The following is a 57,375-nucleotide window of genomic DNA, read 5'->3' on the forward strand; positions in this document are numbered from 1 at the left end:
TCCAGGCCGCCAAGGTCAAGCAGCAGTACTGGGAGCAGACGGACAAGGGCGGCAAGGGCGCCGAGACCGTGCTGGCCTGGAACATCAAGGAAAACCGGGAATCCTGATTCCCGCGTGTCACGGCCGGACCCGCGCGCGCCGCTTTTTTGCGGCGTGCCGCGGGCCGGCCTCCCGCAGATATTCACCGACGGCCCGCGGGGCCGTGCGCGAGTCAATGAGGAAGTTTCATGGGCGATGGGTTTGCAGTGCTGGGCGAGCGCTCCGTGGCCGAGCACACCGAATGGGTGCAGCGGCAGATTCGCGCGAGTCCCCAGAACGCCAGCCTGCGGCTCGCCCTCTGCCACTTTCTTGCGCTCAGGGGCGAGTGGCAGCGGGCTGAAGACCAGCTCAAGCTGGCCGCAAAGATCGACCCTTCTTTCGCTCCCGCCAGCGCCACCTGTGCAATGGCATTGGCAGCCGAGCGCCACCGAACCGAATTCTGGAATGGCGGCCGTGCGCCCGCCATCATCGCGGGCGAGGTCGATTGGGTGGCGCAACTGATCGCCGCCGCGGCGCTGCCGTTCGAGCACGCCACCGAAGCGGCCGACCTGCGCGAAGGCGCGCGGCTGGCTGCGCCCGGATTGCAGGGCACCTTGAGCTGCGTCGACCGATCCGATGCACGTACCGCCCAGGCCATCGATGGCGAACCGGTGCAAAGCATCGAGTTCGGCTGGCTGTGCGACGGCGACGTGCGCATTGGCGCCGTGCTCGAACTCCTCACGCCTTCGGGCTACGCATGGCTGCCGTTGCCGGCGGTGCGGCGCCTGAAGTTCTCCCGCCCGCAGCATCTGGTCGACCTGCTCTGGGCCCCGGCCGAGATCGTGCTGCAGGACGGCCGCGGACTCAACGGCCTGGTGCCGGTCCGCTACCCGGGCGCGCTCGATGCGCTCGACGATGAAACCATGCTGGGGCGCCGCACCGACTGGCAGCCGCTGGCCGGCGAAGAGCAGTACGCCGGCGTGGGCCAGCGCACATTCATCAGCGAAGCCGGCGACCATTCGCTGCTCGACATCCGGCTCGTCGAGTTCGCTCCCTACGAGAGCGCCGCGCAGTGAGTTCCGTACTGCCCGCCAGCCGCCCGGCCTTGGAGGTCGACGGCGACCAGCAAGAGAGTGTTGCACGCGATCGCCTGCAGCCGGTGCTGCTCGACCGCCTGACCGACAAGCAGCCGCAAAGCCGCCAGGAGCGCGCGGGTGCGTTCCTGATGAGCGGCAAGCTGTTGCGCGATTCGGTGCTGCGCGATCTGCAGTGGCTGCTCAACACCACCAACTTCGGCGCGGGCCACACCATCAACGCCATGCCGCGTGCACGGCGCTCGGTCGTCAACTACGGCGTGCGCGGCTGGGCCGGCGGGCGCATGTCGGAGGTCGACTTCGCGGATGTGGAGGCGGCCATTCGCACGGCCATCATCGACTTCGAGCCGCGCATCATGAAGGACAGCATCGACGTGCGCTGCGTCACCGATGCCACCGACCTGGAGCACCACAACCTCCTCGCGCTCGAGATCCGCGGCACGCTGTGGTCGGTGCCCTATCCCATCGAATTCATCCTGCGCTCCGAGCTCGATCTTGAGAGCGGCCACATGGTCCTGCGCCCGACAGGGGGGCTCTGAATGGACGCCAGGCTGCTGGACTATTACAACCGCGAGCTCACCTACATGCACGAGCTCGGCGCCGAGTTCGCGCAGCGCTACCCGAAGATCGCGGGCCGGCTGGGCATGCGCGGCATCGAGGTCAGCGACCCGTACGTGGAGCGCCTGCTCGAAGGCTTCAGCTTTCTCACGGCGCGCATCCAGCTCAAGATGGATGCGGAGTTTCCGCGCTTCTCGCAGCGGCTGCTGGAGGTGGTGTACCCGAACTTTCTCGCGCCGCTGCCTGCCATGGGCGTGGTGCAGATCGACGGCAACCTCAATGAAGGTTCGCTGAAGGCCGGCTATGAACTGCCGCGCCACACCATCCTGCGCGGCCGCATGATCAAGGGCGAGCAGACGGCCTGCGAATTTCGCACCGGGCATGCGGTCACGTTGTGGCCCATCAAGATCACCGAGGCGACCATCGGCCCCGTACCCGCCGAGATCGCACATGCAATGCCGGCCGTTGCGCGACAGGCCAAGAGCGCAATCACCATCAAGCTCGAAGCGGTGGGTGGCGCCAGGTTTGCCGAAATGCCGCTCGACCGGCTCGAGTTCTTTCTTTCCGGCGCGGAGCTGCATGCGCTGCGCGTGCTCGAACTGGCGGTGCACCACAGCGTGGGCACTGTGTGCCGCAGCGGCCCCGGCGGCACCGCGCGCATCGTGCCGCTCGGCGACGAGGCCATTCGCCACGAAGGCTTCGACCCCGACCAGGCGCTGCTGCCCTACGACGCGCGTTCGTTCCAGGGCTACCGGCTGCTGCACGAGTACTTCGCCTTCCCGGACCGCTACCTGTTCTTCAGCGTGAAGAACCTGCGCGCCGCGGCCGCGGCCATGAGCGGCACCACGATGGAAATCGTGATCCTGCTCGACCGTGCCGACGGCGACCTGGAGCGGCTGGTGGATGCGCGGCATTTCTCGCTCTTCTGCACGCCCATCATCAACCTGGTGCCGCGCCGCAGCGACCGCATCCCGGTCGGGCCCGGCCAGCACGAGCACCATGCGGTGATCGACCGCACGCGTCCGCGCGACTTCGAAATCTTCACCGTCGAGCGCGTTACGGGCCACATGAGCAGCGGCTCGGAAGAACGCGAGTTCAGGCCCTTCCTGGGGTCGTTCGCGGCCGACGACGGCGACTTCGGTTCGTACTTCTCGCTGCGCCGCGAACCGCGCCTGGTGTCCGACCGCGCACGCGCGCAGGGCACCCGCACCAGCTACACCGGCAGCGAGGTGTATGTGTCGCTGGTCGACCAGCACGACGCGCCTTTTCCGCACAGCCTGCGGCACATCACGATCGATGCGCTGTGCACCAACCGCGACCTGCCGCTCTTGCTGCCGACCGGCCTGGAGTCGGACTTCACCTTGCGCGTGTCGGCGCCGGTGCGCGCCGTGCGCATCTTGCGCGGACCGTCGCGGCCGTATCCCGCGCTGGCCGAAGGCGCGCTCACCTGGCGCCTCATCAGCCATCTGGGACTCAACTACCTGAGCCTGACCGACGTCGATGCGACGCAGGGTGCGGCCGCGCTGCGCGAGATGCTCGACCTGTACGGCAACCTGGCCGACCCGGCGGTGCGCCGGCAGATCCAGGGTGTGCGCTCGATGGCGCTGGCGCCCGTGTTCCGCCGCCTGCCTGAACCGGGGCCGATCGTCTTCGGGCGTGGTGTGGAGATCGCTCTGAAGATCGACGAGGTCGCCTTCTCGGGTTCGAGCCCTTATCTTTTCGGCGCCGTGCTGGAGCAGTTCTTCAGCCGGCATGTGTCGCTCAATGCGTTCACCGAATTCGCGCTCTCCAGCCTGCAGCGCGGAGAAATCGCACGGTGGATGCCGCGCATCGGACGCCGCCCCGCCGTATGAGTGCAGTCGATGTCACCGGCGATTCGCCGGCGCTGCAAGCGGTGCCGGACGCGCCGGCCGCAATCACGGCCTCCGCGCGGCGCGGCGTTCCCGAGGGCGACCCGGTCTTGTGGGCGGGCTTGATCGACCAGCCTTTCGAGCACGACCTGTTCATGCTGCTGCGGCGGCTCGATGCGCAGGGCGGCCATCCCTTGCTGGGCCGCGCGCCGCGTCCGCTCGACGAGCCGCTGCGCCTCGGGCAGGAGCCCTCGATGGCGTTTGCGCCGTCCAATGTTTCGGGTGTGGACGTCGACGGCGATGGACCGCCGCGCATCTCCATCTACGGCTTCGGCCTGTTCGGTCCCAACGGGCCGCTGCCGCTGCACCTGACCGAGTACGCACGCGAGCGCAAGCGGCACCACGGCGACGACACGTTCAGCGTATTCGCCGACCTGTTCCATCACCGGCTCATCCTGCTGTTCTACCGGGCCTGGGCCGACGCGCAGTCGGTCAACAGTCTGGACCGTCCCGACGGCCACCGCTTCGTCGACTACGTGGCGAGCCTCATGAACATGGGGCAGCCGGGCCTCAAGGAGCGCGACCGCATCGCCGACCATGCGCGCACCTTCATGGCGGGGCACCTGGTGCGCCAGACGCGCAACCCCGAGGGCCTGATCCAGATCCTCAAGCTGTACTTCGACGTGCCCGTGCGGGTCGAGGAATTCGTGAGCGACTGGGTCACGATCGACGAACGACAGGTGAGCCGCATCGGCCTCTTCGGGCGCAACCACCGGCTGGGTGGCGGCGCCACCATCGGCCTGGCCGTGCGCGATGCGCAGAGCAAGTTCCGCCTCGAGCTGGGGCCGCTGTCGCAAAGCGAGTTCCGCGAGTTCCTGCCGGGCAGCAAGCGGCTCCGGCAGGTGCTCGACTGGGTGCGCCAATACGTCGGCATCGAGTTTGCCTGGGAGCTCCGGCTCGTGCTGAAGAAGCAGGAAGCCCGCGGCATGCAACTGGGCAGCGACCACCGCCTGGGCTGGGGCAGCTGGCTCGGCACGCGGCTGTCGGACACCGACGCCGGCGACATGGTGTTCCAGCCCGAAGCATTGTTTTCCCGTTCCGCATCGGCAGCTTCCGTGGCGGATGAAGTTTCTTCCATGGCCCTATGACCGATATTCGCCGCGTCTCTCTTTTCTCGAAACTGAACCCGATGCTCTACAAGGCATTGGAAACCGCCACCGCCTTTGCCAAGCTGCGCGGCAATGCCTATGTGGAGCTGGTGCACTGGCTGCACCAGATATTGCAGTTGCAGGACAGCGACCTGCTGCGCATCGTCAAGCGCGCGGGCCTAAACCTCGATGCCGTAGAGCAGGACCTGGTGCGCGCGCTCGATCGTCTGCCGCACGGCGCCACCTCGATCAGCGACATCTCCGAGCATGTCGACAACGCCGTCGAACGCGCCTGGGTCTATGCAAGCCTGCGCTTCGAGGCCACCTCGATCCGCGGCGCCTACCTCTTCGCGGGCATCGTGAAGACGCCGGGTCTGCGGCAGGTGCTCTCGGGCATCTCGCGCGAGTTCGACAAGATCGTGCCCGACGTTCTCATCGCCCAGCTGCCCGCGTGGACCGAAGGTTCGCCCGAGGACGACTTCGATGCTGCGCCGCAAGGCCATGCCGGCGGCGGCCACGCGCCCGCAGCGGCGCATCAAAGCGATGGCGCCGCAGCTGGCGGCTCCGCGCTGGCCAAGTACGCGAGCGACCTGACAGCCAAGGCGCGCGCGGGGGAGCTCGATCCGGTCTATGGGCGCGACGACGAGATCCGCCAGATCATCGACATCCTGATGCGGCGCCGGCAGAACAACCCGCTGCTCACCGGCGAGGCGGGCGTGGGCAAGACGGCCGTGGTCGAAGGCCTGGCTTCGCGGCTGGCGGCGGGCGACGTGCCGCCCTCGCTCAGGGACGTATCGCTGTGGGTGCTCGACCCCACGCTGCTGCAGGCCGGTGCGGGCGTGAAGGGCGAGTTCGAGCAGCGCCTGCGCCAGGTGATCGACGAGGTCGAGAAGAGCCCCAAGCCCATCGTGCTGTTCGTCGACGAGGTGCACACGCTGGTCGGTGCAGGCGGCACCGCCGGCACGGGCGATGCGGCCAACCTGCTGAAGCCGGCACTCGCGCGCGGGCGGCTGCGCACCATCGGCGCGACCACGTGGTCCGAGTACAAGAAGTACATCGAGAAAGACCCGGCGCTCACGCGGCGCTTCCAGACCATCCAGGTGCACGAGCCCACCGAGCCCAAGGCCGTGATCATGCTGCGTGGCATTTCGGCCGAGCTGGAAAAGCACCACGGCGTGCTCATTCTCGATGCCGCGCTCGAAGCGGCCGTGAGCCTGTCGCACCGCTACATACCCGCGCGCCAGTTGCCCGACAAAGCCGTGAGCCTGCTCGACACGGCCTGCGCGCGCGTGGCGCTGAGCCAGCATGCGCTGCCCGCCGCCATCGAAGATTTGCAGCGCCGCATCGAGGTGCTGGGCATTGAGTCGGGCATTGCCGGGCGAGAGGCCGCGATCGGCGTGGGCGAACACAAGCGCGTGGAAGACATTGCGGCCCAGGTGGCCGCGGCGCAGGCCGAACTCGATTTGCTGGAAAAGCGTCGCGTGGAAGAAGCTGCGCTGGTCGAGCGCATCGTCGCGCTGCGCAAGCTGCTGTCGCCCGCGGCGGTGCCCGTGCAGGCCGAGGTTGAAGATGACAGCGACGAAGGGACGGCAGAAGCGGCGCCGTCCGCCATCGACACCGACCCGGCCGAACGCGAGCGAACGCCCGAAGCGATCCGCGCCGAACTCAACCAAGCGCAAGACAAGCTCGCGCAACTGCAGGGCGAATCGCCGCTCATCCTCGCCGCCGTCGATGCGCAGGCCATTGCCACCGTGGTGGCCGACTGGACTGGCATTCCCATCGGCCGCATGGTGCGCGACGACGCGCAATCGGTGCTGCGTCTCGGTGAAATTCTCTCGGCCCGCGTAGTGGCCCAACCCGATGCGCTGGAGACCATCTCGCGGCGCATCCGCACCGCACGCGCACGGCTCGACAACCCCAACAAGCCGGTGGGCGTGTTCCTGCTCTGCGGCCCTTCGGGCGTGGGCAAGACAGAGACCGCGCTCGCGCTTTCAGAAGCCTTGTACGGCGGCGAGCAGAACCTCGTCACCATCAACATGAGCGAGTTCCAGGAGTCGCACACCGTCTCCACGCTCAAGGGCGCGCCGCCCGGCTACGTGGGCTACGGCGAAGGCGGCGTGCTGACCGAGGCGGTGCGCCGCAGGCCTTACAGCGTGGTGCTGCTCGACGAGATCGAGAAGGCCCACACCGACGTCCACGAGATCTTCTTCCAGGTGTTCGACAAGGGCTGGATGGAAGACGGCGAAGGCCGGCACATCGACTTTCGGAACACCGTGATCATCATGACCTCCAACGTCGGCACCGACCTGGTCATGCAATTGTGCGAAGACCCGACCCTGCGCCCCGACCCGGAACCACTGGCGGCCGCACTGCGCGAACCGCTCCTCAAGGTGTTCGCGCCGGCGCTGCTCGGCCGGCTGGTTGTAGTGCCTTATTACCCGTTGCAAGCCGATGCGTTGCATCGCATCATTCGCCTTCAGCTCGACCGTATTGCCGCTCGCCTCGATGCGAACCATGGCATTACCCTGGACTATGACGACAGCGCCGTCGAACTGGTGGCTCGCCGTTGCACCGCCATCGAGTCGGGCGGGCGAATGATCGACGCGATCCTCACGCACACCATTCTTCCGCGGTTGAGCGAAGAGGTCATCGGCGCCACGGTCAGCGCGCGCAAGCTCGCCGGCGTGCGATTGCGCGCGGCGGACGACGACTTTCACTACGAATTTTCCGAACGCTAAGCGAAGAAAGGGAGTAAGCCATGGCCACCAGAGTTGTCAAAGCCCACACGCCGTTGGCAGAAGACCAGCTGATGTTCCGCTCGATGCATGGCGCCGAGGGGTTGTCGCAGCTCTTCGAGTTCGAGGTGGATCTGGTGAGCCCGAGCGTGTCCCTCGACATGAAGTCGGTGCTGGGCAAGCCGCTCTCGCTTGAAATACTGACGGCTGGCGAGCCTCGCTTCCTCAATGGGCAGATCGTCCGCTTCACGATGGTCGGCAAGGAGGGCGGCACCTCGCGCTACGTGCTGTACCGCGCCACCGTGAGGCCCTGGCTCTGGTATCTGACGCGCACCAGCGACTGCAAGATCTTCCAGAACAAGTCGGTCGTGGACATCCTCGAGGAAGTGTTTGCCGACTACAACTTTGCGTTCGAGAAGAAGCTCAGCGGAACCTATCGCCAGTGGGAGTACTGCGTGCAGTACCAGGAGACCGATTTCGCTTTCGTGAGCCGGTTGATGGAGCACGAGGGCATCTACTACTACTTCAAGCACGACAAGAATCAGCACACGCTGGTGCTCGCCGATGACATCGGCGCACATGAAACCCTGCCGGCCTACCCGAAGATCAGTTATCTCGCGGCCGACCGCGACGCCGATCCGTTCCAGGAGGTGATCGACCAGTGGCAGGTGACCGAGGAAATCCGTCCCGGCACCTACGTGGTGGACGACTACGACTTCAAGAAGTCGAAGGCCGACCTCATGGGCATGCGCAGCCAGCCGCGTGGAAATCCTCACGATACCTATGAGATCTACGAATGGCTGGGCGGCTTCAGCGAGGCCGAGCAGGGCGAGCACTACTCGCGCATCAGGCTCGAAGAAGCGCAGTCGCAGGCCGAGCGAGACATCGGCCATTGCAGCGTGCGCGGAATGGCACCGGGTTATCGCTTCACGATGCAGAACTGCCCGCGGCAGGACGACAACCGCGAGTACCTGATCGTCTCGGTGGCCTATGCGTTGCGCGAAGGCGGCTATGAAAGCGGTGCGGCCGACAGCCAGTACAGCTTCAGCTTTGCGGTGCAGCCGACCTCGTATGCGTTTCGCCCGCCGCGCGTGACGCCGATGACCAAAACCAACGGACCGCAGACCGCCACCGTGGTGGGCAAGGCGGGCCAGGAGTATTGGGTCGACCAATATGGCCGCGTGAAGGTGCAGTTTCGTTGGGACCGCTATGGCAAGAGCGACGAAAACAGCTCCTGCTGGGTGCGCGTTTCCAGTGCCTGGGCTGGCTCGAACTACGGCGCCGTCAATCATCCACGCAAGGGCCAGGAAGTGATCGTCGATTTCATCGGCGGCCACCCCGACCGGCCCATCATCATCGGCCGCGTCTACAACTCCGACCAGATGCCGCCGCTTGAGTTGCCTGCGAAGGTGACCGTGAGCGGTTTCGTGAGCCGCAGCCAGGACGGCACGCCGGCGAATGCCAACGAGTTCATCCTGGACGATGCGCCGGGCTGCGAACTGGTGCGGATTCACGCCGAGAAGGATTTCGAACTCGATGTGGAAGCGGACGAGCGCGACACCATCGCCGGCGACCGGACGACCACGATCACCGGCAACGACACGTTGACCGTCGGAAAGGCGCGCACCACGACCGTCAAGGCGGGTCTGGACCATGCGATGTACCAGACCGGCTCGAAGCTGGAGGTGTCGGGCGGGCTGACCGAGCATTTCTTCAACAACAGAATCGAAATCACGACCAAGGGCGGCGCGAAGGAAACTGTCGAGACCGGAACCTCCGAAGTCATCGTGACGGCCGCACAGCGGCACGAGACTTTCAAGAGCGGATTCCTGGTCGAAGTCGAAGGCGGCATGGAGGAAAAAGTCAAGGGCGCGTCCAAGCTCACGGCGGAGGATTCTCTGCGCACGGAAAGGTACAAGTCAGGCTGGGACCGGGAGGTCACCGGCACAGGGGTCGACCACATCACGTCGACGCTCACCGAAACCATCGATGGCACGCACACGTCGACCGTGACGGGTGGCGACTATGTGGGCAAGGCGAAGAGCGTGTACATCGAATCGACGTCGGGCAACGTGGAGATCACGGCCAAGGGCGACGTGATCATCGAGGGCGAGCACGTCAAGCGCATCAATCGGGCAAGCATCTGGGACTCGGCGCCAACGCGATTCACGAGCACGGGTCTGAACGTCGGGGCCAACATCGCGCTCACCAGCAGCTCGGGCATCGCCAACTTCAACAACGGGATCCAGATATCGACCAACGGCGCCAAGGGCGAACTGTTCGGCATCGCCTATGCCTTCGGCCTGTATACGACCACACAGACGATCGCCCATACGGGCAATGCCGGCTATGACGTCAACATGGGCGGCGTGCTGCTGTACTTCAAGATGCTGACGGGCCTTGCCTGATGAGACTTCGCGCGTCTTACCGTCTTCCCGGATGATGGCCATGGCTTCGGGCAATTTCTGGTACCTCCTCATCCCGCTGGCCGCGCTGGTCGTGGTGGTGTCCGGCGCGCTCGGCGTCATGAAGCTGCAAAAGGCATCGAATGCCAAGGCAGCGGGCGCCGATCGCGCCGCGCATGTGTTGCGTGTCGGCTTGCCGACGACCGCCAAGGTGCTGGACAGCACCGATACCAGGACGCGCATCGACCGCATCTACATACTCACCCGCCTGCGCCTGCGTGTCGATGCAGTGGGAGGGTTGCCGGATTTCGAAGCGGAGCTCACGGTGCCCCTGTCGCCGGTGAAGATGCCGCAGTTCGCACCGGGCCGCACGGTGCAGGTCAAGGTGGACCCGGCCACGCGCGACATCGCCATCGACGAGCCGAAGCAATGAAGATTCCACACATCCTGCCCGCCGCCGAGTCATCGCCAAAGGCCCGCAGAGCGTCATGAAAACGGTCAAGCCCTTCCGCCTCAGCACATTGACGCGCCCTTACCGCTGGCAGGGGCGTGACACGCTGGGCGTTTCGGTGCTCGGGCTGGTCAGTCTGGAAGCGCAACCGATGCTGCTGCCCGAGCAGGAGCTCTGGCAGCTGGCGGCCGAGGAGATCGGGCCGGGCAACGTATTGGATCTAGGGGTTCCGAAGCTGATGCCTGAAATGCTCGTGAGCGGCCATGCATACACCGCCCACCAGCAAGAAAAGACAATCTGCGCCGTCAAGGTTCGGCTTGCCGAAAAGGAGAAGGCGCTGACCGTGTCCGGCGACCGTTTCTGGCTCGACGGCCGCGCCACCACGCCGCAGCCGTTCGACAGCATGCGGCTCGACTGGGCGCACGCATACGGCGGTCCTGACGTTCCCGAGAATCCGCAGGGAATGGGCCGGGTCGACGAAACGGTCAACGGAGTGCCCGTGCGGCGTGTGCCCAATGTGGAGGCGCCGGATGCACGTATGGCCTCTCGCGGTCAGCACGTGCGCCCCGCCAGCATGGGCGCGATTCCGCCGGACTGGCCCCAGCGCATGCGACTGCTGGGCACCGCATACGGACAGCAGTGGCTGCAGGAGCAGTATCCGGGCTTCGCCGACGACATGGACTGGCGGTTCTTCAATGCCGCGCCGCCCGACCAGCGCTGGCCTGATGCGGCCGAGCTGCCGGCAGGCGCCGACTATGAAATCTGGAACATGCATCCCACCGAACCGGTGCTGCGTGGCGCATTGCCACGCTGGCGGGCACGGTGTTTCGCGAGTTGGCAAAAGGACGGCGGCGACTTGCAGGAAGCGCAGCTGCGCCTGACCACCGCATGGTTCTTCCCCCATGTGCGGCGCGCGATCCTGATCTGGCATGGAAGCTTCGCGATTGCCGAAGACGATGCGGCGGACGTGAAGCATCTGATGCCGGCGCTCGAACTGGAGGCCGAGTCGAGGCCCTTCTCGCATTACGAGGCGGTGCTGCGGCTGCGCCTGGACCCCGAGACCGCGATTCACGCGGTGCGGGACAGCGACCTCGTACCCAAGGCTGTCATGGGTGCCTGGGCGGCAGACCAGATGCCCGACGTGGCGAATCGTCCCATGGTGCGCAACCAGCGTGCCGGGCAGCTCCGCGACTACGAGACGCGGCGCGCAAAGCTGGAAAGCGAAGGGCTCGATCCTGCGAAGTTTCTGCCACCCCCGGTGCTGCTCGAGGGCACACTGCAACTGGAGGATCTGCCGGAATACAGTGCGCGGGCCGAGCAAAAAATTACGCAGGCCCGCGACGAGCTCAAGGCCCGCAGCGAAAAGGCGATGGCGGAATTGGGCGTCGAAGGCTCCGATCCCGCCGACGCGGCGGGGCGTCGCCGCTTCGATCCCGACCAGATGATCGAGGAGCTGGCCCGGATCGAGGAGTTCGGGCGGCAGGGCCGTCCCGAGGGCGTCGAGGAGGCGGCCCAGGCGGCGCTGGCGCGCGAGCGCATGGCCTCGCAGATTCGTCAGGGGCATCTCTATACGGCCCATCTGCTCGATCCGGCCCCGGCGATGACCACCTTCCGCGCTGCCAAGCTACGCCGGCGCCTGGGTGCCGCCGAGCCGGGGCAGCGCCGGTTCGCAGGCGCGAATCTCACAGGCGCCGATTTGTCTGACATGGATTTGAGCGGTGCCGATTTTTCGGGCGCGAATCTCGAGGACGCCAACCTTGCCGGCGCACGCCTGGACGGATGCGATTTCACGCGGGCCGTGCTCGCGCGCGCCCGGCTGGAGCGCGCGACGCTTACCAACGCGCGGCTCGATCACGCGAATATGGGTGGCGCGCAATGCGACGGCGCGAACTTCGGCGGCGCGAGCCTGCGCCATGCGAACTGCCACAAGACGGTCTTTCGCGCCTGCGTGCTGGCCGACGTGGAGTTCGAGGCAACCAACACCCACGAAAGCGTCTGGCAGCAATGCGACGTGCGGCGTTCCCGGTGGCAGCAGGTCGCCATGATGAAGATGACGCTGGAAGATGTCTCTTTCGACGAAGCGCAATTCCGGCAGATGGGATGGATCGAATGCACGCTCAAAGGCGTGTCCTTCGCGCATGCCACCATAACCAGTTGCGGCTTTGTTGCAATCGGCGGATCGGAGGGTCTCGATTTCACGGGCGCCACGTTCGCTGCCTGCAGCTTCTCGAGCGACAGCATGTTGGCCGGCGCGGTGTTTTGCGGCGCGGCCTTCAAGCACTGCGGTTTGCGCGGCGTGACACTGACGGGCGCGGACCTCAGCGGCGCGCGACTCGAAGGGTGCGATTTTTCCAGTTGCGATCTGCGCCGCGCGCGGCTCGATCGGCTGGACGGCGGTGAAAGCCTCTTCGTGCGCGCCGACTTCTCGCAAGCCTCGCTGATCGGCGCGAACCTGATCGATGCCAATCTTTCCAAGGCCGATCTGCGCATGGCGGACTTCCACAACGCGAACCTGTTTCGCGCAGACGTGTCGCAAGCCGTGATCGATGGTTCGACGCGGCTGGACGGTGCCTATACCCACAACGCCAAGGTGTTGCCTGCCCGGCGCACCGAGACGACTCGATGACGCGTGACGAACTGCTGGACAACATTCACCATGGTGTGGCTGTGACCGATCTGGACTGCAGGAACTGGGACCTGCGCGGGCTCGACCTTTCGGGAGCGATGTTCGAGCGCGTGGATTTCAGCGGCGCGCAGCTTGCAGGCTGCAGCCTGGAAGACGGCACCCTGTCCAACTGCGCATTCGTGCGCAGCGATCTGAGCCATGCGCGGCTCAAGGACGCGCGCTTCTTTCGAAGCCGCCTCGAGGCGGCGCGCCTCGATCACGCGTTGGTGCAGGACGCCTCATTCATGGAGTCGGCCCTCGACGAGGCCGTATTTGCAGACGCGTGCCTGGAGCGGGTGGCATTCTTCAAATGCCGGATGACGCAGATGAACCTGCGCACCCACCAGTGCGATCGCGTCACGGTCGGCGAATCCCAGGTGGATCGGCTGGACTGCACAGAGGCCTCGCTGACATTCGCGACCTTCTTCCGGATGGATCTTCGCCAGGTCGAGCTCCGTGGCGCGCGGTGCGAGAGCACGACGTTCATGGAGTGCGATCTCACGGGCCAGCGTCTCGCGGGGCAGGAGTTCGTGCTGTGCCAGTTCACCGACAGCCGAATGGACGACGTGGACTTCAGCGGTGCGGTGCTGACCCAGAGCAATTTCAAGGGGGCGCTGCTGCGCAAGGCGAACTTCTCCGGCGTCGATGCGTGCCACACCCTTTTTCCCGAAGCCGACATGAGCGACGCGAACTGCAGCGGCGGGCGCTTCGATCAATCGATCTGGGTCGACGCAAGAATCGAACGCGTCGACTTCGGCGAAGCCCGACTGCCGCTGAGCGTGTTTCATCGCGCACGCTGCAGCGGCGCAAATTTCCATGGCGCCGCGCTGCAGGACGCCGACTTTTCCCATGCGGAGCTCGTGGACGCCGACATGCGCGGTGCACACTTTCTTCGCACGCGCTTCCACCGCGCGATGCAGCAGGGGACTCGTTTCTCGGGACGCGGCGGCATCATCGAGAACGATCCGGACCTGTTCAAAGCCCAGGAATGGAGCGATGCCCATTGAAGCGCCGCCCTGTGCATGCCAACCCACATCGAGAAGGAAATAGATCATGACCGTCGTTTCACTGCGTGCAGCCCCGAATGAACCGACGCCGGTCCATTTCATGGGGCGGCTCTCCACGCTGATGCCGGACGGACGGATTGCCGTCGAGGACGAGCAGGGGGCGGTGCGGCTGTGCCGTCGCGCGGCGAGCTGTCTGCTCAGGCCCGGTGTCGGAGACCTTGTGCTGGTATCGGGCCCGGACAGCACCAGGGCCTATTTGATTGCGGTGATCGAACAGGCCGATGGGGCGGTAAGCCACATCGACTCGGCCGGGGAACTGAAGCTGGGCGGCCAGGCCGGCGTATCGATCGAGAGCGCTGGGGACGTTCGCATCCAGAGCGGCGCCACGCTGGAAATGAAGAGTCTTCAATGGGGCTTGCGAGCCGGCCAGGGGCGCTGCCACGTCGACGAGATGCGCTATACGAGCCAGACCGTCGATGCGACGGTGGGGCGTTTTCACCTCGTCGGGAAGGTGTTCGAAGTCGTGGCCGATCGCATCGTCCAGATGGCGCGCAATGCGCTGCGGCTGGTGGACGAGATCGACCAGGTTCGCGTGGGTCATCTGGACTGCAAGGCCACCGAAACGGTACGGATTCATGGCAACCACACCGTGGTGACCGGCAAGGACCTCGTCAAGGTCGATGCCGCGCAAATCCACATGGGCTGAGAAGGGAGTTCAAGCGATGTTTGCCAATTGCCAGCTGATGGGAATGGACCTGGCCTTCCCGGACGTGTGCAGGACACCCGTTCCCATTCCGTTTCCAAACATGGCCCTCGGCCCCATGGCAATACCCAACGCCTGGAACATCCTGTTCATGGCGATGCCGGCCCACAACATGGCCACCACCACGCCCATCACCCTGGGTGATCAACCTGGGGCGCTGGGGGGCGTGGTGTCGCAGACCTTCATGCAGCAGTCACGCCATATCACCGGTGCGTTCACCGTGCTCCTCAAGGGAACACCCGCGACGCGCGTCACGAGCATCACGGTGCAAAACCGCTGCAACATCGTCGGCATGCGGATCGTGCCGAGCCAGTTCAAGGTATTGATTCTCGCGGCCTGAGCGCTACTACGCCTCTAGAAATACATCAGGCAGGCCGCGCCGTCCCCGCCAGCGTCACCTGCTGCGGAAACCCCACCCACACCGCCAGCGCCGAGTAGTTGTCGCGCGACTCGTCGGCCTTGGCTTCGGCCGCGCGGCGCAGCAGCGCGAGCCACTCTTCCGCACTGTCGGCCAGCTGCAGCGATCGCTCCATCACCTGCTGCGAGATGAGCTGCCACAACCCGTCGGTGCACAGCAGGAATGCATCGCCGTCGGCGAGCCGCTGCGGCGTTGACACAGTGGTCTCCGCCGTGGCGCGCGCACCCAGTGCGCGGTACAGCAGGTTGGTCTTCACCAGGCGTTCGCCGCCATTGGCGCCATTGCCCATGGCGGCTTCGCCCGAGCGCTCCGACAGGCTGTGGTCTTCGGTGCGCTGCATCAGCGCGCCGCGGCGAAACCAGTAAAGGCGGCTGTCGCCCACATGGGCCCAACTGGCCTGGCCGCTGGTGCGATCGACAAAGAGTGAGACGATGGTCGCGCTCATCCGGCTCTGGTCGACCATCTCCCGCTGCTTGGCAAGGATGGCGTCGTTGGCGGCTTTCACGGCCTGCTGGATGTCGTGTTGCGCTACCGATGGGTTGTCGACGAAGGTGTTGAGCGCGGTGTCGACCGCGATGCGCGCGGCCAGTTCGCCGCCTGCGTTGCCGCCGACGCCGTCGCTCACGACGAAGCAGGCGTTGTATTCGTCGAGGTGGTAGCCGATGGCGTCCTGGTTGCCGCTGCGTTCGCCGACACAAGAAAACTGCGAGGTGGAAATTGGAACCGCGAAAGCACGGGTGGTTTCAAGCACGGCGTGCCTCCTTCAAGCGTTCCATCTCCTTGTCGTAGGCCTGCTGGAAGGCCCGGCCGAAGACGGCCTGGAAGTCGTCCTCGACCGCGGCTGTCGTTTCCGCATGCAGCTTCTGCAGCTGACGCCACAAACGTGCCTCGCGGCCGCCGGGCAGCAGCTTCTCGCCCAGTCCGCCGTCGTGCGGCGTGGCGGTGTTCAGCGCCGTGGGATCGAAACGCTTCAGCACCGTGAGCAACGCCGCGCGCATGCCGGCCACCATGCCGAGCTGATGCGACTGCAGGTCGGCGAGCGCGTCATGCACGGCGGCTTCGGGCGACAGGAAGCCGGGCATGCGCGCGCCGAACATCTGCATCAGCACGGCGCGGCCGTTGGGAAGAATCTTGAACGGGTTGTTTTCCTCGTCGACGATCATCGTGATCTCGGCGCGCACCTCGCGCTTGAGCATGGCGCGCGACGAGAGCAGTTCGATGGTGCCGTCGGTGAAGGCGCGCATGAGCCGGCCGAGGCGGCGCATGGCCTCGGCGTCCAGCGGCTGCTGACCGGCCACGTCGGGAACGCCTGCGCCTTCGAGAAAAGCCTTGAAGAGCTCGTCGGGCGAAGCGTTCGATGGCGATGAGGGCGGCGGTGCAATCGGAGCCGCGGCAGCAACCGGTGCGGGCGCCACAGGTTCGGCCGCCATCGCGACCGGCTCTGGCAGTGCGGCCTTTGCAGGTGCCGATACTGCTGGCGGCGGCGGCGGCACCTCTGCCTTCACCGGCTTCGCAACAGCCGGCGGATCGATGGCCGCCGGGGTCGGCGGCCTGAACTGCGCCGACATTTCGCGCGCATGGTTCGCATGGCTGGGCCCTTGCGGCGCGGCCGGCCTGGCGAGCAGGTCGAGGGCGGGGTGCACGTCGCCGAGCGGGTCTTCGTGGGTCAGCGCAGTGGGGCGCGGATCCGAAAGCGGCGAAGGCGCGTTGCTGTCGGCGGCAAAGAAAGAGAGCGGGTCCACGCCACGCTTCAGCGCCACGTCGGACATGTCGTTGGCTGCCCGCGGGTTCAGCTCGGCCAGTGGATCGACCGGATTCCTGCGCGCCTGCGATGGCAGCTCGAAAGGTTCGTGCGCCATCGGGTCGGGCATGGGTTCGGCTGCGCTCTGTTCGCGGCGCGGCGCGTTCGCGAGGATGGCGTCCCAATCGGCGGCGGAGGGAATCTGCGAAGCAGCCGGACGAGCGCTGGCTGGCGATGGCGATGGCGATGGCACCGGTGCCGCCGCCGGTGCAGGCGGCGGAGCGTACACAGGCTTCGCAACGGGCGGCGGTTCCGATGGCGGCGGTGGCATGGCCACGGTGGCGGGCTGTGCCTCGCCAATGGGCAGCGCGCCCGCGCCGAAGAGATCGGAGAACACATCGGACACCGGCGCGGCCGGCAGCAACGTGTCCATGGACGCTGGTGCCATCGCATTCGCGGGTGCGGGAACATCGCGCACGGGTGCGATGGGCGGTGGTGCCGTGGCCGGCATTGGCGATGCGGCCACAGGGCGATGCCCGCTTGCCGCTTCCAGCACGTAGCTTCCGATGGTCACGCGGTCGCCGTCGGCCACCGGCGATTCCTGCTCGTGCTGCAGCGTGCGTCCGTTGACGCCGATGGGAAGCACCGCGCTCATGTTGCGCAGTACCGCCACACCTTTGTCGTCGAAGCGCACGGTGGCCTGCAGGCGCGAGATCTGGCGCTGCTCGTCGGGCAGCACCAGGTGGTTGTCGGGGCTGCGTCCAATCGTTCCACCGGGCGCCGCGAGAAGAGCCGAAGGCCCCGAGGCCACCGGCCTGCCGGCATGTTCGATCACCGTCCAACGCATGGCATCTCCGTGTTCATGTGGAGCCGCGGCTCACCACCTGCGGCGTTCAACGCTTCATTCGCTTGGCCGCCTCGAACGCCGGGCCCCAGACCGGGTGCTTGCGCTCGGCAACGCTCAGGTCGAAGTTGGGAAACGCATCGAGAAGCTTGCGAAATTGCGCGCGGCATTCGGGCACCTGGTTGGCCACGCAGTAGCTGAACGCCTCGAGCTTCATGGCGTCGAGCCGCGTGCCCGGCTCTGCCGCGTCGAATACCGACACTCCGCCGCTCTTGAGCGTGGTGACGGCCTTGGCGTAGTCGCCTTCGTCATAGGCCTGCTGCGCGCGTTCGAGCGTGGTGCGCGCCACTTGCTGGCTCAATCGTTCGGGTTGCGGCGGCTCGGGCGGGGGCGTGGTCGTGCAACCAGCCACCAAAAATAACGTGAACGCCAAAGCAGGCAGACATGATTTCAATCTTCTCTCCTACCTCGCAAAAGGCAATGCTTGAGATAGTGTGCCGCTGTCATTGCGACAGGCACACGATGCGACGCGGTTCGTGCGCACGACTTCGATAATATAGGCCGCGAACCTCTGGGGAAGATCTCATGCATCGACGAACCTTGCTTCAAGGCGCACTTGCAACCGTACCGTTGTTTGGCGGCCTCAGTGGATGCGCATCGACAGCGAAGTCATTGCCCACACCTTACGCCGTCACCATTCGCATCGACGATGGCGTCAACCCCGACGGGCGCGGCCAGCCGGCGCCGATTCTCGTCAAGGTCTTCGAGCTGAAATCTTCCGGCAACTTCGAGACGGCTGACTACTTTGCACTACAGGACCGCGATCGCGAAACGCTTTCGACGGAACTCGTGAATGCCGACCAGGCCATCATGCGCAGCGGCGAAGAGCGCATCTTCAAGCGCGAGGCGGGGCTCGATTCGCGCGCCATCGGCATCATCGCGGGCTACCGCAAGCTCGAGGTCTCGCGCTGGCGCATCGTGCTGCCGCTGAAGGAACCGAAGCAAACCAATCTGTACAAGGTGTGGCAGTTTTCGCCGAGCGAACAAGGCGTGCGCATCGCCATTCGAAAGACAGGCATCGAGTTACTACCAACTCGTTAACTTCCATACTTTCAGTAGTGCTTAAGTGCGAGTAGTCGCGCAAGAAATTCGGTGCAAAACGTAAGAAGCGCCGTGTAGCATCAAGAGAAAAAAATCGATCAATCGGGAGACGTCGAAAGACGCATCTCGCCGCTTCAGTGTGGGCACTCCCCAGGAGGTTCTTTGGTGACAGTTCGCAATCCGGGCGCCGGCAGGCAGGGCGTCCATCCGCAGGCGTTGGCGAATCGCGTGGTGTGGTCCGAAGGCATGTACCTGCGGCCCCAGCACTTCCAGCAGCTGGAGCGCTATGTCGAGCAGTACGTCACGCGCCGTGCCGCGGGCCTGCAAGGTGCCTACTGGGGTTGGCTTCACCTGGACATCGACCGCGATGCCTACGCGCTCGGCCGCGTGTCGCTGCTCGGCGGCGCGGGCGTGCTGCCCGACGGCACGCCGTTCTCGTTCGGCGCGGAAGATGCGCCTGCGCCTTATGAAGTGCCGGGCGACCTGACCGATGAACTCATCGTGCTCGCGCTGCCGCTGCGCCGCACCGGCAGCGAAGAGATCATCTTCTCGGACGACGAAGGCTCGGCCGCGCGCTTCGGCGTGATCGAGCGCGAGGTGGCCGATGGCAACGCGGTGGCGCTCGGCCCTGCGGTGCTGCAGCTTGCGAAACCGCGCCTGCGCCTGGCGCGTGCGTCGTCGCTCACGGCGGAATGGCAGGCGATTGGCGCGGTGCGCGTGATCGAGCGCCGCACCGACCACAAGCTGGTGATCGACGCCAACTACATTCCGCCGGTGCTCGATGCATCGGCGCACGCCATGCTGCGCAGCATGATCGCCGAGCTGCACGGGCTGCTCACGCAGCGTTCGGAGGCGCTGGCCTCGCGCCTCTCGCAGCCCGGGCGCGGCGGCGTGAGCGAGGTCTCCGACTTTCTTCTGCTCGAACTGGTCAACCGCTATCTCGCAACCACGTGGCATGCCCAGCAAGCGGTGCAGGTGCATCCGGAACATCTGTTCGTCGACTGGCTCAAGCTCGCCTGCCATCTCGCCACCCACACCTCGCCCACGCGGCGGCCCGTGGTGTGGCCGGTGTACGACCACGACAACCTCAACGAGAGCATCCGCCCGCTGATGGAAGAACTGCGCCGTTCGCTCTCGGCGGTGCTCGAGCAGAGCGCCATCGCCATCGAGCTCGAAGAGCGCAGCCACGGCGTGCGCGTGGGCCGCATGCCCGATCCGGTGCTCGTGCGCAATGCGGGCTTCGTGCTGGCGGTGCATGCCGACCTGCCTGCCGACGCCATCCAGCAGCGCTTTCCGACACAAGTCAAGATCGGTTCGGTCGAGCGCATTCGCGACCTGGTGCAGCTGCAGCTGCCCGGCGTGACCGTGCGGCCGCTGCCGGTGGCGCCGCGCCAGATTCCATACAACGCGGGCTATCACTATTTCGAACTCGACAAGAGCGGCGACATGTGGCGCCAGCTCGAAAAATCGGGCGGCGTTGCAATGCACCTGGCCGGCGACTTCCCGGGGCTGGCCATGGAGTTCTGGGCAATTCGTCCGTGAGGGACCCTATGAACGGTGTCAACGACATGGCCGTCGGTCCGGGAGGCTTCGTGCCGCCGAACCCGGGCGGCAGCGGCAACAGCGATCACGCGGGCGTGCCGCCGGCCTCGCGCGGCCTCGGCCAGCAACCCCAGTCATTCACCGCGTGGCACGACGCGCGCCGTCCGCATGCGGGCGACACAGCGCTGGCGGGTAACAACCCGCTGGTGGCCGCAGCCAACCCGCTGCTCGACCTGATTCCGCAGATACGCGCCACCGGCCACCACGATGCGCCCGCGCAATTGCGCGAGCACCTGGTCGACGAGGTGAGGCGCTTCGAAACGCGCGCGCAGCAAAGCGGCATTGCACCCGAAGTGATCATCGGCGCGCGCTATTGCCTGTGCACTGCCGTCGATGAAGCCGCCGCGCTCACGCCCTGGGGCGGCAGCATCTGGTCGTCGCAGAGCCTGCTCGTGATGTTCCACAACGAGACCTGGGGCGGCGAGAAGTTCTTTCAGCTGTTGTCGCGCCTGGTGCAGAACCCGCAGCAGCATCTGCAGCTCATCGAGCTCATCTATTTCTGCCTGGCGATGGGGTTCGAAGGGCGCTTTCGCGTCATCGACAACGGCCGCACGCAGCTCGAAACGCTCAAGCAGCGGCTGCTGCAGATCATCCGCCAGACGCGCGGAGAAATTGCCGTACCGCTGTCGCCGCACTGGCAGGACGCGAGTGCGCCGGTGCGCCGCACGCGCAACTGGCTGCCGCTGTGGGCCGTGGGCGCCGTGGCGGCGGTGCTGCTGGTGTTGGTGTTCGGGGTGCTCACGTTCAGTCTGGCCGGCCGTTCCGACGGTGCCTTTGCGGCGGTGAACGCGGTGCGTTTGCCGCAGACCGCGCGCGCCGTGGCGCAGCCCGCGCCGCAGCCGCGGCTGCAGCGCTTTCTCGAACCCGAGATCCGCGACGGCCTGCTGACGGTGCGCGACGAGGCCGACCGCAGCGTGGTGGTGCTGCGCGGCGATGGCCTGTTCGCATCGGGATCGGACCGCGTGCTCGACCGCTATGCGCCCGTGCTCGCGCGCGTGGCCGATGCGCTCAACTCCGTGGAGGGCAACGTGCTGGTCAGCGGCTTCAGCGACGACCAGCCGATTCGCAGCGTGCGCTTTCCGTCCAACTGGCAGCTCTCGCAGGCGCGCGCCGATGCGGTCAAGAAAATGATCGCCACGCGCGTCACACGGCCCGAGCGCTTGCGCGCCGAAGGCCGCGGCGATGCCGATCCGCTGGCGCCCAACGATTCGCCGGCCAACCGTGCGCGCAACCGGCGGGTCGAAGTGACGCTGCTGGTGGCACCGGTGGCGGGTACCGCAGTCGCAGTGCCACAGGGAGGAGCCCGCTGATGCTGCGCGCGATTTTCCGTTTTCTCGTGAGCCGCGACCTGTGGGTCTTTCTCGGCCTCTTGGCCGTCGCGTTCCTGATCTGGGTCATCGGTCCCGTCATCGCGGTGGGCCGCTACCGGCCGTTCGAAAGCGAGTTCGTCCGTATCGTGGTCATCGCGCTGATGTTCACGATCTGGATCGCGCGGGTGCTCTACCGCAAGTGGCGCGAGCGGCGCCTCAATGCGCAGTTGCTCAACCAGCTGCGCACGCCGTCCGCCAAAGAGAAGGCCGCCAAGCCCGAAGACGCACCCGAGATCAAGGAGCTGCAAAGCGGCTTCACCGACGCCACCGCCATCCTGAAGAACATGCGCTTTGGCTCGGGTGCCGAAGGCAAGGCCGCAGGCCGCTTCGCGGTGTTCGACCGGCAGTACCTGTACCAGCTGCCCTGGTACATCTTCATCGGCGCGCCGGGCTCGGGCAAGACCACGGCGCTGGTCAACTCCGACCTCGACTTTCCGCTGGCCGACCAGCTCGGCAAGGCCGCGGTGCGCGGCATCGGCGGCACGCGCAACTGCGACTGGTGGTTTACCAACGAGGCGGTGCTGATCGACACCGCCGGGCGCTACACCACGCACGAGAGCAACCGCGAAACGGACGAGAGCGAGTGGAAGGGCTTTCTCGACCTCTTGAAGAAGTTCAGGCCGCGCCAGCCGATCAACGGCGCGATCCTCACCATCAGCATTGCCGACCTGCCGCTGGCCGACGACGCACAGCGCGCGCGCCACGCCATGGCGCTGCGCAAGCGGCTGCTCGAACTGCGCAATGGCCTGGGCATCAACTTTCCGGTGTACGTGCTGGTCACCAAGACCGACCTGCTGGCCGGTTTCAACGAGTACTTCGGCTCGCTGGGACGCGCCGAGCGTTCGCAGGTCTGGGGCTTTACCTTCCCGATCGACGCCAACCCGGCGGACCCGGCGAAGGCCGACCTGCGCGAGCGCTTCCACCAGGAATACAAGCTGCTGCACCAGCGCCTGGACGAGCGCCTGCCCGAGCTGCTGGCGGCCGAGCCCGACCCGATGCGGCGCGCGCAGGCCTACCTGCTGCCGCAGCAGTTCGCGAGCTTCGAGGACATCCTCGGCACCTTCCTGGCCGACGTGTTCAACCCCTCGAAGTTCGAGGTGGCGCCCATGCTGCGGGGCGTGTACTTCACCAGCGGCACGCAGGAGGGCACGGCCTTCGACCGCGTGATGGGCGCCATCAAGCGCTACCTGCAGGTCAACGCACCGCCCGCGCCGCCGCCGGGCCCGGGCAAGAGCTACTTCCTCAAGGAGCTGCTGCAGCAGGTGATCTTCCGCGACGCGGGCGTGGCCGGCACCAACCTGCGCTGGTACCGGCGCAAGCGGGCCATCGACCTGGCCGGCTACAGCCTGATCGGTGCATTGCTGGTGGTGCTGCTGGGCGCCGGCATCAACAGCTGGCGCAACAACCGCGACTACGTGGCCGAGGTCGACAACAACGCCAAGGCCTTCAACAAGGCGGCGACGCGCGGCGAGTTGCCGACGGTGGTCGATTCGAACAGCGACATCGCGAGCTCGCTGCCGGTGCTCGACCGCCTGCGCGACCTGCCCAAGTCGAGCCAGTTCGACATCGGCGATCCGCCCGTCGGCTATCGCTTCGGGCTCTATCAGGGCGAGAAGCTCCAGGCCGCGACCGATGGCGTCTACCAGCGCGCGCTCGAGAGCGTGCTGCTGCCGCAGGCGGCACAGCGCGTGGAGCAGGCGCTGCGCGAAGCATCGAAGACCGATGCCGAATACAGCTACGAGGCTCTCAAGGCCTACCTCATGTTGTACGACGCGGAGCGCTACGACGCCGACTTCCTGCAGGCCTGGCTGCTCACCGACGTGGACCGCAAGATCGGCGCCTCGCTCACGCGCGAGCAGCGCACCAACCTCGAGACGCACCTGCAGGCGCTGTTCGCGGGGCGCGTGGTGACCTCGCCGTTCGCCAAGGACGATCGGCTCGTGACCGAGACGCGCGGCCGACTGGCCGGCGTGCCGCTGGCGCAGCGCTCCTATGCGCGGCTGCGGCGCATCCTGCTGCAGACCAGCCCGCCCAACGCCTTCAGCATTGCGGAGGCGGCGGGGGCCGAGTCGGCGCTGGTCATCAAGCGCGCGAGCGGCAAGCCGCTGACCGACGGCATTCCGACGCTGTTCACCTACCGCGGTTACTGGGACATCTTCGACAAGCGCATGGCGGAAACCACGCTCGCACTCGAACAGGAAGACCGCTGGGTCCTGCAGATTCGCGCACCGGGCATCACCGACATCACCTCGCGCGAGCTGCTGCTGCGCGAGGTGCGCCGGCTGTATCTCACCGACTACATCCGCGTCTGGGACGAGTACCTGACCGACGTTCGCCTGGCCGACAGCCGCTCGCTGCTGCAGAGCATCCAGATGACGCGCGTGCTCTCGACCTCGGAGTCGCCGATGTCGCGCCTCATTCGCGGCGCCGCGCGCGAGACCGACCTGCTGCGCAACCACGACGAGGCCGCGCGCAGCCTGCTCGACCAGGCGCAGAACCGCGTGGCCAGCACGCGCGAGCGCATCGAGCAGCTCATCGGCCAGCCCGACGGCAGCCAGCGCCGCAACACTGCGCTCGACAGGCCCGAGTCGCTGGTGGACAACCACTTTGCGCCGCTTCGCCGCATGGTGACCGCGCCCAAGGCCGGCGGCCAGGCGCCCATCGATGCGACGGCCGCCCTCATCAACGAGCTCTACACCTTTCTCACGGCCACCGACACGGCTTTGCGCAGCGGCAACATCCCGCCTTCGAGCGATGCGGTGACCAAGGTGCAGGCCGAGGCAGGGCGCTTGCCAGTGCCGTTCCAGGGCATGCTGAACGACCTTTCGGCCACCGCCTCGTCCAAGGCCGCGGCCGTGACGCGACAGAACATCGGGCAGAGCGCGGCCGCCACCATCGGCCAGTTCTGCAGCCAGGCGATTGCAGGGCGCTATCCGTTCTCGCGCGGGTCGAACCGCGACGTGGCGGCTGGCGACTTCGCGCAACTGTTCTCGCCGGGCGGCATGATGGACGACTTCTTCCAGAAGAACCTGGCCTCGCAGGTCGACACCTCGGTCAACCCGTGGGCTTTCAAGAAGGGCGTGGACGGCAGCTCGCCGGGGCGCTCGGCGTACCTCGATTCGTTCCAGAAGGCGCAGGCGATCCGCGACGTGTTCTTCATGGGCATGGCGGGCGGCCGCACGCCGTCGTTCAGCATCGACATCCGGCCCGAGGACATGGACGCCGCCATCAGCCAGTTCACGCTCGACATCGACGGCCAGACGGTGCGCTATGCGCACGGCCCGCAGGCGCCCAGCACCGTCAAGTGGCCCGGCCCGCGCAACAGCAACCAGGTGCGGCTGCAGGTGACCACCGCCAATGGCACACCGGCCGGCGGCATCGTGACCGAAGGGCCGTGGGCGCTGCACCGGCTGTTCGACAAGGCGTCTGTCTCGGCGGGCAACTCGCCCGAATCGTTCAACGCCACCTTCGACCTGCAGGGCAAGAAGGTGGTGCTGGCGGTGACTGCGAACAGCGTCTACAACCCTCTGCGCCTGTCGCAGATGAACGGCTTCTCTTGTCCCGGAAAGTCCTGACATGAACAGCGGCGTTCCTTTGCCCCGTGTGTGGGTGCCGGCCGACGAGCAGATCGGCTGGTACGGCAAGCTGCCGGCGGCCGGCGACTTTCTCTATCGCCGCATGCCGCGCGAACTCCAGGCCTGGTGGGACCGCTGGATGCAGAACGGCCTGGGCGCCTTCAAGCGCTGGCCCGACGCCATGACGCGGCACTACGTCGTCGCGCCGGTCTGGAACTTTGCGATTCCCGCAACGCAGGGCGTGGACGCGGTGCAGTTCGGCTGCATTGCGCCCAGCTGCGACCGCGTCGGGCGCTACTACCCGGTGTGCGTGACGCTGCAAGTGGCGGCATCGAGCTACCGGCCTTCCATGCTGGAAGGCTCCGCCGCGTGGTACTGGCAGTGCGGCACGGCCTTGCTGCAAGCCATTCGTCACAGCGTTGCGCCCGACCAGTTCGACCATCAGGTGCTGGCCGCGGCCCACGGCGGATTCCAGACCGCGAGCGGCGGCTCGGACGACATCCTTTCGATCCTCGGACCGGCGGCCGGTGGTGCTGGCGCGGGTGCACAGCAGCGCCTTGGCTGGCCCGAGCTTCCGCTGTGCTTCGATGCCTTCGGAAGCACCAGCTACTGGTGGACCAACCAGGCGGACGGCTCGCCGCTGCGAACCGCCGCGCACGGCGGAGGCCTCAACACACCATTGTTTTCGAAGTTGTTTTCACAGGGGCATGTGCCATGGGCATGAATAACGCCAGCAGCAGCAACACCAGCAGCAGCGCGCCGGCCGATCCGCAGGAGCGGCCCCATCCGCTGGCGGCGGGCCATCGGCTGGATGAGTTCGAACTGCTCGAGGTGATCGGCGAAGGCGGCTTCGGCATCGTCTACCGGGCCTACGACCACTCGCTGCGGCGCGAGGTAGCCATCAAGGAATACATGCCGTCGATGCTCGCACGCCGCGTGGGCGACGACAGCGTGCACGTGCGTTCCGACCGTGTCACGGCCACCTTCCAGGCCGGGCTGCGCAGCTTCATCAACGAGGCGCGCACGCTCGCGCAGTTCAGTCATCCGGCGCTGGTGCGGGTGCATCGCTTCTGGGAGGCGAACTCCACCGCCTACATGGCGATCCAGCTGTATCGCGGCCGCACGCTGCGTCGCTTGGCGGAGGAAGAGCCGTCGAAGATTTCCGAGGCCTGGCTGCTCGGCATGCTGGGCCCGCTGCTCGGCGCGCTGGAAACGCTGCACCGCAGCCAATGCTTTCACCGCGACATTGCCCCCGACAACATCTTCATCCAGCAGGACGACATGCCGGTGCTGCTGGACTTCGGCGCGGCGCGCAAATCGATTGCCGATCTCGTCGACGAAGTGGCGGTGATGGTGAAGTCGGGCTATTCGCCGATCGAGCAGTACGCCGACGACAACACGTTGCTGCAGGGCGCGTGGACCGACCTCTACGCGCTGGGCGCCGTGCTGTACCGCGCGGTCACCGGGCATCCGCCGCCCTCGGCCGTGGTGCGCAGCGTGCAGGACGCCTATGTGCCGCTGTCTTCGCTCGGCCGCGGTGACCTGAGCCCGGCCTTCTGCGCGGCGGTCGACCACACGCTGGCGGTGCACAGCAAGGACCGCACGCAGACCGTCGCCGCATTCGCGGCCGAGCTCGGCCTGGCCAAGCTTGGCGACACCTACGTGAGCGGGCTGCCGGCGCCGACGATCATCGTTCCGCCGCCTTCGAAGGCCGCGCCAGCGATGGTGCCGCCGCCGCAGCAAGCGCCGGCCGCGGCGGCACCCGCGAAGCCCGCGGCGGCACCGGAAGCCGCTGCATTGGCCGGGGTCGCGCAGGCCAACGCCGCGTTGTCCGAACCGGTCGAGGCCAAGACAGAGCCCGAGGCCGAGGTCGTCGCCACGGCCAAGCCGGCTCCGGCGCCTTCGTCCAAGGCCGCCGGGCCGCGCGACGCCGCGGTGCCGGCACGTGCGCCGTCGGCAGCGGCCAGGCCGCAGCCACCGTTGTCGTCTGCCAAGAAAACGTCGTCGCGCCCGCCGTGGCTGCTGGTCGGCGCGCTGTTGATCGCGCTGGTGGGCGTGGGCAGCTGGATCGGACTTCGCCTGAGTTCGTGGAAGCAGGAGACCTCGACCGCGATGGCGCCGGTGCCTCCGCCTTCGGGCCCGATGTCCGCCAATGCGCCGCCTCCCGCCGCCGTGCCGCCGGGCGACGGCGGTGCGGCACCCGCAAACGGCAACGTGGCCGCCGCACCCGGCGGCGCCACGCCCCCCGCTGCGGGAGCCAGTGCGCCGACCGCTTCGTTGACGCCGCTGGACAACGTGCCGGTCATTGCGCCGGCACCCGGCCCGCAGGCCAACGGGGCAACCCCGTCGGCGACGCCCGGGACACCGGCTCCACCGGGCACACCCGTTCCACCGGGCACGCCGGCGGAGGCTGCCCTCGCCACCAGCGAAGTCGAAGACTGGAACCTGGCACAGGCCGAGAACACACGCGAAGGCTATGAGGCCTATCTGCGCCGCTACCGCCGCGGCCTGCACGCGCGCGAGGCCCGCAATGCCCTTGCCGAGCTGAACCGGCTCTCGACCGCCGTGCCTGCGCCGCCAGGCACCACGCCCGCAAACGCCGTGCCCACCGTGGTGGCTGCCGGCGCCGCGCCGCCCGCCACGCCCTCCGCCACGGCGCCGGCCGGGCCGCCCGGCATGGGACGCGTGGTGCTCAACATACGGCCTTGGGGCCAGGTCCTGGTCGACGGCGCCGAGCGCGGCGTGAGCCCGCCGCTCAAGTCACTGTCGCTGCGCCCGGGCATCTACAACATCGAAGTGCGCAACGGCGACCTCGACGTGTACCGACAGCGCGTGACGGTGCAGGACAGCCGATCGGCGCCCGTGGTGAGCCACGAGTTCAAGTAGCGGTGCTGGCGGGCCGGGGCCAGCGCTGCGCGGCAACCAGCGCCAGTACTGCGACCAGGCTGGCCGCCAGCAGCACCCAGAGGCCCGGCGTGTAGCCGGCGCCCGGCTGCCACATCATGCCGAGCATGAGCGGGGCCAGCGCGCGGGCGATGGCGCTCGGCAGGCCCAGCGCGCCGTTGAGCGTGGCCACGTGTTCGCGGCTCACGTACTGCGCGATGGCGGTGCCCTTCACGATCGTGAGCATGCCGTTGCCCATGCCGTAGAACAACACGAACAGCAGCGCGGTGCCTGGGTGGGCCGCGCCCGCAAGCAGCGCCAGCAGGCCAATCGGAATAAGGCAGGGAATCAGCCGGTTTGCCAGATGCAGGTCGAAGTGGTGCTCGAAGAAATACAGCAGCGCTCGTCCCAGCACCTGCACCAGCCCGATGCTCGCGGGCAGGGCGATGGCCCACGACTCGACGAGCCCGGCACCCCGCAGCAGGCTCACCATGTGCGGCGGCAGCGCAGCGGTGACCGCCATCAGCAGGACGGTGAAAACGCCCACGAAAAGGAACGGCGCGCTGCGCATGTAGTGACTCGCGGAATGGCTGGCCGGTGGGGCGCCGGCCGCCTTGCCGGTGCGCGCTGCGGGAGGCGGGGCATTCCGCAGCACGCGGGCATGCAGCGGCGCGCAGACCAAGAGGTGGATGGCCGCCAGCACCCAGAGCGCGTGCCGCCAGCCGAGTTGCGCGATCAGCCAGGCCACCAGCGGGATGAACACCGTGCTGGCCAGCCCGCCGAGAAAAGTCAGCGTGATGATCGCGCGGCGAAAGTCGTTGGGGAAGCGCCGCGTGACGATGGAGAACGCGGGGTTGTAGAGCGTGGCCGACAGCCCCGCCCCGAGCAGCGTCCAGGCCAGGTAGAAGCCAAGGGCGCTGTGCACCATGCTGTGCAGCAACAGGCCGGCCGCGATGGCCAGCGAGCCGCTCGCCATCACCGCGCGTTCGTGCCCGCGGTCGATCCATCGGCCGACCGGCCATGCCAACGCGCCTTCGGCCAGCAGCGCGAGGCTGAAGGCCAGGGACGACTGCGCCCGGCTCAAACCCAGCTCGCGTTCGACCGGCTCCATCAGCAGAGCAAAGGCGTAGAAGACGCTGCCCCAGGTGATGAGCTGACCGACCGACAGCCAGCCGACCAGGCGGCGGTTGTAGAGCGTGGGTGCGGGTGGGTTCACTGCCGATCGGTTTCAGTGTCGCAAAGCCCGACGGTACTGCACCGCCTCCGCCACGTGCTCCGCCCGCACCGACTCGGCGCCAGCCAGGTCGGCCACCGTGCGCGCCACCTTGAGCGCGCGGTGCGTGCTGCGCGCCGACCAGCCGAGCTTGGCGGCGGCATTCACCATGAACTTGCGCGCCGCATCGTCCAGCGCGGCATGCTTGTCGATGGCGCCCGCCTGCAGCGCCTGGTTGGGGCTGCCCTGGCGCTGCACCGCGAATTCGCGCGCGGCGACCACGCGGGTGCGGATGCTGCCGGTCGATTCCCCGGCGGGCGCGCCGAGCAGCTGCTGCGCCGAGACCGCGGGCACTTCGATGTGCAGGTCGATGCGGTCGAGCAGCGGACCGCTGAGCTTGCCCTGGTAGCGCAAGATCTGGTCGGGCGTGCAGCGGCAGCCCTTCAGCGTCGAGCCCAGGTAGCCGCAAGGGCAGGGGTTCATGGCTGCAATGAGCTGGAAGCGGGCGGGAAACTCGGCGCGCCGGGCGGCCCGCGCGATGGTGATGGTGCCGGTCTCGAGCGGCTCGCGCAGCGCCTCGAGCGCCGAACGCGCGAACTCCGGAAATTCGTCCAAAAACAGCACGCCGTGGTGCGCCTGAGAGATTTCCCCCGGCCGCGGGGGCGAGCCGCCGCCCACCAGAGCGACGGCGCTGGACGTATGGTGCGGCGCCGAAGTCGGCCGGGTCATCCAGCGCGCGGTCGAGAAGCTGCCGCCCAGGCTGGCGACGGCCGCGCTTTCGAGCGCCTCGTCCACGCTCATGGGCGGCAGCAGCCCGGCAAAGCGCTGCGCGAGCATGGATTTGCCCGAGCCGGGCTCCCCGACCATCAGCAGGCTGTGTCCGCCCGCAGCCGCGATCTCGAGGGCGCGCCTGGCGCCTGCATGCCCCTTCACGTCGGCCAGGTCGGCATACAGAGGCATGGCCGCGGCCGCTGCGGCATGGACCCGCGCCCAGCCGTCCGCGGCGGGCGCCTCGGCCTGCTGCTGTGCCGCGTCCTCGGCCATGAAGCGCCGCACCACGTCCAGCAGGTGCTTGGCGCCGTACACCTCGCCGCCGGGTACCAGCGCCGCTTCTTGTGCGCTTTCGGTGGGCAGCACCAGGCGCGTGGCGATGCCGCGGGTGTGCAGGGCCAGCGCCATGGCCAGCGCGCCGCGCACGGGCCGCAGCTCGCCCGACAGTGAGAGTTCGCCGGCAAATTCGTGGCCCGCAAGGCGGGCGGCCTGGATCTGATCGCTGGCGGCCAGGATGCCCAGCGCAATAGGGAGGTCGAAGCGCCCGGAGTCTTTGGGCAGGTCGGCGGGCGCCAGGTTGACGGTGATCCGCTTGTTGTTCGGAAACTCGAGGCCGGCGTTCTGGATGGCCGACCGCACGCGCTCGCGGGCTTCCTTGACCTCCGTTTCCGCCAGCCCGACGAGCGTGAAGCTCGGCAGGCCGTTCGCCAAATGCACCTCAACCGTGACACTGGCCGCTTCCAGCCCAAGCAAAGCACGACTTTGCACCAAAGACAGGCTCATTTTTATTCCTCTCCCCATTGTGGTGCGCCCATTTTGGGTTGGGCTCGTGCACCGCCGGGGCTTGGGAGCCCCTCACATGAAACGTTTGTAATTTTTCATCGGTGCTTTGTGGATCGGCGGGCCACAGACGCGCAGGAGTCGGAACGAGCACTTTGGCACGCTCCCTGCTACGAAACGGTGTCCCCCAACTTCCAACCAACCCCGAGGAGTCTCGATGATGCACCGTAAATTCGCCCAGGCAATGGCCGTGGCCGCCTTTGCCGCCCTGCCGATGCTGGCGAGCGCCCAGCTTACGGGGAACGTGGCCCTGACCAGCAATTACAAGTTCCGTGGCCAGGACCAGGACATGATCGGGAAGAACGATTACGCGAAGACCAAGGGCTTCAAGCCCGCCATCCAGGGCGGCTTCGACTACGCGTTCGGCGAAAGCGGTTTCTACCTCGGCAACTGGAACTCCAGCGTCAACTGGCTCCAGGGCAACAGCATCGAGAGCGACATCTACGGCGGCTACAAGTTCAAGGCCGGTCCGTTCGACATGGACGTGGGCGCGCTCAGCTACATCTACCCGGGCAACTCGGCTGGCAACACCACCGAGCTGTACGGCGCGGGCACCTGGGCCGACGACGCCATCGGCTCGTTCACCCTGAAGTACTCGCACACGGTGTCCAAGGACTACTTCGGCTACGCGGGCAACAAGGCCGGCTCGGGGCTGAAGGGCCGCAACACGGGTTACCTGAACCTCGCCTACAGCAAGGAAATCGCGCCCAAGCTCACGCTGAAGGCGGCCGTGGGCTACACCCACATGTCCAGCGACATCCGCAGCCTGGGCTACAAGAGCTACGTCGACTACAACGTGGGCGTGTCGTATGACTTCGGCAGCGGCCTGGCACTGGCCGGCTCGGTGCAGGGCGCCAACAAGAAGAGCTCTTACCTCGCGCTGAGCAACCCGGGCTACGACTTCGGCTTCGGCACCTTCGGCCAGCAGTATTACTCGCCGAACAAGGCGCGCTTCATCGTCACGCTCAGCAAGACGCTGTAAACAAGCACAAGAACAAGGTGCGGCCCAAGCTGCCGCACCATTCATCCATCCAAGAAGGAGAAAGTCATCATGAAGCTGGTCACAGCCATCATCAAACCGTTCAAGCTCGACGAGGTGCGCGAAGCACTGTCGGCCATCGGCGTGCAAGGCATCACGGTCACGGAAGTCAAGGGTTTCGGCCGCCAGAAGGGCCACACCGAGCTGTACCGCGGCGCCGAGTACGTGGTCGACTTCCTGCCCAAGGTCAAGATCGAAGCGGCGGTGTCCGACGACCTCGTCGACCGTGTGATCGAAGCCGTCGAAGGTGCGGCCCGCACCGGCAAGATCGGCGACGGAAAGATTTTTGTCTACAACCTCGAGCAGGTGGTCCGCATCCGCACCGGCGAAACGGGCCGTGAAGCCCTCTGACCCGTCCAGGCTCGAAAGAACAACGACTATGAAAAAACTGCTTGTCTCTCTTGCGCTCGGCTTGAGCGTGCTTACAGCCGCCTTCGCGCAGGCGCCCGCCGCGCCTGCTGCGGAAGCACCGGCCGCTTCCGCGCCGGCTGCTTCGGCCCCCTCGGCCGCGCCCGCTGCCGCCGCACCGGCAGCAGCGGCAGCCCCAGCCGCTGCCGAGGCAGCGCCCGCCGCGGCTCCCGCTCCCTCTTTCAACAAGGGTGACACCAGCTGGATGATGCTGTCCACGCTGCTCGTCATCATGATGACCGTCCCCGGCCTGGCCCTGTTCTACGGCGGCCTGGTGCGCAGCAAGAACATGCTGTCGGTGCTCATGCAGGTGATGGTCACCTTCTCGATGATCGTCGTGCTGTGGCTCATCTATGGCTACAGCCTTGCGTTCACCGAGGGGAATGCCTTCTTCGGCGGTTTCGACCGGCTCTTCATGAAGGGGATCTTCGATCCGGCCACCGGCGTGTTCGCACCCGGCGCCACCTTCAGCAAGGGCGTCTACATTCCCGAGCTGCTGTTCGCCGCCTTCCAGGCCACCTTCGCCGGCATCACCTGCTGCCTGATCGTCGGTGCCTTCGCGGAGCGCGCCAAGTTCTCGGCCGTGCTGCTGTTCATGGTGATCTGGTTCACCTTCAGCTATGCGCCGCTTGCGCACATGGTCTGGTTCTGGATGGGCCCGGACGCCTACACCGCCGCCAACGTGGTGGATGCACAGAACGCCAAGGCCGGCCTGATCTGGCAATGGGGCGCGCTCGACTTCGCAGGCGGCACCGTGGTGCACATCAACGCCGCTGTCGCGGGCCTGGTCGGTGCCTTCGTGATCGGCAAGCGCGTCGGCTACGGCAAGGAAGCCTTCACGCCGCATTCGCTCACGCTCACCATGGTCGGCGCCTCGCTGCTGTGGGTCGGGTGGTTCGGCTTCAACGCAGGTTCGGCCCTCGAAGCCGGCACCAGCGCCGTGCTCGCCTTCATGAACACCTTCACCGCCACTTCTGCCGCAGTGCTCGCATGGTGCATCGGTGAAGCGCTGATGCGTGGCAAGGCTTCGATGCTGGGTGCCGCTTCGGGCGCCGTTGCAGGCCTCGTGGCCATCACCCCGGCCGCCGGCAACGTCGGCCTGATGGGCGCCATCATCATCGGCTTCATCGCCGGCTTCGCCTGCCTCTGGGGCGTCAACGGCCTCAAGAAGCTGCTCGGCGCGGACGACTCGCTCGACGTGTTCGGCGTGCACGGTGTCGGCGGTATCGTCGGCGCGCTGCTCACCGGCGTGTTCAACACCCAGGCACTCGGCGGCCCCGGCCTCGTGGGCGACTGGGTCACGGCCAGCGTGGTGTCCAACGGCATCGGCGCACAGGTCTGGATCCAGCTCAAGGGCGTGCTGCTGACCATCGTCTGGTCGGGCGTGGTGGCGTTCATCGCCTTCAAGATCGCCGACTTGACCATCGGCCTGCGTGTGTCGGAAGAAGAAGAGCGCGAAGGCCTCGACATCTCCTCGCACGGCGAGACCGCATATAACAGGTAACCCCCCCAGTCTTCGCGCACTTCGTGTCGCTTCGCCAACCCCCCTGCTGGGGGCAACACCAGAGGCCCGGCAAAGCCGGTTCCTCGGTGTTTCACGAAGGGGGCATGCGGTGCGAAGGCTGGTGAGAAGAAGAAAAACAGGAACGATTTTTCAGCAAGGTCTCCTTTGGATGTTCAGCCCGCGAGCGCTTCGGCGCCAGCGGGCTTTTTTTTGGCCTGCGGGGGAGCGGATGCACAATCCGGAGATCATGTGGACCACCCTCGAAGACAGCCTGTGCGAGCTCGGCGAATCGCCGTTCTGGCACCCGCACGAACGCTCGCTTTACTGGCTCGATATTCCGGGGCGCGCGGTGCTGCGCACGCGGGGGGAGATCGGCTCGCCGTCGGCCAGGGTGGAGCGCTGGGGCTTGGCCACCGAGCCCGGCTGCATGGCGCCAGCCAGGAGCGGCGGCCTCGTGATTGCGCTGCGCGACGGCGTCTACCGGGTCCGCGAATGGGGCGGCGAGCTGGTCGCGATGGCACGAGTCGAACACGACGTGCGCACCATGCGCTTCAACGATGGCAAATGCGATGCGCTGGGCCGTTTCTGGGCCGGGTCGCTCAACGAGGCGAAAGACCGCGCCAACGCCGCGCTCTATTGCTTCGACGCACGCGCCGACGACGGAGTGGCGCCCACATTGACGCAGATGGCCAACGAGTCCACCACCGCCAACGGGCTCGCCTTCTCGCCCGATGCCCGCACCCTCTACTGGGCCGACACCGCCGCGCATGTGGTGCGCGCCTGGGACTGGGACGCAAAGGCCAACTTGCTCTCGCATCCGCGCGTGTTCCACCAGTTCGAGGCCAAGCCCGAAGGTTGGACGCCTGAATCGCCCGTACGTTATGAAGGCCGGCCCGATGGCGCCACCGTCGATGCCGAGGGTCACTATTGGGTCGCGATGTTCGAAGGTGCACAGTTGCTGCGCTTTGCGCCGTCGGGCGAGATCGTTGCCTCTGTGGCCGTCCCCGTTCAGTGTCCGACCATGCCCTGCTTTGGCGGCGATGACCTGAAGACGCTGTTCGTCACCAGCGGGCGGAAGGGGCGGCCTGCTGCAGAGATCGAACGTTACCCGGCTTCGGGCGCCGTGATATCGAGGCGTGCCGACACACCGGGGTTACCTGTCAACTTCTTCGAGGACTAGGGTGAAACCTTGTCTTTCTGCCTGTTGCGTTGGAGATCGTTCGTGGTGCGCTCGCGCCGACGGGGTGCCTTACTCCGCGAATGTCCCCCGGCCTGCGGCCTCCTCCTTTATTTCGCTGCGCAAGGCACCCCATCGACGCGAGCGTTGCACCGAGCGGTGGTTGATCGAGCGGAACAACCACAGCGCCCAGTGGGCACAGGGCGCCGGGTACTCCCCGCAGCGAAATAAAGGAGGAGCCGAAGGCGGGGGACATTCGCGGAGGGGAGTACCCGGTGGCCTGTGCACGCGCCCTGGACAGCAGCGCCAAGAACATCAGCGCCAAGAACTAAGCACGAGGGGGTAAAGACATGGCCCTCCAGCACATCCCCCCGATCCAGTGCCTCCTGACCTTCGAAGCCGTAGCCCGGCTGCGCAATGCAAGCCGCGCCGCGGACGAACTGTGCGTCACGCCCAGCGCCGTGAGCCACCGCATCCGGCAACTCGAATCGCACGTGGGCTTCAAGCTCTTCGGCCGCAGCGACTTCAGCCTCACAGCAGACGGCGCGGCCTACCTCGCCAACGTCCGCACCGGCCTTGCGGCGCTGCAAGCCATGCCCGGCGGCAACGCGGCGAAGCAGCAGCGCGCGACACGCCTGCGCATTGCCGTTACGCCCACCTTCAGCCGTGTGTTCCTGATGCCGCGGCTCGAACTGTTCCGCAACATCTATCCTGACATCGAGCTGGTGCTGCAGGTGTCGATTCCGCTGCTCGACGTGACCGCCGAGCAGGCTGATCTCGAAGTGCGCTACGGCACCGGCGCTTATGCCGATTGCGAACACCGGCTGCTGCTCGATGAAGAGGTGGTGCCCGCCTGCAGCCCGAGCTACCTTAACGAATTCGGCCCGTTCAACGGCTTTCGCACTGCCGCAGAAATTGCGAGCGCGCGGCTCATCCGCAGTCCGCTCGAGCCCTGGGGCACCTGGTTTTCGAGCTGCGGCATCGACCAGCCCGAGCCGCACGTCGGCTCCCAGTTCAATGATCTCGGCCTGGTCTATGACGCGGCCGCGAGCGGCTTCGGCGTGGCGCTGGTGCGCCTCAAAATGGGCGCCGCCTGGTTCGAATCGGGCCGGCTGGTGCCCCTCTCCGACCGACCCGTGCCATCGCCGCACCGGCACACCATCTGCTGGCAGCCCGGCACGCTCGATCGCTGGGAGTGCGCGGCCTTTGTCGATTGGCTGGCGCAGAGCCTTCGCTGAAGAAAAAAAGCCCGGCAGCAAAGTTCTCTCAAGCCGGGCGCAAAAAAGCTTCAACCCAGCGCCGGCGCATTTACGTAGAGTGCGGTACACCACGAGACAAGACAGACAGAACCGCCCCAAAGAGGCTCCCGCATGAACGCGCCGCTCACCCCCGCCCAGCACGATTCGCTGCAGAAATCCGAACGCCAGTCGCAGATCGTGCGCGCCCTGCAGGCCCACCTGCCCGCGCATGCGCTCATCTGGCAAGCCGAAGACACCACGCCCTACGAATGCGATGGCCTCACCGCCTACCGCCAGCGGCCGCTGGTGGTGGCGCTGCCCGAAACCGAAGCCCAGGTGGCGGCGGTACTCAAGACCTGCCACGGGCTCGGCGTGCCGGTGGTTGCGCGCGGCGCCGGCACCGGACTCTCGGGCGGTGCGATGCCGCATGCGCTGGGCGTGACGCTCTCGCTCGCCAAGTTCAACCGCATCCTGAAGGTCGACCCCGTGAGCCGCACGGCCGTCGTGCAGTGCGGCGTGCGCAACCTCGCCATCAGCGAAGCGGCCGCGCCCTTCAACCTTTACTACGCACCCGATCCGTCGAGCCAGATCGCCTGCACCATCGGCGGCAACGTGGCCGAGAACTCGGGCGGCGTTCACTGCCTCAAGTATGGCCTCACGCTGCACAACGTGCTGCGCGTGCGCGGCTTCACGGCCGAGGGCGAGCCCGTCGAATTCGGCGGCGAGGCGCTCGATGCGCCGGGGCTAGACCTGCTCGCGCTTGTCATCGGCAGCGAAGGCATGCTGGCCGTGACCACCGAGGTCACCGTCAAGCTCGTGCCCAAGCCGCAGCTCGCGCGCTGCATCATGGCCAGCTTCGACGACGTGCGCAAAGCCGGCGATGCCGTGGCCGCGGTCATTGCCGCCGGCATCATCCCTGCGGGGCTCGAAATGATGGACAAGCCCATGACCGCCGCGGTCGAAGATTTCGTGCACGCGGGCTACGACCTCGATGCGGCCGCGATCCTGCTGTGCGAATCCGATGGCACCGCGGAAGAAGTGGAAGAAGAAATCGGCCGCATGACCGCCGTGCTGCGCGGCTCCGGCGCCATCGCCATTGCGGTGAGCACCAGCGAAGACGAGCGCATGAAGTTCTGGAGCGGCCGCAAGAACGCCTTTCCGGCCTCGGGCCGCATCAGCCCCGACTACATGTGCCTGGACTCCACCATTCCGCGCAAGCGGCTGGCCGACATCCTGCTGGCCATCCAGGAGATGGAGAAAAAATACAACCTGCGCTGCTGCAACGTATTCCACGCGGGTGACGGCAACCTGCATCCGCTGGTGCTGTTCGATGCCAACGACCCCGATGAGCTGCATCGCTGCGAGCTCTTCGGTGCCGACATCCTCGAGACCAGCGTGGCCATGGGCGGCACCGTGTCCGGCGAGCATGGCGTGGGCGTGGAAAAGCTCAACAGCATGTGTGTGCAGTTCACCGCGGCCGAGAACGAACAGATGTTCGGCGTCAAGCGCGCCTTCGATCCGGCCGGGTTGCTGAATCCCGGCAAGGTGATTCCCACGCTGCAGCGATGCGCCGAATATGGCAAGCAGGTGGTGCGCGGCGGCAGGCTGCCGCACCCCGACCTGCCGCGCTTCTAGGAATAAGAATGACCATGGACCCCGCACTCAGCCACATCGCCGAGCGCATTCGCGCCGCGGCCGTCGATGCCGCGCCGCTTCGCATCCGCGGTGGCGGCACCAAGGATTTTTACGGCGAGCCGCCGCGTGGCGAGGCCTTGAGCACCGCCGGGCTCACCGGCATCACGAGCTACGAACCGAGCGAACTGGTCGTCACTGTGCGCGCCGGCACGCCGCTCGCCGAACTCGAGGCCGCGCTCGCCGAGAAAGGTCAGTGCCTGCCTTTCGAGCCGCCGCACTTCGGCGCGGCCGGCGCGGGCACCGTGGGCGGCATGGTGGCGGCCGGCCTCAGTGGCCCCGCGCGCGCCAGCGTGGGCGCGGTGCGCGACTACGTGCTGGGCGCCACGCTCGTCAACGGCCGCGGCGAGGTGCTCGGCTTTGGCGGCCAGGTGATGAAGAACGTGGCCGGCTACGACGTCTCGCGCGTGCTCGCGGGCTCGCTCGGCACGCTGGGCGTGATTGCCGAAGTGAGCCTCAAGGTGTTGCCCGTCGCGCCCGCCGAGGCCACGCTGGCCTTTTCCTGCAGCCAGGTCGACGCCCTGCGCCTGCTCAACGAGTGGGGCGGGCGGCCGTTGCCATTGAATGCGAGCTGCTGGATCGAGGATGCGGGCACCGGCACGTTGCAGCTGCGCCTGCGTGGCGCCGCCGCGGCAGTTGAAGCCGCCTGCGCGCACCTGGGCGGCGAGCGCGTGGACAACGCCGCCGCCGCTGCTGGATGGCAATCGCTTCGCGACCAGCAGCATCCCTGGTTCACTGCCGACGAAGCAGGCGCCGCGCTCTGGCGGCTGTCGGTGCCGCAGACGGCGCCAGTGCTCGCCCTGGGCGATGGCGGCTCGCCCCTGATCGAATGGCACGGCGGGCAGCGTTGGTACAAGGCGCCGCCCGAGCAGGCGTCGCTCATCCGCGAAGCGGCGCATGCGGCAGGTGGGCATGCCACGCTGTTCAGGATGCCTCCTGCTTCTGCCGCAGCAGGCGACGGCGCCCGACGCTTCGACGCAATGAGCGCCCCCGTTGTGCGCATCCACCATGCCCTGATGCGCGAGTTCGATCCCCACGGCCTCTTCGACCGCGCCCGGCTTCTCGCGGCCGCCTGAGGCCAATCGACCCGACACGTTCACCCCATGCAAACCGAGCTCGCCCCCGAATTCCGCGACACCGACGATGGCCGCGAGGCCGAAGCCATCCTGCGCAAGTGCGTGCACTGCGGCTTCTGCACCGCCACCTGTCCCACCTACCAGCTGCTGGGCGACGAGCTCGACGGCCCACGCGGCCGCATCTACCTGATCAAGCAGGTGCTCGAAGGCAAGGCGCCGACGCGCAGCACGCAGCTGCACCTGGACCGCTGCCTGACCTGCCGCAACTGCGAAAGCACCTGCCCGAGCGGCGTGCAGTACGGGCACCTGGTCGACATCGGCCGCAAGATCGTCGACGAGAAAGTGCCGCGCCCCGCCATGGAGTCGGCCACGCGCTGGCTGCTGAAGGAAGGGCTGCCGTCGCCGCTCTTCGGTCCTGCGATGGCGCTTGGCCAATCGGTGCGTGGGCTGTTGCCCGATGCGCTCAAGGCCAAGGTGCCCGCCAAGCAGGAAGCCGGCGCCTGGCCCACAGCCACGCATGCGCGCAAGGTGCTGATGCTGGCGGGCTGCGTGCAGCCGTCGATGATGCCCAACATCAACAGCGCGACCGCGCGCGTGCTCGATGCGGCAGGCATCCAGACGATGATCGCGAAGGAAGCCGGCTGCTGCGGCGCCGTGAAGTTCCACCTCAACGACCAAGAGGGCGGCAAGGCGCAGATGCGCGCCAACATCGACGCCTGGTGGCCGCAGGTCGAGCACGGCCCGGAAGCGGGCGGCGTCGAAGCCATCGTGATGAACGCCTCGGGCTGCGGCGTCACGGTGCGCGAGTACGGCCATATCCTCCGACACGATCCGGCCTACGCGGCCAAGGCGGCGCGCATCAGCGACATGACGCGAGATTTGAGCGAACTGCTGCCCGACCTCGTTCCTGCGCTGAAGGCTCGCGTGCGGGCGCCGGCCGGCGTGGTGGCCTACCATCCGCCGTGCACGCTGCAGCACGGCCAGAAGCTGCGCGGCGGCGTCGAGACGCATCTGCGCGCGCTGGGCTTCGACGTGCGCGTGGCCATGAACGAATCGCATCTGTGCTGCGGCTCGGCCGGCACCTACTCGGTGTTGCAGCCCGAACTGGCCTACCCGCTGCGCGACCGCAAGCTCGGACATCTGAAGCAATTGCAGCCGAGTGTCATCGCCTCGGCCAACATCGGCTGCATCACGCATCTGCAAAGCGGCAGCGGGGAGACGCCGGTGCGCCACTGGGTCGAGCTGCTGGACGCTGCCCTGGCGACGGCCTGATCGCACACCGAAGAGCGCCCTGGTCCGACTCGCGCGGGGGCCGTTCGCACGGCATCATGGCTGCACCGTTTTTCCCAGGAGTCAGCCCCATGTCTTCCGTTCAAGCTTTCATCGTTTCGAAGAACTTGCGGCGTGCCTTGCTGGCCTGCGCCTGCGCGGCCGGCGCCTTAGGGGTGCAAGCCCAGTCGGCCATGCCGCAGTGGAAGGGCGAGGGCGCGGTGCGCTATGTCTGCGGCGGCATCGGTTCGGACGAATCGAACGCCATGCGCGCCGCCATGAAGGAGCATCCGCTGGCGCTGCTTTTCGCGCGTGCCGACGGCGCTTATCTGGCGGACGTGCAGGTCGACATCAAGGGCGCCGACGGTGCGCCTTCGCTGGCGCTGCGCGCCAGCGGGCCGGTCTGCCTGGTCGACATTCCGGCAGGCCGCTACACCATCGATGCCACCACGACCGGCGGCGATGCCAAGAGCCAATCGGTGACGGTGGGCGGCGGCTCCAAGACCGCCAGCTTCCGCTTCTGAGCGGCAGCTTCAGCCCGCAGCCAGCGCGGCCTCGATGTCGCGCGTGAGCGAGGCGGGCGTGTCGAGCGGCGCATAGCGCTTCCGCACCTGCCCGTCGCGCCCGACCAGGAACTTGGTGAAGTTCCACTTGATGGCGGTGCTGCCCAGGAGCCCGGGCTTCTCCTTGGTGAGCCACTGGTAGAGCGGCGTGGCATTGCTGCCGTTGACGTCGATCTTTTCCATCATCGGAAAACTCACGCCGTAGTTGGTGGTGCAGAAGGCGCCGATTTCCTCGTTGGTGCCCGGGTCCTGCGAGCCGAACTGGTTCGACGGAAAGCCCAGCACCACGAGCCCCTTGTCGGCGTACTTTTCGTGCAGTTCCTCGAGCCCCGCGAACTGCGGCGTGAAGCCGCATTGGCTGGCCGTGTTGACGATCAGCAGCACCTTGCCCTTGAAGCCGGAAAGCTTCACGTTCTTGCCGTCGATACGGTTGGCTTCGAAGTCGTAGATGCTGGCCATGAAAGTACCTCAGGTGGGAGACGAAAGCCGATCATCGCCCTCTGCCGGCGTTCGCGCAAACGCCGACCACACGGCCGCCAGCACGATCAGTGCGCCGCCGGCCAGGATGCGCGGACCCATCTGGGCCGCGCCGAGCGCCACGGAAGAGACGCTTGCAAACAGCACCTCCGACAGCATGATGACTGCCGTGGCGCTGGCCGCCAGCCGGGCCGCGCCGTATTGCAGGCAGACGTTGGCCACCACGAAGCCGGTGCCCAGCACCGCGGCCCATCCGATCCAGCCCGGCGTGGCCGACAGGGGTGAGGCGAAGGCACCGAGCAGGGTGCCGCTCGCCGCGGCGATGCCCGCCACCAGCGCGCAGCCGCAGAACATCGCCAGCGCACGCGATTCGCCGGGCGCGCCGTGCAAGTGGCGCAGCAGGATGTTGGTCACGGCAAAGCTGAAGCCGGCCGCCACACCCAGCCAATCCGGCAGGCTCGAAGGCACGGGCCAGTCGACGCCCGGCGCCTTCAGCACCACGACCACGCCGGTGAGCGCCAGCGCCACCCGCGCGAGCGCGCCGGCGGTGGGCCGCTCGCCCAGCACCGCCCAGCCCAGCAGCACGCTCCACAGCGGCATCAGGTAGAACAGCAGCACCACGCGCACCACGTCGCCCTGCGTCACGGCCCAGTTGAAACCGAGGTTGGTGAAACCCGCCGCCAGGCCCAGCGCCACCAGCATCGGGAACGCCGCGAAGCCGCGCCAGGCATGCCGGCGAAAGAAGCCCATCGCGAGCGAGATCGCCACGTAGATCAGGCAGGTGGTCCACACCGGATGCAGCCCGTGGCTTTCGATGTGCCGGAACGGGAACCACGAAACGCCCCAGACAAAGGCATTAAAAATCAGTGCTAACGCAGGCATGGTGGCGGAATTTTCGTGGGACACCGTGGAACCGGCTTTGCCGGGCCACTGGTGTCGCCCCCGGTGAGGGGGAGGGCGAAGCGACACGAAGTGCGCGCAGCCTGGGGGAGGTCAATGGTGCTTGTCGCTGCGGGCGATGGCGAGCAGGTGCTCGACTTCTTCGGGGTACTTGCGCAGGTTGTGATGATGCCAGCGCTGGATGAGCCACATGCAACCGGCCACCACGCCGCCGAAGGCGCCGATGGCCGCGAAGGCCGACAGGCCCAGGCCGGTGCAGGCGCTGTAGAAGCCGCCGAGCAGCAGGATGCAGGCCTGCTCGTTGAAGTTCTGCACGGCGATCGAGCGGCCCGCGCCCATCAGGTTGTGGCCGCGGTGCTGCAGCAGCGCGTTCATCGGCACCACCAGGAAGCCGCCCAGCCCGCCCAGAAGGATGAGGAAGGGCACGGCGATCCAGACATTGCTGATGAGGTTCATGCTGATCACCAGCAGGCCCATGCCGATGCCCATGGGAATGACGCGCGTGGCCATGTCCAGCCGCATGCGCATCGAGGCGACGATGGCGCCCACCGCCATGCCGATGGTGACCACGCCGGTGAGCGCCGTGGCCTGCGTGGTGTTGTAGTTGAGCGCGAGCGCGGCCCAGGCCAGCACGATGTACTTGAGGTTGGCGCCGGCGCCCCAGAAAAGCGTGGTGGTGGAGAGCGAGATCTGGCCGAGCTTGTCGCGCCACAGGCGTGCGTTGCAGTGCCAGAAATCGGGCAGCAGCGAGAGCATGTTGCGCCCCAGGCCGTGCGCCGGATCGGCCCGCAGCGGCCGCATCTCGACGCCGGTGTGCGGAATGCGCGTGTTGAACCAGGCCGCCAATGCATAGACGAAGATCAGCACCGAGATGGCCGCCTCGGCCGGCGAATCGACCCCGGTGTTGATCAGCGGGATGTCGATGGACAGCAATTGGCTCGAGACCGCATGGCCCACCAGCGAACCGCCGAGCACGATGCCCAGGAGAATCGATGCGATCGTCAGGCCTTCGATCCAGCCGTTGGCTTTTACCAACTGCGAAGCCGGCAGCAGCTCGGTCAGGATGCCGTACTTGGCGGGCGAATAGGCTGCGGCGCCAAGCCCCACGATCGAGTACGACAAGAGCGGATGCGAGCCGAACAGCATCATCAGGCAGCCGACCACCTTGATCGCGTTGCTGATGAACATCACCCGCCCCTTGGGCAAGGCGTCTGCGAAGGCGCCCACCAGGGGCGCCAGCACCACGTAGAAGACCGCGAAGATCGGCACCAGCGCCGCGCGCTGCCATTCGGCCGCTCCCGTGCTTCGCATGAGTTCGACAGCGACGACGAAGATCGCGTTGTCGGCCAGCGACGAAAAGAACTGGGCCGACATGATCGTGTAGAAACCGCGCTTCATCGATGGGCTGGCTGGCCAGGAAGATTGCTGGCAGTAGTGAGAAAGTGTCGCGACTTTTGGCGAATGGGCGGTTATAGCATGGGGGTACGACGGCGAAATCAGCGTTGCCACCCTGGACGGCCCTGCTTCCGAAGGTGCTAAAACCCCGTCTTCACCATCCGACATTTGCCATGCCGCGCCCCATTCTCGCCACTGTTCACACCGCCGCGCTTCGCCACAACCTCGATCGGGCGCGCCGCGCCGCGCTCGATGCCCGCGTCTGGGCCGTGGTCAAGGCCAATGCCTACGGCCATGGCATCGAGCGCGTATATGAAGGCCTGCGCGGAGCCGACGGCTTTGCCTTGCTCGACCTGGCCGAGGCCGAACGGGTGCGCGCACTCGGCTGGCGCGGCCCGGTGCTGCTGCTCGAGGGCGTGTTCGATGCGCGCGACCTGGAGCTGTGCTCGCGGCTGGACCTGTGGCACACCGTGCACTGCGACGAGCAGATCGACATGCTCGCGGCCCACAAGACGCTCAAGCCGCAGCGCGTGTTCCTCAAGATGAATTCCGGCATGAACCGCCTGGGATTCGCGCCCGAGCGCTTCGGCTCCGCCTGGACGCGCCTGAACGCGCTGCCGCAGGTCGACGAGATTTCGCTGATGACGCATTTCAGCGACGCCGACGGCGCGCGCGGCATCGCGCACCAGCTGGCGGTGTTCGAGCGCGTCACGCACGACCTGCCGGGCGAGCGCTCCATTGCCAACAGCGCCGCCACCCTGCGCCACGCCGAGCAGACCCGCGGCGACTGGGTGCGCCCCGGCATCCTGCTGTACGGCAGCGCGCCCGACTTTCCTCAGCACGACGCTGCGCACTGGCAGCTGCAGCCCACCATGACGCTGTCGACCAAACTGATCGGTGTGCAGACGCTCCAGGCCGGCGACACCATCGGCTACGGCTCCAACTTCACCGCCGACGGTCCGCTCGCCATCGGCGTGGCCGCGGTCGGCTACGCCGACGGCTATCCGCGCCACTGCAACACCGGCACACCGGTGCTGGTGAACGGCGTGCGCACCCGCATGCTGGGCCGCGTGAGCATGGACATGATCACCGTCGACCTCACGCCCGTGCCCGACGCGAAGTTCGGCGCCGAGGTCACGCTGTGGGGCCGCTCGGCCGTCACGGGTGCGGTGCTGCCCATCGACGAGGTCGCGCAGGCCGCCGGCACCATCGGCTATGAACTCATGTGCGCGGTGGCGCCGCGCGTGCCCTTCGCTCCGGCCGACGACGAATGAAGGTGCTCTCCAACTGGCGCTCGGTGCGCCTGTGGGAGACGCAGCTCGAGCGCGACCTGCACCGCAACTACAGCCTGCGCACGCACGGCATCCTGATCGGCACCTTCACGCTGCTGCTGATGTGGGCCGTGTCGGCGCTGCAGATGCATGTGCTCGACGTGCAGTCGCTGGCAGTGCGCTATTTGCTCACGCTGGGCGTGGGCTATCTCGGCTACCTGCTGGTGCTGCGCTGGTGGGCCAGGCGGCTGGTGGAGAACCGGGCCGACTTCAACGTCGACGGGGGCGACATCGCCGATGCGGCTGACTTCGCGCTTGATGCGGGCGGCAGCAGCCCGGCAAGCAGCGCCGAGGGAAGCGCGCTGTCCGACGCAGCCAGCGGTGCGCTCGACGTGGCGGGCGCCGCCGACGAAGGCGCCATTGTCGTGGTGCCGGTGGTCGCCATCTTCCTGATTTGCACCGCCATCGTGCTCGGCGCCGGCTCGCTCGTGCTGCTTTACTTCAGCTGGGACGCGCTGCTGGCGGTGGCCGTCGAGGTGGCGTTCTCGTACGTGTCGGCCCGGGCCGCGGTGCGCGTGGCGCGCGAGGGCTGGCTGATGGCGGCCGTGCGGCTGACCTGGAAGCCGCTGCTCGGCGCGGTGGTCTGCGCTGTGGCTTTGGGTGCCGTGCTCGACCACTTCATGCCCCAGGTCAACTCCTTGCCGGAGGCCGTGCGGACCCTGCTGAAGAAGCACTGAGTTTCTTACGGCTGCCGCCCTGGGTGGCCATCGCGTCAAGCAGGTGGTCGATCAGCACCCGGCACTTGGGCACGGTGAAACGGCTGGGCGGATAGAGGATGTAGGCGTGCCCGTGGTAGTTGCCCTGGAACGCCCAGTCGGCCAGCACCTGCACGACGCTTCCGTCTTTCAGCGCCTGCTGCGCCATGAAGGCCGGCACGCAGGCCACGCCCAGGCCCGCGAGCGCGGCTTCGAGCCGCACCTCGCTGTGGTTGGAGACATAGCGGCCCCGCACCACCACCTCAGCTTCGTCTTCGTCGCCCTTCCTGAAGCACCAATGGTTGTCCCGCTCGTGTTCGCCGAGCGAGAGGCAGCTGTGCGCGAGCAGGTCGCGCGGGTGTTCGATGGCGTTGCCCTCTGCCAGGTAGCGCGGCGAGGCGCACAGGATGTGTGCGACCGGCATCAGCTGCCGCGCCACCAGCCCTTCGGGCGGCTTCGTCGTCAGCCGCACCACCAGGTCCACGCCTTCGCGGATCGGATCGATGTTGCGGTCGTCCACGATGAGCTGCACGTCGACCTCGGGATGGCGCTGCAGGAAGTCGAGGATGTGCGGATGCAGCACGCGCCGCGCAAAGGCCTTCGGCGCGCTGATGCGCACCAGCCCGCTCGGCTTTTTCGAGAACTGCTGAGCGATGTCCATCGTGCCTTGCGCCGCCAGCACCAGTTCGCGGCACCGCGCGAAGGCCTCGACGCCGGGCTCGGTCAGGCGCAGCTGGCGCGTGGTGCGCTGGATCAGCTGCACGCCGATTTCCTTTTCCAGGCGCTTCACCTGCCGGCTCGCGGCCGAGGGCGTCATGCCCAGCAGATCGGCCGCTGCGGAGAAGCTGCCCAGCTCGGCGACCCGCAGGAAGGTCACCATCTCCGGCAGCACTTTGAGAAATGAATTCGTTCCCACGGCGCAAGGGTCCTGTTCCGGCCGACGGCTGTTCGGCCCGTGTGATGCCCGGAACAATTCTTTCTTTTATTGTTCAGGACGGTGGGCCGACAGTATGGATTCAAAGCAGGTGCGCGGCATTGCCCCGGTCGCATGGGGCGGGAGAAAGTGGGCCGGCATCGGCGCCGCCGAGATCATGCTGCTGCTCGTGGCAGCCGTGTGGGGCGGCAGCTATGCGGTGGCCAAACAGGCCACGCAGCAGTTGCCCGTGCTGGAGTTCATCGCTCTGCGTTTCAGTCTGACCTTCGTCGTGCTGCTGCCGGCGCTCAAGCCGCTCTTCAACGCGCAATGGCGGCAAGGCATTGCGGTGGGCGGCCTGCTCGGCGCCAACCTGCTGGCGATCTTCGTCTGCGAGACCTTCGGCGTGTCGCTCACCACGGCGAGCAACGCCGCGTTCCTGATCAGCCTGTGCGTGGCGCTCACGCCTTTTGTCGAATGGTGGCTGCTCGGGCGGCGGCCGGAACGGCGCATGTTCTGGGCGGCGGGCCTGTCGGCGGCGGGCGCCGCCATGCTGTCGGCCACTTCGCCCGCGGACATCTCGGTGGGGTGGGGCGACGGCCTGATGGTGATCGCCGCTTTCCTGCGCGCCGTGATGGTCTGCATGACGCGAAAGCTCGCCGGCCGTCATTCGATGCCGGCGCTGACGCTGACCGCGGTGCAGTCGGGCGTGATGGCGCTCGGCGCGGCGGCGCTGTCGCTCGCCGTGTCGAAGGGCGCGTGGCACATGCCGCCTGCCACGGCCTCCTTCTGGTGGGGCATGGCCTACCTCGTGCTGCTGTGCACGGTCTTCGCGTTCTTCGCGCAGAACCATGCGGCCTCGCGTTCGAGCCCGAGCCGGGTGTCGCTGCTGATGGGCAGCGAACCGGTGTTCGGCGCGGTGATCGCGGTGTATGGGTTCGGGGAGGCGGTCGGGGCCTGGGGTTGGATCGGCGGGTTGCTGATCGTGGTGGCGGCCTGGTGGGTGACGATGCCGCAGTCCGCCGAGTCGCTGCGCATTCCGTGAATTTGTAGCGTGAATGGGTCGAGCGGACCCCCTCCGGCCAAGGACAATCCCGGCCGGAGGAAGAACTGTGCACATGATCTTGAAGAAACGACTACACGCCGCTTTCGCCTGCGGCATTGCGCTGGCCACAGGCGGTTTTTCGGTGCATGCCGTCGAGCCTGAGGCATCGGCAGCCCCGTCCACGACGACCGCGGCAGACACCCCTGCTGTTCCCTCGCAAACCCGGCTGCTTTTCAGCCGCGGCTTCTACAAGCCCGGCATCGAGCGACTGCGCGTGGTCCGACGCGATGGCACGATCACGAACATCGTGGGACAGGTCGCATTAAGCGTCGCGGTCTCGGTGCTCACGGGAACGACGACCGTCGGCGCACAGGGCTTCACGAAGGACAACCTTGCCGGCGACACGCTGGAAGAACTCAAGGACGATCCGCTCGGCGTCAATCCGGCCATCAGCGACCTGAATGATGCGTTGAGCAAGGTCGCCACCGACATCTATCGCAAGCGTGCCGAAACCGCGTATGCGACGGCCCTGAAGGATGGCTCCACGCGCGATGAAATCGAAGAGGCAAGGCAGGTTCAGAAGGAGGCCGACACGCCCCTGCATCCGGGCCCTTGGCATCTGGTCTACGAAAACCTGGCGGGCTCGGACGAGCTGTTCCGCCTGAAGTTCGGCGCCGAACTCGGCCGCGCGGGCTTCATGCGCCCACCGTTCGCGTGCCTCTATCAATCGGAGCCCGTCGCGTGGACGCAATGGAAGGCCAACAACTGGCAACGTCTGCGCGAGGAGCGCGCGAAGGCGGTGGCCGCCTGCACCGAGACGTTGGCCGCCACGCCTGAGAAGCGCTGGTGAGCCGCGTGCTCGGACTCAGTACAGCCCGAGCTGCCGCAGCTTCAAGCGGGCGAGGCCGAGCAGCGCATCGGTGAACGGGGTGGCTACTCCGGTCAGCTCGCCCAGTTCCCGCACCACGGTCACCAGCGCATCGAGCTCCACCGACCGGCCGGCTTCCACGTCCTGCAGCATCGAGGTCTTGAACGCGCCGAGCTTCATCGTCACCGCATGCCGGTCTTCCGGGCTCTGCGTGATCTCGATGCCGATGCGCCGTCCGATCTCCTTCGCCTCGAGCATCACGGCCGAGATGAAGCCGCGCACGTAATCGTCGCCCATGATCAGGTCGGTGGTGACGCCGGTCATCGCGCTGATCGGGTTGACCGTCATGTTGCCCCAGAGCTTGAACCACACGTCCTTCTGGATCTGCGGCGACAGCGTGGTGTCGAAGCCGGCGCTCTTGAGCAGCGCGACGAGCTCCTGTACACGCGGCGTGGCTTCGCCCGAAGGCTCGCCCACGATCAGCCCGTTGCCGAAGTGATGCCGTACCACGCCCGGCCCGTCGAGCGAGCAGCTCGCATGCACTACGCAGCCGACCACGTTGCGCGCCGGAATGGCCTTGGCAATTGCGCCGTCCGGGTCGACGGCTGCCAAGCGGCGGCCGGTGATGGCCCCGCCGAAGCCGCCTTCGAGAAACCACCACGGCACACCGTTCATCGCGACCAGCACGATCGTGTCGGGCCCGATCAGCGGCCCGATACGCTCGGCCACGCCGGCCAGTGCAGGCGCCTTCACGGCGATGACCACCAGGTCTTGCACGCCCAGCGACTCGGGGTCGGCCACTGCGTTGACGGGCACACGCATGCGCACGTCGCCGCGCATCAATGAAAGGCCGCCCTGTTGCAGCGCGTCGAGCGTGGCGCCACGCGCCACCACGTTGAGGCGTTCACCGGCTTGCGCAAGGCCGGCGCCGATCCATCCGCCGATGGCGCCGGCGCCGTAAATGCAAATTTTCATGAAACTGGCTGCCTCAGTTGCGATAGCTCGGATCGAGACGGTCCACCTGGCGCACCAGGGCATCGAACACGTCCTGCCCTGCGCCGTGCTCGGGGCTGAACTGCAGCGCATCGCGCGTGCAGCGCTGCGCGATGTCCTCGCTCACCGGAATGGCCGCGCCCATCGAGAAGGTCGCCATCTGGATCTCGCAGGCGCGTTGCAGCGTCCACAGAATCGCGAAGGTCTGGGGCAGAGTTTGCCCCCAGGCCAGCAAGCCATGGTTGCGCAGGATCACGGCGTTGCGGTTGCCGATGCTCCTGAGCAGGCGCGGGCCTTCGTCGGCATGGATGGTGATGCCCTCGAAGTCGTGGTACGCCACCATGCCGTGCAGCTGCGCGGTGTAGAAATTGGTCTGCTGCAGGCCGCCCTGCAGGCAGGCCACGGCCACGCCGGCCGTGGTGTGCGTGTGCATCACGCAGTGCGCGCCCGGCAGGCCGTCGTGGATGGCCGCATGCACCGTGAAGCCGGCCGGGTTCACCGGATGGCTCGAACCGTCGAGCACCTTGCCCTGCAGGTCGATCTTCACCAGGTTGCTGGCCGTGACCTCGCTGTAGTGCAGCCCGAAAGGGTTGATGAGGAACTGCTTTTCTCCACCCGTCACGCTGTCGGGCAGCCGCAACGTGATGTGGTTGTAGATCATCTCCGTCCAGCCCAGCATCGCGAACACGCGGTAGCAGGCCGCAAGCTGTTCGCGCGCGGCGCGCTCGTCCGGATGGATCGAGGGATGGACCAGCGCCGATGGCGCGATGGTGACGGGTGCGTTCATTGCAGTTCCTTTCAGATGGTTTGCTCCTCGGCTTCCTGCGGGAAACACCGCGGAACCGGCTTTGCCGGGCCGCTGGTGTTGCCCCCTTGAGGGGGGAGTCGAGCTACACGAAGTGAGCGAGGTACGGGGGTGGGTCTATCCCTCCGCGGTGAAGCCGACTTCCTTGACGATCGGCGCCCACTTGGCGGTGTCTTTCTTCAGCAGGTCAGTCAGCTCCCCGGGCGTGGAAGACATGGCTTCCAGCCCGAAGGTGCCGAGCCCGTCGATCACGTCCTTCTGCGCGAGCGCGTTCTTCATCGCGGTGTTCAGCCGCGCGACCAGTTCCGGCGATGCCTTGGCGGGCAGGAAGAAGGCGAACCATTCGCTGTGCGCCATGTCGTTGATGCCCTGCTCGCCGAATGTCGGCACGTCGGGCGCGAAGCGGCTGCGCTTGGCGCCCGAAACGCCCAGGATGCGCACCTTGCCCGAGGCCAGGTGCTGCGTGATGTCGCCGATGGGGCCCGACACGGCCGAGATGTTGCCCCCCAGGAGGTCGAGCATGGCAGGCTGCGTGCCGCGGTAGGCCGCGTGCTTGAGCTCGGCGCCGCCCTTCTTGCCCAGCAGCGCGCCGATGAAGTGCGGCGTGGAACCCGCGGCGGGCGAACCGAAGTTGGCACCGGCCGGATTGGCCTTGGCCCAGGCCAGGAACTCGGGCACCGTCTTCACGCTGGCCGGCACCGCCGGCCCGACCGCAAAGCCGAAGTCGAAGATGCACGCGATGCTGACCGGCGTGAGGTCGACCATCGGGTCGTACGGCAGTTTCTTGTAGATGTGCGGGTAGATCGTGAGGATCGAGGTCGGCGTTTGCAGGATGGTGGTGCCGTCGGCCGGCCGGCCCTTCACGTAGCTCACGGCGATCTGCCCGCCCGCGCCGGTGCGGTTTTCCACCACGGCCGCTTTGGCGTACTCGGGGCTGAGCTTTTGCGCAATGCGGCGGCAGGTGGTGTCCGAAGTGCCGCCGGCCGCAAAGCCGGTGACGATGGTGGCGGTTTCGATCGAGGCTTGCGCGAAGGCGTGCTGGCCCAGGCTCGCGAGCAGCGCCGAGGCGCCGGTTGTCTGCAGCATCTGGCGGCGGGTGAAGGTCATGGTTTGTCTCCGGGTGTTGATAGTGATTTCAGGGACTATGACTCGTCGCGCAGCCAGGTGACTGCGCCCGAATGGGTCACGGCGCCCTGGTGGGCCGGGCGCACGGTGAGGGCATATTTTTCCAGCAAGCCGCGGTGGGGCGCCCCCGCGTTTACCTGACGTTCGGAGAGCCGGCGCGCGATGTCTTCCGCCGCCAATTCCACCGAAATGCTGCGCGCCTCGGCCCGTGCGTCGATGGTCACGATGTCGCCATTGCGCAGCGCCGCAATCGGCCCGCCGTCGGCTGCCTCGGGCCCCGCGTAGCCGATGCACAGGCCGCGCGTGGCGCCCGAGAAGCGCCCGTCGGTCAGGAGCGCCACCTTGTCGCCCATGCCCTGGCCGTAGAGCAGGGCGGTGATGCCCAGCATCTCGCGCATGCCGGGGCTTCCCTTCGGGCCTTCGTTGCGGATCACGATCACGTCGCCGGCTTCGTACCGGCGGTTCTGCACGGCGGCCTGGGCTTCTTCCTCGGACTCGAAGACGCGCGCCGGGCCGCGGTGCACCAGCGTCTGGAGGCCCGCGGTCTTGAGCAGTGCGCCGTCCGGGCATAGGTTGCCCTTGAGCACGGTCAGGCCGCCGTCGCGCGTGATCGGGTTGCCGGCCGCGCGCACCACGCGGCCGTCGGGCGCGGCGGCATCGGCCAGCTCTTCGGCCATGGTGCGGCCGGTGAAGGTGAGCGCGTCGCCATGCAGAAAACCCTGCTCCATCAGCGTGCGAAGAATGACGCCCGCGCCCCCGATGTAGAACACGTCGCGCGCCAGGTACTGCCCGCCCGGCCGCAAGTCGGCGATGAGCGGCGTGCGCGCGAAGATCTCTGCCACGTCGTCCAAGTGGAACTTGATGCCGGCCTCGTGCGCGATGGCCGGCAGGTGCAGCGCGGCGTTCGTCGAGCCGCCCGTGGCCGACACCACGGCGCAGGCGTTTTCAAGTGCCTTGCGCGTGACGATGTCACGCGGCAGAGGACTGTCGCCCATCACCGCCTTCATCAGGTTCTTCGCGGCGCGGCGCATCAGCGGCGCTCGCTCGCTGAACACCGCCGGCACCATGCTCGAGCCGATGGGCGCAAGGCCCAGCGCCTCGGACACCATGCCCATGGTGTTGGCCGTGAACTGGCCCGCGCAGGCGCCGGCGGTGGGCAGGCAGGCGCGGCTCATGGCGTCGAGTTCGTTGTGCGTGGCGGTGCCGGCCAGCACCTTGCCGATGGTCTCGTAGGTGTCGACCACGTTGAGGTCGCGGCCATCGGGGCCGGGCATCTGCCCCGGCAGCGCCGAGCCTCCATGCACGAACACGCTCGGCACATTGCAGCGCACCATGCCCATCATCAAACCCGGCAGGTTCTTGTCGCAGGCGCCGATGGCAAAGATGCCGTCCCATTGGTGGCCGCGCGTCGAGGCTTCGACACTGTCGGCAATCAGCTCGCGCGAGATCAGCGAGAAGCGCATGCCCGAATGCGCCATGGTGAGCCCGTCGCTCACCGAGACCACCGGGCATTCGTGCGGCGTGCCGCCTCCGGCATAGATGCCGGTCTTGGCGTGCTGCGCCTGCTCGCGCAGGTTGAGATTGCAGGGGCTCATCTCGCCACCGGTGTGGAACACGCCGATGTGCGGCCGCGCGATGTCCTCGTCGTCCTGCCCGAGCGCATGAAGAAAGCTGCGCGTGGTCGCGCGGATCGTGCCTTCGCGGATGGTGGCGGAGCGGAAGCGCTTGCTGTTCGGATCGGTGGGGGTGGTCATCGGCGGGCGTCGGCTGGCGGGTTTTCAGAACATCGTGTTGCTGTTCGCGGCGGTCTCGGGCACCGGCTGTACCACGTCCCAGTGCTCGACGATCTTCCCGTTCTCCAGCTTGAAGATGTCGACGATGGCGCTGCCGCGCGTGCCCGGTTCGCGCACCGAGTTGACGTGCAGGATCACATAGTCGCCGTCGACAAAACTGCGCTTGATGACGCTGCGCGAGTTCGGAAACTTCTCGCGCAGGAACGCTATGAACTTGCGGAAGCCCTCGGGGCCGTCGGCCGCCGTGGGGTTGTGCTGCACATAGCGGTTGCCCACGTACTGCAAGGCCGCGTCGGCGTCCTTCTGGTTCAGGCCCTTTTCGTAGAAAGCGAGCACGGTCTGGCGGTTGGCTTCCTGCCGGGCGGCGACGGCTTCTTGCGATTTGCCGCCGCCCATTGGCGCGCAGGCGGCGAGGAACAGGGTGGCTGTCGCGGCCGCGGCCGCCAAGGTCATGCGTTGCATCAGGGGTACTCCGGTTTCAAGCAAATCAATAGCCGCTGGGGGAGGCAGCATCCGCCGCGGCCTTGTACTTGGCCAGCAGCTGCTTTGCCGCCGCCGTGAGCAGGATGGTGTCGACTCCCACGGCCACGAACTGCGCGCCCGCGGCGAGCCATTTGCGCGCCTGCTCCTCGGTGGTCGAGAGAATGCCCGGCGCCTTGCCGGCCTTGCGGATGCGCGCAATGGCATCGGCGATCACGGCCTGCACCTCGGGGTGGTTCGGCTGGCCCACGAAGCCCATCGACGCCGACAGGTCGGCCGGTCCGATGAACACGCCGTCCACGCCCGGCGTGGCCGCGATGGCGTCGAGGTTCTTCATTGCTTCGACGGTCTCGGCCTGCACGAGCAGGCAGGTCTGCGCATTGGCTTCGTGCAGGTAGCCGGGATAGGCCTGCCAGCGCGAGGCGCGCGCGAGGGCGCTGCCCATGCCGCGGATGCCTTCGGGCGGATAGCGCATGCCCTGGACCATGCGCGCCGCCTGTTCGGCGGTATCGACCATCGGCACCAGGATGGTCTGCGCACCGATGTCCAGGTACTGCTTGAGCAGCGTGGTGTCGCCCATCGGAACCCGCACCACGGGGTGCGAGCGCTCCGCCTCGGGCTGCGCCGACCATGCGCTGGAGATGCCCTGCAGCTGCGCGAGCACCGATCGCACGTCGTTGGGCGCGTGCTCGCCGTCGATCAGCAGCCAGTCGTAGCCGGTGCCGGCAAGAATCTCGGCCACGTAACCATCGGCCAGGCCGACCCAGAGGCCGATCTTCTGCTCGCCGGCCTGCATGGCCTGCTTGAAGGTGTTCAGAGGGGTGTGCATGGAGCGTCTTTCAGACAAAACGGAAAGCGATGCTGCCCAGCGGGCCGTAGTCGGCATGGAAGGTGTCGCCGGGCACGGCGGTGGTGGGCCGGGTGAACGACCCGCCGAGCACCACCTCGCCGGCTTCGAGGTGTTCGTCCCACGGCGCGAGCTTGTTCGCGAGCCAGGCCACGCCGGTGGCGGGGTGGTTGAGCACGGCCGCGGCCACGCCCGACTCCTCGATCACACCGTTCTTGTAGAGCAGCGCGCTCACCCAGCGCAGGTCGACCGCGTCGGGCTTCACCGGACGGCCACCCATCACGATGCCGGCATTGGCCGCGTTGTCGGCGATGGTGTCGAACACCTTGCGCGGCGCCTTGGTGTGGCGATCGAACTGTTCGATGCGTGCATCGATGATCTCGATGGCGGGAACCACGTAGTCGGTGGCTGCCAACACGTCGAAGATCGTGACGTTCGGGCCCTGCAGCTTCTTGCCGAGGATGAAGGCCAGCTCCACCTCGATGCGCGGCGCGATGAATCGCTTGAACGGAATGTCGCTGCCTTGCTCGAAGAACATGTCGTCGAGCAGGGTGCCGTAGTCGGGCTCGGTGATCTGGCTGGACAACTGCATGGCCCGCGAGGTGAGCCCGATCTTGTGGCCCTTCACGGTGCGGCCCTCGGCGATCTTGGCCTTGACCCATTCGCGCGAAATGGCATAGCCGTCTTCCACCGTCATCTCGGGAAAGCGCTTGGAAAAGTGCTCGACCTGCACGCGCGATTTTTCGCTTTCGTGCAGTTCGGCCGCGAGCCTGGCAATGGTGTCGGCGGTGAGCATGGTTTCTTTAGTGCTGCTTGTTGAAGAGAGGATGCAGGTTGCTGTGCTTGCCGTCGTACACCTGGCCCGGGCTTTCGTCGATCTGCAGCGTGATGCCGATGTGGCGTTTGCTGAAGAGCGGCTCGAAGTGCGATTTCACTACTGCCACCAGGGCGTCGCCGGTTTTCTTCTTCGACTCGTCGCTGCGTCCGGCTGCGATGCGCACGTTCACGTAGACAAAAGCGTAGTCGTCCGCGTCGTCTGCCACCGCATACTGGGCTGCCGGATAGGCGAGCACGCGCGTGCCGCCGATGGGAAACAGCGGTTGTCCCTTCGCATCCTTCTGTGCAAGGAGCGTTGCCGAGAGCGCGCGGCAAAGGTCGCCCATGCGGGTTTCGGCATCGAGATTGCCGGTGTACTGGATGGTGACGTGTGGCATGGCTGCTTGCTTCCTTTATTCGACAGACATGACGGCGACAGTGCATGTCACCGCGAAAATGGGAATGGCCTTCATGTGCAGGATCTGGCCCTTGCCGCGCGCGGCCGCAGCCACGCTCAGGAAGGTGCGGATCTCGAAGCCGCCCTGGCCCGCTTCGCGGTAGGTGGCTTCATCGTTGTAGTCGGCCTGAGAGAGCAGCGCTTCGCGATCGTTGTCGCACCAGCGGCGCATGAACTCGGCGTCCCATTCGGCGTTGACCTTGCCCGAATCGGGCGTGGCCGGCCAATGCGAAATTCCGCCCGTGCCCACCAGCGCAATGCGCTCGGGTGCCTTGTCGCAGGCGCGGCGCAATGCCTCGCCAAAGGCCCAAGCGCGGTGCAGCGGCGTGAGCGGCGGCCCTTGGCAGTTGATGTTCACGGGGATGATCTTGGTATCGAACTTCGGCGTCAGGAAGTGGAGCGGCACCATGATGCCGTGGTCGAATTTCCATTCTTCCGCGTAGGCCACGTCGACGGTCTGCATCACCTCGCGAATCAAGCGCTGCGACAGCGCGGCGTCGCCGGGGATGGCGTGCTTCTCGATGCCCAGCCACTTCGGATCCTCGATCGGTCCCTCGTAGCTGTCGGCCATGCCGATCGCATAGGCCGGCATGTTGTTCATGAAGAAGTTCGCGAAGTGCTCGGCCGCGACCACGATCACCGCGTCGGGCTTCGTGGCGCGCATTGCTTCGCCGAAGCGATGGAACTGCGCGTGGAACTCGTCCTTCACCGCCGCGTCAGCCAAGTGGGCGCGTCCGGTGATGCCGGGGGCGTGGCTGCACACGCCTGCAAAGACCAAGCTCATACGCCCGCCACCTTTTCGTCTGTGCCCGTTGTCATGGCATAAATTCCTGCACGCACCGGACCGTACTTGCGCACGCCTTCGCGCATCGCTTCGAGGTAGTCGGCCCATGCAATGCCGAGCAGCGGTGCGAAGTGCATGAGCAGTTGTCCGTTGCAGCCCAGTACGTAGAGCTTGCCGATGTCGCCCTTGTCGATGGCTTCGCGCTCTTCGTTGTTGAGGTCATAGGCCGTCAGCAACTCGACACGTGTTTCGCCGCCTTCGGCATAGCGGCGCTGCACGTCGGCATCGCGGTTGAGCGCGAACAGAAATTTCTGCATTGCGTAAAGGCTCATTGCGGGGCTCTCGCGGTTTTTGCATTCAGGGCGTGTGCAAAGGCCACCGGGTACTCCCCTCCGCGAATGTCCCCCGGCCTGCGGCCTCCTCCTTTATTTCGCTGCGGGGAGCACCCGGCGCCCTGTGCACACCAGGCGCGGCTGTCGTGCTGGCCGATCAACCAGTGCTCTGGACAACGCTCCCGTCGATGGGGTGCCTTGCGCAGCGAAATAAAGGAGGAGGCCGAAGGCCGGGGGACATTCGCGGAGAAAGGTACCCCGTCGGCGGGAGCGCGCCCAAGGCGATACACCGTGTTCATCT

General features: G+C 66.9%; 50 protein-coding genes and 1 pseudogene (1 of these 51 only partly in view). 31 read left to right on the plus strand and 20 right to left on the minus strand.

The window, feature by feature from the left end; translation table 11 throughout:
* The 12 genes and pseudogenes from BLR24_RS31105 to BLR24_RS22765 form a co-directional block, all read left to right on the plus strand.
* A pseudogene (locus tag BLR24_RS31105) lies at window positions 1-107 on the plus strand (type VI secretion system tube protein Hcp); the annotation flags it as partial.
* Window positions 108-227: 120 nt separating this feature from the next.
* Window positions 228-1,094, plus strand: coding sequence for a type VI secretion system accessory protein TagJ (locus BLR24_RS22715; protein ID WP_093021088.1), 867 nt, complete (start codon window positions 228-230; stop codon window positions 1,092-1,094).
* A 29-nt stretch (window positions 1,095-1,123) separates the two neighbouring features.
* Window positions 1,124-1,651, plus strand: a complete 528-nt coding sequence (gene tssE, locus BLR24_RS22720; protein ID WP_055806802.1) for a type VI secretion system baseplate subunit TssE — start codon at window positions 1,124-1,126, stop codon at window positions 1,649-1,651.
* A complete protein-coding gene (gene tssF, locus BLR24_RS22725) occupies window positions 1,652-3,523 on the plus strand; it encodes a type VI secretion system baseplate subunit TssF (protein ID WP_093021090.1) in 1,872 nt (623 codons plus the stop codon).
* The gene (tssG, locus tag BLR24_RS22730; RefSeq protein ID WP_093021092.1) at window positions 3,520-4,668 is read left to right on the plus strand and encodes a type VI secretion system baseplate subunit TssG; all 1,149 of its coding nucleotides are present in this window, start codon (window positions 3,520-3,522) and stop codon (window positions 4,666-4,668) included. The genes tssF and tssG overlap by 4 nt, the downstream gene beginning before the upstream one ends.
* Entirely contained in the window at window positions 4,665-7,406 is a 2,742-nt protein-coding gene (gene tssH, locus BLR24_RS22735; RefSeq protein WP_093021094.1) for a type VI secretion system ATPase TssH, read from the plus strand. Before tssG ends, tssH begins: the two co-directional genes overlap by 4 nt.
* 20 nt (window positions 7,407-7,426) lie before the next feature.
* Window positions 7,427-9,811, plus strand: a complete 2,385-nt coding sequence (locus tag BLR24_RS22740; RefSeq protein ID WP_093021096.1) for a type VI secretion system Vgr family protein — start codon at window positions 7,427-7,429, stop codon at window positions 9,809-9,811.
* A gap of 40 nt (window positions 9,812-9,851) precedes the next feature.
* On the plus strand, window positions 9,852-10,241 hold the full coding sequence (locus BLR24_RS22745) for a hypothetical protein (RefSeq protein ID WP_139188791.1): 390 nt from the start codon (window positions 9,852-9,854) through the stop codon (window positions 10,239-10,241).
* 55 nt (window positions 10,242-10,296) lie between these two features.
* On the plus strand, window positions 10,297-12,885 hold the full coding sequence (locus BLR24_RS22750; RefSeq protein WP_093021100.1) for a DUF2169 family type VI secretion system accessory protein: 2,589 nt from the start codon (window positions 10,297-10,299) through the stop codon (window positions 12,883-12,885).
* Entirely contained in the window at window positions 12,882-13,931 is a 1,050-nt protein-coding gene (locus tag BLR24_RS22755) for a pentapeptide repeat-containing protein (RefSeq protein WP_093021102.1), read from the plus strand. The genes BLR24_RS22750 and BLR24_RS22755 overlap by 4 nt, the downstream gene beginning before the upstream one ends.
* A gap of 46 nt (window positions 13,932-13,977) precedes the next feature.
* On the plus strand, window positions 13,978-14,637 hold the full coding sequence (locus BLR24_RS22760; RefSeq protein ID WP_093021104.1) for a DUF3540 domain-containing protein: 660 nt from the start codon (window positions 13,978-13,980) through the stop codon (window positions 14,635-14,637).
* A 16-nt stretch (window positions 14,638-14,653) separates the two neighbouring features.
* Entirely contained in the window at window positions 14,654-15,034 is a 381-nt protein-coding gene (locus BLR24_RS22765) for a DUF4150 domain-containing protein (RefSeq protein ID WP_093021106.1), read from the plus strand.
* A 25-nt stretch (window positions 15,035-15,059) separates the two neighbouring features.
* Here the strand turns inward: BLR24_RS22765 and BLR24_RS22770 are convergent, their stop codons facing one another.
* Genes BLR24_RS22770 through BLR24_RS22780 form a run of 3 tightly spaced genes read right to left on the minus strand, consistent with a single transcriptional unit; the run spans window position 15,060 to window position 18,058 of the window.
* Entirely contained in the window at window positions 15,060-15,863 is an 804-nt protein-coding gene (locus tag BLR24_RS22770) for a PP2C family protein-serine/threonine phosphatase (protein ID WP_093021108.1), read from the minus strand.
* Window positions 15,856-17,700, minus strand: a complete 1,845-nt coding sequence (gene tagH / locus BLR24_RS22775) for a type VI secretion system-associated FHA domain protein TagH (RefSeq protein ID WP_093021110.1) — start codon at window positions 17,698-17,700, stop codon at window positions 15,856-15,858. Before tagH ends, BLR24_RS22770 begins: the two co-directional genes overlap by 8 nt.
* A 46-nt stretch (window positions 17,701-17,746) precedes the next feature.
* Complete coding sequence (locus BLR24_RS22780; protein ID WP_254787528.1) at window positions 17,747-18,058, minus strand: TssQ family T6SS-associated lipoprotein; 312 nt, start codon at window positions 18,056-18,058, stop codon at window positions 17,747-17,749.
* A gap of 224 nt (window positions 18,059-18,282) precedes the next feature.
* On the opposite strand from BLR24_RS22780, the gene tssJ reads away from it, so the two are divergent.
* From tssJ to BLR24_RS22810, 6 genes are all read left to right on the plus strand, one after another.
* The gene (gene tssJ, locus BLR24_RS22785; RefSeq protein WP_093021114.1) at window positions 18,283-18,798 is read left to right on the plus strand and encodes a type VI secretion system lipoprotein TssJ; all 516 of its coding nucleotides are present in this window, start codon (window positions 18,283-18,285) and stop codon (window positions 18,796-18,798) included.
* A gap of 162 nt (window positions 18,799-18,960) precedes the next feature.
* Complete coding sequence (gene tssK / locus BLR24_RS22790; RefSeq protein WP_093021116.1) at window positions 18,961-20,340, plus strand: type VI secretion system baseplate subunit TssK; 1,380 nt, start codon at window positions 18,961-18,963, stop codon at window positions 20,338-20,340.
* 8 nt (window positions 20,341-20,348) lie between these two features.
* Entirely contained in the window at window positions 20,349-21,710 is a 1,362-nt protein-coding gene (locus BLR24_RS22795; protein WP_093021118.1) for a DotU family type VI secretion system protein, read from the plus strand.
* Window positions 21,710-25,345, plus strand: a complete 3,636-nt coding sequence (gene tssM, locus BLR24_RS22800) for a type VI secretion system membrane subunit TssM (protein WP_093021120.1) — start codon at window positions 21,710-21,712, stop codon at window positions 25,343-25,345. The genes BLR24_RS22795 and tssM overlap by 1 nt, the downstream gene beginning before the upstream one ends.
* Before the next feature lies 1 nt (window position 25,346).
* The gene (gene tagF / locus BLR24_RS22805) at window positions 25,347-26,069 is read left to right on the plus strand and encodes a type VI secretion system-associated protein TagF (protein WP_093021122.1); all 723 of its coding nucleotides are present in this window, start codon (window positions 25,347-25,349) and stop codon (window positions 26,067-26,069) included.
* Window positions 26,060-28,231, plus strand: coding sequence for a serine/threonine-protein kinase (locus tag BLR24_RS22810; RefSeq protein WP_254787530.1), 2,172 nt, complete (start codon window positions 26,060-26,062; stop codon window positions 28,229-28,231). The genes tagF and BLR24_RS22810 overlap by 10 nt, the downstream gene beginning before the upstream one ends.
* Here the strand turns inward: BLR24_RS22810 and BLR24_RS22815 are convergent.
* Window positions 28,224-29,444 (minus strand): MFS transporter, encoded by a 1,221-nt coding sequence (locus tag BLR24_RS22815; RefSeq protein ID WP_254787532.1) that lies wholly within the window; start codon window positions 29,442-29,444, stop codon window positions 28,224-28,226. The two genes, BLR24_RS22810 and BLR24_RS22815, sit on opposite strands and share 8 nt — an antisense overlap.
* 12 nt (window positions 29,445-29,456) lie before the next feature.
* Window positions 29,457-30,995 (minus strand): YifB family Mg chelatase-like AAA ATPase, encoded by a 1,539-nt coding sequence (locus BLR24_RS22820; protein ID WP_093021124.1) that lies wholly within the window; start codon window positions 30,993-30,995, stop codon window positions 29,457-29,459.
* Between the two features lie 214 nt (window positions 30,996-31,209).
* Here BLR24_RS22820 and BLR24_RS22825 point away from each other — a divergent pair, with 214 nt between their 5' ends.
* From BLR24_RS22825 to BLR24_RS22870, 9 genes are all read left to right on the plus strand, one after another.
* Complete coding sequence (locus BLR24_RS22825) at window positions 31,210-32,034, plus strand: TorF family putative porin (protein ID WP_093021126.1); 825 nt, start codon at window positions 31,210-31,212, stop codon at window positions 32,032-32,034.
* A 69-nt stretch (window positions 32,035-32,103) separates the two neighbouring features.
* A complete protein-coding gene (gene glnK / locus BLR24_RS22830) occupies window positions 32,104-32,442 on the plus strand; it encodes a P-II family nitrogen regulator (RefSeq protein WP_007833403.1) in 339 nt (112 codons plus the stop codon).
* A 28-nt stretch (window positions 32,443-32,470) separates the two neighbouring features.
* A complete protein-coding gene (locus BLR24_RS22835; RefSeq protein WP_093021128.1) occupies window positions 32,471-34,003 on the plus strand; it encodes an ammonium transporter in 1,533 nt (510 codons plus the stop codon).
* 247 nt (window positions 34,004-34,250) lie between these two features.
* A complete protein-coding gene (locus BLR24_RS22845) occupies window positions 34,251-35,183 on the plus strand; it encodes an SMP-30/gluconolactonase/LRE family protein (RefSeq protein ID WP_093021524.1) in 933 nt (310 codons plus the stop codon).
* Between the two features lie 347 nt (window positions 35,184-35,530).
* Window positions 35,531-36,418 carry a LysR substrate-binding domain-containing protein gene (locus BLR24_RS22850; RefSeq protein WP_093021130.1) on the plus strand — a complete coding sequence of 296 codons (888 nt, stop codon included), beginning with the start codon at window positions 35,531-35,533 and terminating at the stop codon, window positions 36,416-36,418.
* A gap of 132 nt (window positions 36,419-36,550) precedes the next feature.
* A complete protein-coding gene (locus BLR24_RS22855) occupies window positions 36,551-38,053 on the plus strand; it encodes an FAD-linked oxidase C-terminal domain-containing protein (protein WP_093021132.1) in 1,503 nt (500 codons plus the stop codon).
* Window positions 38,054-38,067: 14 nt separating this feature from the next.
* Complete coding sequence (gene glcE, locus BLR24_RS22860) at window positions 38,068-39,186, plus strand: glycolate oxidase subunit GlcE (protein WP_093021527.1); 1,119 nt, start codon at window positions 38,068-38,070, stop codon at window positions 39,184-39,186.
* Window positions 39,187-39,213: 27 nt separating this feature from the next.
* A complete protein-coding gene (gene glcF / locus BLR24_RS22865) occupies window positions 39,214-40,458 on the plus strand; it encodes a glycolate oxidase subunit GlcF (RefSeq protein WP_093021134.1) in 1,245 nt (414 codons plus the stop codon).
* A gap of 89 nt (window positions 40,459-40,547) precedes the next feature.
* Window positions 40,548-40,979 (plus strand): hypothetical protein, encoded by a 432-nt coding sequence (locus BLR24_RS22870; protein WP_093021136.1) that lies wholly within the window; start codon window positions 40,548-40,550, stop codon window positions 40,977-40,979.
* A 9-nt stretch (window positions 40,980-40,988) separates the two neighbouring features.
* On the opposite strand, the gene BLR24_RS22875 is transcribed toward BLR24_RS22870, so the two are convergent.
* The 3 genes from BLR24_RS22875 to lplT all read right to left on the minus strand — a co-directional run bounded on the left by BLR24_RS22875 (window position 40,989) and on the right by lplT (window position 43,793).
* On the minus strand, window positions 40,989-41,477 hold the full coding sequence (locus tag BLR24_RS22875; protein ID WP_093021138.1) for a glutathione peroxidase: 489 nt from the start codon (window positions 41,475-41,477) through the stop codon (window positions 40,989-40,991).
* Window positions 41,478-41,486: 9 nt separating this feature from the next.
* Entirely contained in the window at window positions 41,487-42,377 is an 891-nt protein-coding gene (locus tag BLR24_RS22880) for a DMT family transporter (RefSeq protein WP_093021139.1), read from the minus strand.
* 111 nt (window positions 42,378-42,488) lie between these two features.
* Window positions 42,489-43,793, minus strand: a complete 1,305-nt coding sequence (lplT, locus tag BLR24_RS22885) for a lysophospholipid transporter LplT (RefSeq protein WP_093021141.1) — start codon at window positions 43,791-43,793, stop codon at window positions 42,489-42,491.
* Between the two features lie 170 nt (window positions 43,794-43,963).
* Between lplT and alr the strand changes: the two genes are divergently transcribed.
* Together alr and BLR24_RS22895 are read left to right on the plus strand one after the other, a co-directional pair.
* Entirely contained in the window at window positions 43,964-45,064 is a 1,101-nt protein-coding gene (gene alr, locus BLR24_RS22890) for an alanine racemase (protein ID WP_093021143.1), read from the plus strand.
* On the plus strand, window positions 45,061-45,798 hold the full coding sequence (locus tag BLR24_RS22895) for a hypothetical protein (protein ID WP_093021145.1): 738 nt from the start codon (window positions 45,061-45,063) through the stop codon (window positions 45,796-45,798). The genes alr and BLR24_RS22895 overlap by 4 nt, the downstream gene beginning before the upstream one ends.
* Here BLR24_RS22895 and BLR24_RS22900 read toward each other — a convergent pair.
* A complete protein-coding gene (locus tag BLR24_RS22900; protein WP_093021147.1) occupies window positions 45,752-46,732 on the minus strand; it encodes a LysR family transcriptional regulator in 981 nt (326 codons plus the stop codon). The two genes, BLR24_RS22895 and BLR24_RS22900, sit on opposite strands and share 47 nt — an antisense overlap.
* A gap of 94 nt (window positions 46,733-46,826) precedes the next feature.
* On the opposite strand from BLR24_RS22900, the gene BLR24_RS22905 reads away from it, so the two are divergent.
* Both BLR24_RS22905 and BLR24_RS22910 read left to right on the plus strand, forming a co-directional pair.
* Window positions 46,827-47,774 (plus strand): DMT family transporter, encoded by a 948-nt coding sequence (locus tag BLR24_RS22905; RefSeq protein ID WP_093021149.1) that lies wholly within the window; start codon window positions 46,827-46,829, stop codon window positions 47,772-47,774.
* A gap of 73 nt (window positions 47,775-47,847) precedes the next feature.
* The gene (locus BLR24_RS22910; protein WP_093021151.1) at window positions 47,848-48,624 is read left to right on the plus strand and encodes a hypothetical protein; all 777 of its coding nucleotides are present in this window, start codon (window positions 47,848-47,850) and stop codon (window positions 48,622-48,624) included.
* Between the two features lie 15 nt (window positions 48,625-48,639).
* Here the strand turns inward: BLR24_RS22910 and BLR24_RS22915 are convergent, their stop codons facing one another.
* From BLR24_RS22915 to hpaE, 11 genes are all read right to left on the minus strand, one after another.
* On the minus strand, window positions 48,640-49,617 hold the full coding sequence (locus BLR24_RS22915; RefSeq protein WP_093021153.1) for a 2-dehydropantoate 2-reductase: 978 nt from the start codon (window positions 49,615-49,617) through the stop codon (window positions 48,640-48,642).
* Window positions 49,618-49,630: 13 nt separating this feature from the next.
* Window positions 49,631-50,422, minus strand: a complete 792-nt coding sequence (locus BLR24_RS22920; RefSeq protein ID WP_093021155.1) for a class II aldolase/adducin family protein — start codon at window positions 50,420-50,422, stop codon at window positions 49,631-49,633.
* A 135-nt stretch (window positions 50,423-50,557) separates the two neighbouring features.
* Window positions 50,558-51,547: a Bug family tripartite tricarboxylate transporter substrate binding protein gene (locus BLR24_RS22925; protein ID WP_093021158.1), complete on the minus strand. Its 990-nt coding sequence runs from the start codon at window positions 51,545-51,547 to the stop codon at window positions 50,558-50,560.
* Between the two features lie 35 nt (window positions 51,548-51,582).
* Window positions 51,583-53,319, minus strand: a complete 1,737-nt coding sequence (gene ilvD, locus BLR24_RS22930; protein WP_093021161.1) for a dihydroxy-acid dehydratase — start codon at window positions 53,317-53,319, stop codon at window positions 51,583-51,585.
* Between the two features lie 24 nt (window positions 53,320-53,343).
* Window positions 53,344-53,754 carry a nuclear transport factor 2 family protein gene (locus BLR24_RS22935; RefSeq protein ID WP_254787536.1) on the minus strand — a complete coding sequence of 137 codons (411 nt, stop codon included), beginning with the start codon at window positions 53,752-53,754 and terminating at the stop codon, window positions 53,344-53,346.
* A gap of 91 nt (window positions 53,755-53,845) precedes the next feature.
* Window positions 53,846-54,667 (minus strand): 4-hydroxy-2-oxoheptanedioate aldolase, encoded by an 822-nt coding sequence (gene hpaI / locus BLR24_RS22940; protein ID WP_093021167.1) that lies wholly within the window; start codon window positions 54,665-54,667, stop codon window positions 53,846-53,848.
* 10 nt (window positions 54,668-54,677) lie between these two features.
* A complete protein-coding gene (hpaH, locus tag BLR24_RS22945) occupies window positions 54,678-55,481 on the minus strand; it encodes a 2-oxo-hept-4-ene-1,7-dioate hydratase (protein WP_055800392.1) in 804 nt (267 codons plus the stop codon).
* Between the two features lie 7 nt (window positions 55,482-55,488).
* The gene (locus BLR24_RS22950) at window positions 55,489-55,899 is read right to left on the minus strand and encodes a 5-carboxymethyl-2-hydroxymuconate isomerase (RefSeq protein ID WP_093021170.1); all 411 of its coding nucleotides are present in this window, start codon (window positions 55,897-55,899) and stop codon (window positions 55,489-55,491) included.
* Between the two features lie 15 nt (window positions 55,900-55,914).
* Window positions 55,915-56,742 (minus strand): DODA-type extradiol aromatic ring-opening family dioxygenase, encoded by an 828-nt coding sequence (locus tag BLR24_RS22955; protein ID WP_093021174.1) that lies wholly within the window; start codon window positions 56,740-56,742, stop codon window positions 55,915-55,917.
* On the minus strand, window positions 56,739-57,074 hold the full coding sequence (locus tag BLR24_RS22960; protein ID WP_093021177.1) for an aromatic ring-opening dioxygenase subunit LigA: 336 nt from the start codon (window positions 57,072-57,074) through the stop codon (window positions 56,739-56,741). Before BLR24_RS22960 ends, BLR24_RS22955 begins: the two co-directional genes overlap by 4 nt.
* A 300-nt stretch (window positions 57,075-57,374) precedes the next feature.
* Window position 57,375 carries a 1-nt sliver of a 5-carboxymethyl-2-hydroxymuconate semialdehyde dehydrogenase gene (hpaE, locus tag BLR24_RS22965; RefSeq protein ID WP_093021180.1) on the minus strand. Its footprint extends 1,460 nt past the window's final position, so only 1 of the gene's 1,461 nt is visible here; its start codon lies off the right edge, out of view; only part of the stop codon is in view: it crosses the right edge, with 1 base visible at window position 57,375.

Source organism: Variovorax sp. OV700, from assembly GCF_900099805.1.
GTDB lineage: Bacteria > Pseudomonadota > Gammaproteobacteria > Burkholderiales > Burkholderiaceae_C > Variovorax.

Excerpts from the sequence above, each read along its gene's own strand:
- lplT (WP_093021141.1), bottom strand. The coding sequence starts at position 43,793 with ATGAAGCGCGGTTTCTACACGATCATGTCGGCCCAGTTCTTTTCGTCG.
- BLR24_RS22920 (WP_093021155.1), bottom strand. The coding sequence starts at position 50,422 with ATGAACGCACCCGTCACCATCGCGCCATCGGCGCTGGTCCATCCCTCG.
- BLR24_RS22755 (WP_093021102.1), top strand. The coding sequence starts at position 12,882 with ATGACGCGTGACGAACTGCTGGACAACATTCACCATGGTGTGGCTGTG.
- glcE (WP_093021527.1), top strand. The coding sequence starts at position 38,068 with ATGGACCCCGCACTCAGCCACATCGCCGAGCGCATTCGCGCCGCGGCC.
- tssF (WP_093021090.1), top strand. The coding sequence starts at position 1,652 with ATGGACGCCAGGCTGCTGGACTATTACAACCGCGAGCTCACCTACATG.
- BLR24_RS22960 (WP_093021177.1), bottom strand. The coding sequence starts at position 57,074 with ATGAGCCTTTACGCAATGCAGAAATTTCTGTTCGCGCTCAACCGCGAT.
- BLR24_RS22905 (WP_093021149.1), top strand. The coding sequence starts at position 46,827 with ATGGATTCAAAGCAGGTGCGCGGCATTGCCCCGGTCGCATGGGGCGGG.
- BLR24_RS22935 (WP_254787536.1), bottom strand. The coding sequence starts at position 53,754 with ATGGGCGGCGGCAAATCGCAAGAAGCCGTCGCCGCCCGGCAGGAAGCC.
- BLR24_RS22715 (WP_093021088.1), top strand. The coding sequence starts at position 228 with ATGGGCGATGGGTTTGCAGTGCTGGGCGAGCGCTCCGTGGCCGAGCAC.
- BLR24_RS22855 (WP_093021132.1), top strand. The coding sequence starts at position 36,551 with ATGAACGCGCCGCTCACCCCCGCCCAGCACGATTCGCTGCAGAAATCC.
- BLR24_RS22810 (WP_254787530.1), top strand. The coding sequence starts at position 26,060 with ATGGGCATGAATAACGCCAGCAGCAGCAACACCAGCAGCAGCGCGCCG.
- tssJ (WP_093021114.1), top strand. The coding sequence starts at position 18,283 with ATGCATCGACGAACCTTGCTTCAAGGCGCACTTGCAACCGTACCGTTG.
- BLR24_RS22845 (WP_093021524.1), top strand. The coding sequence starts at position 34,251 with ATGTGGACCACCCTCGAAGACAGCCTGTGCGAGCTCGGCGAATCGCCG.
- BLR24_RS22745 (WP_139188791.1), top strand. The coding sequence starts at position 9,852 with ATGGCTTCGGGCAATTTCTGGTACCTCCTCATCCCGCTGGCCGCGCTG.
- tssH (WP_093021094.1), top strand. The coding sequence starts at position 4,665 with ATGACCGATATTCGCCGCGTCTCTCTTTTCTCGAAACTGAACCCGATG.
- tssM (WP_093021120.1), top strand. The coding sequence starts at position 21,710 with ATGCTGCGCGCGATTTTCCGTTTTCTCGTGAGCCGCGACCTGTGGGTC.
- tagF (WP_093021122.1), top strand. The coding sequence starts at position 25,347 with ATGAACAGCGGCGTTCCTTTGCCCCGTGTGTGGGTGCCGGCCGACGAG.
- hpaI (WP_093021167.1), bottom strand. The coding sequence starts at position 54,667 with ATGCACACCCCTCTGAACACCTTCAAGCAGGCCATGCAGGCCGGCGAG.
- BLR24_RS22875 (WP_093021138.1), bottom strand. The coding sequence starts at position 41,477 with ATGGCCAGCATCTACGACTTCGAAGCCAACCGTATCGACGGCAAGAAC.
- BLR24_RS22820 (WP_093021124.1), bottom strand. The coding sequence starts at position 30,995 with ATGAGCCTGTCTTTGGTGCAAAGTCGTGCTTTGCTTGGGCTGGAAGCG.
- tssG (WP_093021092.1), top strand. The coding sequence starts at position 3,520 with ATGAGTGCAGTCGATGTCACCGGCGATTCGCCGGCGCTGCAAGCGGTG.
- alr (WP_093021143.1), top strand. The coding sequence starts at position 43,964 with ATGCCGCGCCCCATTCTCGCCACTGTTCACACCGCCGCGCTTCGCCAC.
- BLR24_RS22925 (WP_093021158.1), bottom strand. The coding sequence starts at position 51,547 with ATGACCTTCACCCGCCGCCAGATGCTGCAGACAACCGGCGCCTCGGCG.
- glcF (WP_093021134.1), top strand. The coding sequence starts at position 39,214 with ATGCAAACCGAGCTCGCCCCCGAATTCCGCGACACCGACGATGGCCGC.
- BLR24_RS22760 (WP_093021104.1), top strand. The coding sequence starts at position 13,978 with ATGACCGTCGTTTCACTGCGTGCAGCCCCGAATGAACCGACGCCGGTC.
- BLR24_RS22910 (WP_093021151.1), top strand. The coding sequence starts at position 47,848 with ATGATCTTGAAGAAACGACTACACGCCGCTTTCGCCTGCGGCATTGCG.
- BLR24_RS22850 (WP_093021130.1), top strand. The coding sequence starts at position 35,531 with ATGGCCCTCCAGCACATCCCCCCGATCCAGTGCCTCCTGACCTTCGAA.
- BLR24_RS22750 (WP_093021100.1), top strand. The coding sequence starts at position 10,297 with ATGAAAACGGTCAAGCCCTTCCGCCTCAGCACATTGACGCGCCCTTAC.
- BLR24_RS22825 (WP_093021126.1), top strand. The coding sequence starts at position 31,210 with ATGATGCACCGTAAATTCGCCCAGGCAATGGCCGTGGCCGCCTTTGCC.
- BLR24_RS22835 (WP_093021128.1), top strand. The coding sequence starts at position 32,471 with ATGAAAAAACTGCTTGTCTCTCTTGCGCTCGGCTTGAGCGTGCTTACA.
- BLR24_RS22795 (WP_093021118.1), top strand. The coding sequence starts at position 20,349 with ATGAACGGTGTCAACGACATGGCCGTCGGTCCGGGAGGCTTCGTGCCG.
- BLR24_RS22880 (WP_093021139.1), bottom strand. The coding sequence starts at position 42,377 with ATGCCTGCGTTAGCACTGATTTTTAATGCCTTTGTCTGGGGCGTTTCG.
- hpaH (WP_055800392.1), bottom strand. The coding sequence starts at position 55,481 with ATGCTCACCGCCGACACCATTGCCAGGCTCGCGGCCGAACTGCACGAA.
- BLR24_RS22765 (WP_093021106.1), top strand. The coding sequence starts at position 14,654 with ATGTTTGCCAATTGCCAGCTGATGGGAATGGACCTGGCCTTCCCGGAC.
- BLR24_RS22950 (WP_093021170.1), bottom strand. The coding sequence starts at position 55,899 with ATGCCACACGTCACCATCCAGTACACCGGCAATCTCGATGCCGAAACC.
- ilvD (WP_093021161.1), bottom strand. The coding sequence starts at position 53,319 with ATGACCACCCCCACCGATCCGAACAGCAAGCGCTTCCGCTCCGCCACC.
- BLR24_RS22870 (WP_093021136.1), top strand. The coding sequence starts at position 40,548 with ATGTCTTCCGTTCAAGCTTTCATCGTTTCGAAGAACTTGCGGCGTGCC.
- BLR24_RS22915 (WP_093021153.1), bottom strand. The coding sequence starts at position 49,617 with ATGAAAATTTGCATTTACGGCGCCGGCGCCATCGGCGGATGGATCGGC.
- BLR24_RS22955 (WP_093021174.1), bottom strand. The coding sequence starts at position 56,742 with ATGAGCTTGGTCTTTGCAGGCGTGTGCAGCCACGCCCCCGGCATCACC.
- tagH (WP_093021110.1), bottom strand. The coding sequence starts at position 17,700 with ATGCGTTGGACGGTGATCGAACATGCCGGCAGGCCGGTGGCCTCGGGG.
- BLR24_RS22740 (WP_093021096.1), top strand. The coding sequence starts at position 7,427 with ATGGCCACCAGAGTTGTCAAAGCCCACACGCCGTTGGCAGAAGACCAG.
- glnK (WP_007833403.1), top strand. The coding sequence starts at position 32,104 with ATGAAGCTGGTCACAGCCATCATCAAACCGTTCAAGCTCGACGAGGTG.
- BLR24_RS22895 (WP_093021145.1), top strand. The coding sequence starts at position 45,061 with ATGAAGGTGCTCTCCAACTGGCGCTCGGTGCGCCTGTGGGAGACGCAG.